The 55,451-nt window shown below is 71.2% G+C and carries 57 protein-coding genes, 1 tRNA gene and 1 riboswitch (2 of these 59 running past the window's edge); of the genes, 30 read left to right on the top strand and 28 right to left on the bottom strand.

Annotation, left to right across the window (positions count from 1 at the left end):
* From OG303_RS34215 to OG303_RS34225, 3 genes are all read left to right on the top strand, one after another.
* Positions 1 to 64 carry the 3' portion of a TerD family protein gene (locus OG303_RS34215; protein WP_405873292.1) on the top strand. 512 nt of this gene lie to the left of the window's left edge, so only the last 64 of its 576 coding nucleotides appear in the window; the start codon falls outside the window, past its left edge; it ends in the stop codon at positions 62 to 64.
* Positions 65 to 113: 49 nt separating this feature from the next.
* Positions 114 to 1,262, top strand: a complete 1,149-nt coding sequence (locus tag OG303_RS34220; RefSeq protein WP_405873293.1) for a DUF475 domain-containing protein — start codon at positions 114 to 116, stop codon at positions 1,260 to 1,262.
* Between the two features lie 95 nt (positions 1,263 to 1,357).
* The gene (locus tag OG303_RS34225; protein WP_405877630.1) at positions 1,358 to 2,095 is read left to right on the top strand and encodes a Tellurium resistance; all 738 of its coding nucleotides are present in this window, start codon (positions 1,358 to 1,360) and stop codon (positions 2,093 to 2,095) included.
* A 25-nt stretch (positions 2,096 to 2,120) separates the two neighbouring features.
* Here OG303_RS34225 and OG303_RS34230 read toward each other — a convergent pair whose 3' ends face one another.
* Positions 2,121 to 2,924 carry a TerD family protein gene (locus OG303_RS34230; RefSeq protein ID WP_405873295.1) on the bottom strand — a complete coding sequence of 268 codons (804 nt, stop codon included), beginning with the start codon at positions 2,922 to 2,924 and terminating at the stop codon, positions 2,121 to 2,123.
* Positions 2,925 to 3,132: 208 nt separating this feature from the next.
* On the opposite strand from OG303_RS34230, the gene OG303_RS34235 reads away from it, so the two are divergent.
* From OG303_RS34235 to OG303_RS34245, 3 genes are read left to right on the top strand one after another with little or no spacing between them, the layout of a single operon-like run.
* A complete protein-coding gene (locus OG303_RS34235; protein WP_405873296.1) occupies positions 3,133 to 4,299 on the top strand; it encodes an HpcH/HpaI aldolase/citrate lyase family protein in 1,167 nt (388 codons plus the stop codon).
* A 30-nt stretch (positions 4,300 to 4,329) separates the two neighbouring features.
* Complete coding sequence (locus OG303_RS34240; protein WP_405873297.1) at positions 4,330 to 6,813, top strand: phosphoribosyltransferase; 2,484 nt, start codon at positions 4,330 to 4,332, stop codon at positions 6,811 to 6,813.
* Entirely contained in the window at positions 6,813 to 7,628 is an 816-nt protein-coding gene (locus OG303_RS34245; protein WP_405873299.1) for an HAD family hydrolase, read from the top strand. Before OG303_RS34240 ends, OG303_RS34245 begins: the two co-directional genes overlap by 1 nt.
* Before the next feature lie 86 nt (positions 7,629 to 7,714).
* On the opposite strand, the gene OG303_RS34250 is transcribed toward OG303_RS34245, so the two are convergent.
* Positions 7,715 to 7,936 carry a zinc ribbon domain-containing protein gene (locus tag OG303_RS34250; RefSeq protein ID WP_405873301.1) on the bottom strand — a complete coding sequence of 74 codons (222 nt, stop codon included), beginning with the start codon at positions 7,934 to 7,936 and terminating at the stop codon, positions 7,715 to 7,717.
* Between the two features lie 57 nt (positions 7,937 to 7,993).
* Here OG303_RS34250 and OG303_RS34255 point away from each other — a divergent pair, with 57 nt between their 5' ends.
* The 3 genes from OG303_RS34255 to OG303_RS34265 all read left to right on the top strand — a co-directional run bounded on the left by OG303_RS34255 (position 7,994) and on the right by OG303_RS34265 (position 12,634).
* Entirely contained in the window at positions 7,994 to 10,096 is a 2,103-nt protein-coding gene (locus OG303_RS34255) for a transglycosylase domain-containing protein (protein WP_405873303.1), read from the top strand.
* Between the two features lie 64 nt (positions 10,097 to 10,160).
* A complete protein-coding gene (locus tag OG303_RS34260; RefSeq protein ID WP_405877632.1) occupies positions 10,161 to 11,438 on the top strand; it encodes a hypothetical protein in 1,278 nt (425 codons plus the stop codon).
* A gap of 29 nt (positions 11,439 to 11,467) precedes the next feature.
* Entirely contained in the window at positions 11,468 to 12,634 is a 1,167-nt protein-coding gene (locus OG303_RS34265) for an amidase domain-containing protein (protein WP_405873304.1), read from the top strand.
* A 22-nt stretch (positions 12,635 to 12,656) separates the two neighbouring features.
* On the opposite strand, the gene OG303_RS34270 is transcribed toward OG303_RS34265, so the two are convergent.
* Together OG303_RS34270 and OG303_RS34275 are read right to left on the bottom strand one after the other, a co-directional pair.
* Entirely contained in the window at positions 12,657 to 14,030 is a 1,374-nt protein-coding gene (locus OG303_RS34270) for a hypothetical protein (protein ID WP_405873306.1), read from the bottom strand.
* 81 nt (positions 14,031 to 14,111) lie between these two features.
* Positions 14,112 to 14,882, bottom strand: a complete 771-nt coding sequence (locus OG303_RS34275) for a DUF4097 family beta strand repeat-containing protein (RefSeq protein WP_405873307.1) — start codon at positions 14,880 to 14,882, stop codon at positions 14,112 to 14,114.
* Positions 14,883 to 15,056: 174 nt separating this feature from the next.
* Between OG303_RS34275 and OG303_RS34280 the strand changes: the two genes are divergently transcribed.
* Positions 15,057 to 15,128: transfer RNA gene (locus OG303_RS34280), tRNA-Val, on the top strand.
* A gap of 45 nt (positions 15,129 to 15,173) precedes the next feature.
* Here OG303_RS34280 and OG303_RS34285 read toward each other — a convergent pair.
* Entirely contained in the window at positions 15,174 to 15,500 is a 327-nt protein-coding gene (locus OG303_RS34285) for a hypothetical protein (protein WP_405873308.1), read from the bottom strand.
* A gap of 105 nt (positions 15,501 to 15,605) precedes the next feature.
* Here OG303_RS34285 and OG303_RS34290 point away from each other — a divergent pair, with 105 nt between their 5' ends.
* On the top strand, positions 15,606 to 16,118 hold the full coding sequence (locus tag OG303_RS34290) for a GNAT family N-acetyltransferase (protein WP_405873310.1): 513 nt from the start codon (positions 15,606 to 15,608) through the stop codon (positions 16,116 to 16,118).
* A 39-nt stretch (positions 16,119 to 16,157) separates the two neighbouring features.
* On the opposite strand, the gene OG303_RS34295 is transcribed toward OG303_RS34290, so the two are convergent.
* Positions 16,158 to 17,060 (bottom strand): ketopantoate reductase family protein, encoded by a 903-nt coding sequence (locus OG303_RS34295; protein WP_405873311.1) that lies wholly within the window; start codon positions 17,058 to 17,060, stop codon positions 16,158 to 16,160.
* Between the two features lie 94 nt (positions 17,061 to 17,154).
* Between OG303_RS34295 and OG303_RS34300 the strand changes: the two genes are divergently transcribed.
* The gene (locus OG303_RS34300) at positions 17,155 to 17,379 is read left to right on the top strand and encodes a DUF2277 domain-containing protein (protein WP_405873312.1); all 225 of its coding nucleotides are present in this window, start codon (positions 17,155 to 17,157) and stop codon (positions 17,377 to 17,379) included.
* 33 nt (positions 17,380 to 17,412) lie between these two features.
* Here OG303_RS34300 and OG303_RS34305 read toward each other — a convergent pair whose 3' ends face one another.
* The 5 genes from OG303_RS34305 to OG303_RS34325 all read right to left on the bottom strand — a co-directional run bounded on the left by OG303_RS34305 (position 17,413) and on the right by OG303_RS34325 (position 23,307).
* A complete protein-coding gene (locus OG303_RS34305; protein ID WP_405873313.1) occupies positions 17,413 to 18,024 on the bottom strand; it encodes a DedA family protein in 612 nt (203 codons plus the stop codon).
* A gap of 257 nt (positions 18,025 to 18,281) precedes the next feature.
* A complete protein-coding gene (locus OG303_RS34310; RefSeq protein WP_405873314.1) occupies positions 18,282 to 18,737 on the bottom strand; it encodes a DoxX family protein in 456 nt (151 codons plus the stop codon).
* 85 nt (positions 18,738 to 18,822) lie between these two features.
* Positions 18,823 to 20,721: an FAD/NAD(P)-binding protein gene (locus OG303_RS34315; RefSeq protein WP_405873315.1), complete on the bottom strand. Its 1,899-nt coding sequence runs from the start codon at positions 20,719 to 20,721 to the stop codon at positions 18,823 to 18,825.
* Positions 20,722 to 20,895: 174 nt separating this feature from the next.
* A complete protein-coding gene (locus OG303_RS34320) occupies positions 20,896 to 22,533 on the bottom strand; it encodes an alkaline phosphatase D family protein (protein ID WP_405873316.1) in 1,638 nt (545 codons plus the stop codon).
* A 129-nt stretch (positions 22,534 to 22,662) separates the two neighbouring features.
* Positions 22,663 to 23,307 (bottom strand): HNH endonuclease family protein, encoded by a 645-nt coding sequence (locus OG303_RS34325; protein ID WP_405873318.1) that lies wholly within the window; start codon positions 23,305 to 23,307, stop codon positions 22,663 to 22,665.
* Between the two features lie 399 nt (positions 23,308 to 23,706).
* On the opposite strand from OG303_RS34325, the gene OG303_RS34330 reads away from it, so the two are divergent.
* Together OG303_RS34330 and OG303_RS34335 are read left to right on the top strand one after the other, a co-directional pair.
* Positions 23,707 to 24,294 carry a TMEM165/GDT1 family protein gene (locus OG303_RS34330; protein WP_405873320.1) on the top strand — a complete coding sequence of 196 codons (588 nt, stop codon included), beginning with the start codon at positions 23,707 to 23,709 and terminating at the stop codon, positions 24,292 to 24,294.
* Positions 24,295 to 24,509: 215 nt separating this feature from the next.
* Positions 24,510 to 25,178 (top strand): HAD family hydrolase, encoded by a 669-nt coding sequence (locus OG303_RS34335; RefSeq protein ID WP_405873322.1) that lies wholly within the window; start codon positions 24,510 to 24,512, stop codon positions 25,176 to 25,178.
* Positions 25,179 to 25,403: 225 nt separating this feature from the next.
* Here OG303_RS34335 and OG303_RS34340 read toward each other — a convergent pair whose 3' ends face one another.
* On the bottom strand, positions 25,404 to 26,360 hold the full coding sequence (locus tag OG303_RS34340; RefSeq protein ID WP_405873323.1) for a peptidoglycan-binding domain-containing protein: 957 nt from the start codon (positions 26,358 to 26,360) through the stop codon (positions 25,404 to 25,406).
* A gap of 189 nt (positions 26,361 to 26,549) precedes the next feature.
* Here OG303_RS34340 and OG303_RS34345 point away from each other — a divergent pair, with 189 nt between their 5' ends.
* Positions 26,550 to 28,610 (top strand): DHA2 family efflux MFS transporter permease subunit, encoded by a 2,061-nt coding sequence (locus OG303_RS34345; protein WP_405873325.1) that lies wholly within the window; start codon positions 26,550 to 26,552, stop codon positions 28,608 to 28,610.
* Here OG303_RS34345 and OG303_RS34350 read toward each other — a convergent pair.
* Positions 28,603 to 29,097: a GNAT family N-acetyltransferase gene (locus tag OG303_RS34350; protein ID WP_405873326.1), complete on the bottom strand. Its 495-nt coding sequence runs from the start codon at positions 29,095 to 29,097 to the stop codon at positions 28,603 to 28,605. The genes OG303_RS34345 and OG303_RS34350 overlap by 8 nt on opposite strands.
* Before the next feature lie 189 nt (positions 29,098 to 29,286).
* Here OG303_RS34350 and OG303_RS34355 point away from each other — a divergent pair, with 189 nt between their 5' ends.
* The 4 genes from OG303_RS34355 (at position 29,287) to OG303_RS34370 (ending at position 31,932) form a co-directional block, all read left to right on the top strand.
* The gene (locus OG303_RS34355) at positions 29,287 to 30,006 is read left to right on the top strand and encodes a helix-turn-helix transcriptional regulator (protein ID WP_405873328.1); all 720 of its coding nucleotides are present in this window, start codon (positions 29,287 to 29,289) and stop codon (positions 30,004 to 30,006) included.
* Positions 30,007 to 30,090: 84 nt separating this feature from the next.
* Positions 30,091 to 30,492 (top strand): nuclear transport factor 2 family protein, encoded by a 402-nt coding sequence (locus OG303_RS34360; protein WP_405873329.1) that lies wholly within the window; start codon positions 30,091 to 30,093, stop codon positions 30,490 to 30,492.
* Positions 30,493 to 30,580: 88 nt separating this feature from the next.
* A complete protein-coding gene (locus OG303_RS34365; RefSeq protein ID WP_405873330.1) occupies positions 30,581 to 31,246 on the top strand; it encodes a hypothetical protein in 666 nt (221 codons plus the stop codon).
* Positions 31,247 to 31,251: 5 nt separating this feature from the next.
* Positions 31,252 to 31,932 (top strand): hypothetical protein, encoded by a 681-nt coding sequence (locus OG303_RS34370; protein ID WP_405873332.1) that lies wholly within the window; start codon positions 31,252 to 31,254, stop codon positions 31,930 to 31,932.
* Between the two features lie 7 nt (positions 31,933 to 31,939).
* Here the strand turns inward: OG303_RS34370 and OG303_RS34375 are convergent, their stop codons facing one another.
* On the bottom strand, positions 31,940 to 32,377 hold the full coding sequence (locus tag OG303_RS34375) for a DUF1992 domain-containing protein (protein ID WP_405873333.1): 438 nt from the start codon (positions 32,375 to 32,377) through the stop codon (positions 31,940 to 31,942).
* Between the two features lie 81 nt (positions 32,378 to 32,458).
* Here OG303_RS34375 and OG303_RS34380 point away from each other — a divergent pair, with 81 nt between their 5' ends.
* Positions 32,459 to 32,851, top strand: coding sequence for a hypothetical protein (locus OG303_RS34380; protein WP_405873335.1), 393 nt, complete (start codon positions 32,459 to 32,461; stop codon positions 32,849 to 32,851).
* Positions 32,852 to 32,872: 21 nt separating this feature from the next.
* On the opposite strand, the gene OG303_RS34385 is transcribed toward OG303_RS34380, so the two are convergent.
* From OG303_RS34385 to proP, 3 genes are all read right to left on the bottom strand, one after another.
* Entirely contained in the window at positions 32,873 to 33,544 is a 672-nt protein-coding gene (locus OG303_RS34385) for an O-methyltransferase (RefSeq protein WP_405873336.1), read from the bottom strand.
* Between the two features lie 87 nt (positions 33,545 to 33,631).
* Positions 33,632 to 34,780 (bottom strand): DUF2330 domain-containing protein, encoded by a 1,149-nt coding sequence (locus OG303_RS34390; RefSeq protein ID WP_405873338.1) that lies wholly within the window; start codon positions 34,778 to 34,780, stop codon positions 33,632 to 33,634.
* A gap of 99 nt (positions 34,781 to 34,879) precedes the next feature.
* Positions 34,880 to 36,238, bottom strand: a complete 1,359-nt coding sequence (gene proP / locus OG303_RS34395) for a glycine betaine/L-proline transporter ProP (RefSeq protein WP_405873339.1) — start codon at positions 36,236 to 36,238, stop codon at positions 34,880 to 34,882.
* A 327-nt stretch (positions 36,239 to 36,565) separates the two neighbouring features.
* Between proP and OG303_RS34400 the strand changes: the two genes are divergently transcribed.
* From OG303_RS34400 to OG303_RS34415, 4 genes are all read left to right on the top strand, one after another.
* Entirely contained in the window at positions 36,566 to 38,611 is a 2,046-nt protein-coding gene (locus OG303_RS34400) for a bifunctional glycosyltransferase 87/phosphatase PAP2 family protein (protein WP_405873341.1), read from the top strand.
* Positions 38,612 to 38,730: 119 nt separating this feature from the next.
* A complete protein-coding gene (locus tag OG303_RS34405; protein ID WP_405873343.1) occupies positions 38,731 to 40,395 on the top strand; it encodes a LuxR C-terminal-related transcriptional regulator in 1,665 nt (554 codons plus the stop codon).
* Positions 40,396 to 40,556: 161 nt separating this feature from the next.
* Positions 40,557 to 40,865 carry a tetratricopeptide repeat protein gene (locus tag OG303_RS34410; protein WP_405873345.1) on the top strand — a complete coding sequence of 103 codons (309 nt, stop codon included), beginning with the start codon at positions 40,557 to 40,559 and terminating at the stop codon, positions 40,863 to 40,865.
* Positions 40,769 to 41,905 (top strand): flavin-containing monooxygenase, encoded by a 1,137-nt coding sequence (locus OG303_RS34415; protein ID WP_405873347.1) that lies wholly within the window; start codon positions 40,769 to 40,771, stop codon positions 41,903 to 41,905. The genes OG303_RS34410 and OG303_RS34415 overlap by 97 nt, the downstream gene beginning before the upstream one ends.
* A gap of 115 nt (positions 41,906 to 42,020) precedes the next feature.
* On the opposite strand, the gene OG303_RS34420 is transcribed toward OG303_RS34415, so the two are convergent.
* Positions 42,021 to 43,256 carry a cytochrome P450 gene (locus OG303_RS34420; RefSeq protein ID WP_405873349.1) on the bottom strand — a complete coding sequence of 412 codons (1,236 nt, stop codon included), beginning with the start codon at positions 43,254 to 43,256 and terminating at the stop codon, positions 42,021 to 42,023.
* A gap of 268 nt (positions 43,257 to 43,524) precedes the next feature.
* Between OG303_RS34420 and OG303_RS34425 the strand changes: the two genes are divergently transcribed.
* Complete coding sequence (locus OG303_RS34425; protein ID WP_405873351.1) at positions 43,525 to 44,694, top strand: steroid 3-ketoacyl-CoA thiolase; 1,170 nt, start codon at positions 43,525 to 43,527, stop codon at positions 44,692 to 44,694.
* Between the two features lie 122 nt (positions 44,695 to 44,816).
* Positions 44,817 to 45,056 carry a hypothetical protein gene (locus OG303_RS34430; protein ID WP_405873353.1) on the top strand — a complete coding sequence of 80 codons (240 nt, stop codon included), beginning with the start codon at positions 44,817 to 44,819 and terminating at the stop codon, positions 45,054 to 45,056.
* Here OG303_RS34430 and OG303_RS34435 read toward each other — a convergent pair.
* Entirely contained in the window at positions 45,040 to 45,324 is a 285-nt protein-coding gene (locus OG303_RS34435) for a DUF397 domain-containing protein (RefSeq protein ID WP_405873355.1), read from the bottom strand. The two genes, OG303_RS34430 and OG303_RS34435, sit on opposite strands and share 17 nt — an antisense overlap.
* On the bottom strand, positions 45,284 to 46,132 hold the full coding sequence (locus tag OG303_RS34440) for a helix-turn-helix domain-containing protein (protein ID WP_405873357.1): 849 nt from the start codon (positions 46,130 to 46,132) through the stop codon (positions 45,284 to 45,286). Before OG303_RS34440 ends, OG303_RS34435 begins: the two co-directional genes overlap by 41 nt.
* Before the next feature lie 96 nt (positions 46,133 to 46,228).
* Here OG303_RS34440 and OG303_RS34445 point away from each other — a divergent pair, with 96 nt between their 5' ends.
* From OG303_RS34445 to OG303_RS34460, 4 genes are read left to right on the top strand one after another with little or no spacing between them, the layout of a single operon-like run.
* On the top strand, positions 46,229 to 46,621 hold the full coding sequence (locus tag OG303_RS34445; protein ID WP_405873358.1) for an ATP-binding protein: 393 nt from the start codon (positions 46,229 to 46,231) through the stop codon (positions 46,619 to 46,621).
* A gap of 38 nt (positions 46,622 to 46,659) precedes the next feature.
* On the top strand, positions 46,660 to 46,803 hold the full coding sequence (locus tag OG303_RS34450; protein WP_405873359.1) for a hypothetical protein: 144 nt from the start codon (positions 46,660 to 46,662) through the stop codon (positions 46,801 to 46,803).
* A gap of 50 nt (positions 46,804 to 46,853) precedes the next feature.
* On the top strand, positions 46,854 to 47,309 hold the full coding sequence (locus OG303_RS34455; RefSeq protein WP_405873360.1) for a hypothetical protein: 456 nt from the start codon (positions 46,854 to 46,856) through the stop codon (positions 47,307 to 47,309).
* The gene (locus tag OG303_RS34460; protein WP_405873361.1) at positions 47,309 to 47,767 is read left to right on the top strand and encodes a pyridoxamine 5'-phosphate oxidase family protein; all 459 of its coding nucleotides are present in this window, start codon (positions 47,309 to 47,311) and stop codon (positions 47,765 to 47,767) included. Before OG303_RS34455 ends, OG303_RS34460 begins: the two co-directional genes overlap by 1 nt.
* A gap of 10 nt (positions 47,768 to 47,777) precedes the next feature.
* Here the strand turns inward: OG303_RS34460 and OG303_RS34465 are convergent, their stop codons facing one another.
* The 8 genes from OG303_RS34465 to OG303_RS34500 form a co-directional block, all read right to left on the bottom strand.
* The gene (locus tag OG303_RS34465) at positions 47,778 to 48,479 is read right to left on the bottom strand and encodes a YoaK family protein (protein ID WP_405873362.1); all 702 of its coding nucleotides are present in this window, start codon (positions 48,477 to 48,479) and stop codon (positions 47,778 to 47,780) included.
* A 109-nt stretch (positions 48,480 to 48,588) separates the two neighbouring features.
* A complete protein-coding gene (locus tag OG303_RS34470; RefSeq protein ID WP_405873363.1) occupies positions 48,589 to 49,008 on the bottom strand; it encodes a transglycosylase SLT domain-containing protein in 420 nt (139 codons plus the stop codon).
* A 292-nt stretch (positions 49,009 to 49,300) separates the two neighbouring features.
* Positions 49,301 to 50,143: an ECF transporter S component gene (locus OG303_RS34475; RefSeq protein ID WP_405873364.1), complete on the bottom strand. Its 843-nt coding sequence runs from the start codon at positions 50,141 to 50,143 to the stop codon at positions 49,301 to 49,303.
* Entirely contained in the window at positions 50,140 to 51,870 is a 1,731-nt protein-coding gene (locus tag OG303_RS34480; protein WP_405873366.1) for an ABC transporter ATP-binding protein, read from the bottom strand. Before OG303_RS34480 ends, OG303_RS34475 begins: the two co-directional genes overlap by 4 nt.
* Positions 51,870 to 52,985, bottom strand: a complete 1,116-nt coding sequence (locus tag OG303_RS34485; protein WP_405873367.1) for an energy-coupling factor transporter transmembrane component T — start codon at positions 52,983 to 52,985, stop codon at positions 51,870 to 51,872. The genes OG303_RS34480 and OG303_RS34485 overlap by 1 nt, the downstream gene beginning before the upstream one ends.
* On the bottom strand, positions 52,978 to 53,628 hold the full coding sequence (locus OG303_RS34490; RefSeq protein WP_405873368.1) for an SCO2322 family protein: 651 nt from the start codon (positions 53,626 to 53,628) through the stop codon (positions 52,978 to 52,980). Before OG303_RS34490 ends, OG303_RS34485 begins: the two co-directional genes overlap by 8 nt.
* The gene (locus tag OG303_RS34495; RefSeq protein WP_405873370.1) at positions 53,625 to 54,854 is read right to left on the bottom strand and encodes a prenyltransferase/squalene oxidase repeat-containing protein; all 1,230 of its coding nucleotides are present in this window, start codon (positions 54,852 to 54,854) and stop codon (positions 53,625 to 53,627) included. Before OG303_RS34495 ends, OG303_RS34490 begins: the two co-directional genes overlap by 4 nt.
* Positions 54,855 to 54,982: 128 nt before the next feature.
* A riboswitch (cobalamin riboswitch) is annotated at positions 54,983 to 55,056 on the bottom strand.
* A 150-nt stretch (positions 55,057 to 55,206) separates the two neighbouring features.
* Positions 55,207 to 55,451, bottom strand: the 3' portion of a protein-coding gene (locus OG303_RS34500) for a nuclear transport factor 2 family protein (RefSeq protein WP_405873372.1). The gene runs 229 nt beyond the window's last position; 245 of the gene's 474 nt are visible here — the last part of the coding sequence; its start codon lies beyond the right edge, outside the window — the gene reads right to left on this strand; its stop codon occupies positions 55,207 to 55,209.

A 55,451-nucleotide genomic window follows, 5' to 3' on the forward strand; every position in this document is an offset into this window, starting at 1 on the left:
AGGACAGGGGTACGCGTCGGGGCTGCGGGGCATCGCTCTAGACTTTGGAGTCAACGTTTCGTAAAGCCAAGTACGGCGCGGGGGAGACCCGTACCTACAGGATTGGGTAGCCAGTGCTTCTGAAAACCTTCGGCTGGTCGTTCGCGATTACCGCGCTCGGCCTGGTCGCGGCGGTCTTCTACGGGGGGTGGGAGGCCTTCGGCATCGTGGCGATCCTCTCCATCCTCGAGATCTCGCTGTCGTTCGACAACGCGGTGGTCAACGCCGGAATCCTGAAGAAGATGAATGCCTTCTGGCAGAAGATCTTCCTCACGGTGGGTGTCCTCATCGCCGTCTTCGGTATGCGCCTGGTCTTCCCGGTCGTCATCGTTGCGGTCAGCGCCAAGATGGGTCCCATCGAGGCCGTCGACCTCGCCCTCAACAACAAGGACCGCTACCAGGAACTGGTCACCGACGCCCACCCGTCGATCGCCGCCTTCGGTGGCATGTTCCTGCTGATGATCTTCCTCGACTTCATCTTCGAGGCCCGGGACATCGTGTGGCTGCGCTGGATCGAGCGGCCGCTGGCCAAGCTCGGCAAGGTCGACATGCTGTCGGTCTGCATCGCCCTGGTCGTCCTGCTGATCACGTCGTTCACCTTCGCTGCCCACGCCCACCAGCACGGCGGCGCGCACGCCGACAAGGCGCAGACGGTGCTGATCTCCGGGATCGCGGGTCTGATCACGTACATGGTCGTCGGCGGTCTCTCCGGCTACTTCGAGGACAAGCTCGAAGAGGAGGAGGAACGGGAGCACGAGGAGGAGGAAGAGGCCGTGCGTGCGGGCAAGAAGCGTGCGCCGATCGTCCTCGCAGGCAAGGCCGCGTTCTTCATGTTCCTCTACCTCGAGGTCCTGGACGCGTCCTTCTCCTTCGACGGCGTGATCGGCGCCTTCGCCATCACCAACGACATCGTGCTGATGGCGCTGGGCCTGGGCATCGGCGCGATGTACGTCCGGTCGCTGACCGTGTACCTGGTCCGCCAGGGCACCCTCGACGACTACGTCTACCTGGAGCACGGAGCGCACTACGCGATCGGTGCGCTGGCCGTGCTCCTCATGATCACGATCCAGTACCAGATCAACGAGGTCATCACCGGCCTCGTCGGCGTCATCCTGATCGCCTGGTCCTTCTGGTCCTCCGTGCGCCGCAACCGCGCAATTGCGGAAGCCGAGGGAAAAGCGGCGGGCACGGACGAGAAGACTGAGGTCTCGTCCGGGGTGTGACGCACCTGCGGGTGAGGGAACGCTCTGTGCGGGGCGGCCGGCCTCCGGCCGCCCCGCCGGTTTTTCAAGTGAATCTGGTGAATCTGGGGGCGGGCATGGGTTTCTTCGACGGACTCTGGGGCGGACGTGAGGCCGACTTCGACTCGGGCAGCGCGGCCAGCAACTCCATCGAGCTCACCAAGCGGCACAACCAGGTCTCACTCACCAAGCAGGGCGCGGCCACAGGGCATCTGCGGGTCAACCTGAGCTGGCGGATGCGGACGTCCGACTTCGGCGGTTCGCAGCGGGAGTCCCTGCTGCGGCACCCCTTCAAGGCGCTCAAGCCCCCGGAGGTCATGGGGCACAGCCAGAGCATGGTCAACGTCGACCTCGACCTGGGGTGTCTGTACGAGCTCCAGGACGGCACGAAGGGGGTCGTGCAGCCGCTCGGTGGCTTCTTCGGGGAGATCAACACGGCGCCGTTCGTCAAGCTCAGCGGCGACGACCGGTTCGGGTCGGCCTCCGGCGAGACGATGTACGTCAACCTCGACCACTGGGACCAGATAAAGCGGCTGCTGGTCTTCGTGTACATCTACGACCAGACGCCGGCGTTCGACCGTACGCACGCGATCGTCACGCTGTATCCGAGCAACGGGCCGCGGATCGAGATCCATCTGGACGAGCGGCATCCCCAGGCCCGGTCGTGCGCGGTGGTCATGATCGAGAACGTGAAGGGTGAGCTGGTCGTACGGCGCGAGGTGAAGTTCGTCTACGGGTTCCAGGCGGAGCTCGACCGGTTGTACGGGTGGGGGTTGCAGTGGGGGCGGGGTTACAAGTCCAAGGTGGAGCGGTGACCCCCGATGAGCCGTGGCGCTCCCGCTAGCGCCCGATGAACTGCGGTCCCTGGGGCGGCAGTCGGAAGTCCGGGTTCGGTGCCGCTGTCACCGGGGGCGGGTAGCCGTAGCCGGACTGGGTGCCCGCTGCGGACGCCGCGGCGGGCTGGGGATAGCCGTAGGCGGGTTGTGTGGCCGGGGGCTGCTGAGGGAAGCCGTACGCCGCCTGGGAGGGGACCGCGGTCGGCTGCTCCGGAGGGAGCGGCTGGGAGACCTCGGGCGCGGGGAGCGTGGAGGCCGCGGCCTCCGACTCGTCCACCGAGATGCCGAACTCGGTGGCCAGGCCCCTCAGGCCGTTCGAGTAGCCCTCACCCAGGGCGCGGAACTTCCAGACCTCGCCCCTGCGGTACAGCTCGCCGCAGATCAGGGCGGTCTCCTGGCCGGTCTGGGGCTTGATGTCGAAGTAGACGAGCGCCTCGTTGTCGGCGCCCGCCGCGTCGTACAGCAGGATGCGCAGTCCCTGTACGCGGTCGAACGTGACGTCCTCCGCCGATGCCACCAGGAGAATCCGGCTGACATTGGCCTCGACTCCGGCCAGATCTGTCTGGATCGTGTCGGTGAGGCCGTCGGCGACGCGTTTCTTGCCGAGCCACCTGGCCTTCCCGGAGGGGTGCCGGGGCTGGTTGTAGAAGACGAAGTCCTCGTCGGAGCGCACACGACCGTCGGGGCCGAGGAACAGCGCCGAGGCGTCGACATCCGGGACCCCCTGCCCCGGCGTCCAGCGCACCACGGCGCGCACCGTGGTGGCCTCGAGCGGGACGTTCGACCCCTTCAACATCGCGTGCGTCATGCGGTCATCCTGCCTTCTCGGTCCTGATCACGACAACGCGGGGTGCGCGACCCGCAGCCGCGCCGATGGCCACTCGAATCGCCGTCGACATGGCCGAGTTACCAGAAGTTCATGCCCAGCGGGAACCCCTGACACGGGTCTCTACGTACTATTACCGGCCACCTATTTCCGAATCCACAGCCTTGCCATTGCGCCACGGGGGAGTTTCATGCGTCATTTCGGGCACATCGCCCCTGGAGTGCGACAGCGCCTCTTCCATCAGGAGCCGTGCGAGTTCACCACGGACTCCCCGGCCCGGCTGCTCTCCGCGGCCCTGGGCGCCACCCTCTACAGTCCGGCCACCCGGCCCCGTCTCGCAGGCGACATCGTCAAGCAGGCGGGACTCGGTGTGGTCTCGATGGTGCTGTGCCTCGAGGACTCGATCGACGACGCGGACGTGGCGGCGGGGGAGGAGAACCTCGTCCGCCAGTTCGCCGAGCTGGACGCGCTGGACGGGGTCGGTCTCCCGCTGCTGTTCGTCCGGGTCCGTACGCCCGAGCAGATTCCCGATCTCGTGGATCGGCTCGGGGCGAGCGTCCGGCTGCTGTCCGGATTCGTGCTCCCCAAGTTCACCGAGGAGCGGGGCATCCTCTTCCTGGAGGCCCTCGCGAGCGCCGAGGCGGCGAGCGGGCGGCGGCTCTTCGCCATGCCGGTGCTGGAGTCGCCCGAGCTGCTCTACCGCGAGTCGCGGGTGGAGAGCCTGGAGGGCATCGCCCGCGCCGTCGACAAGTACCGCGACCGCGTGCTCGCGCTGCGCCTCGGCGTGACCGACTTCTGCTCCTCGTACGGCCTGCGCCGGGCCCCCGACATGACGGCGTACGACGTCCATGTCGTCGCCTCCGTGATCTCCGACGTGGTGAACATGCTGGGACGGGCCGACGGCACCGGGTTCACGGTGACCGGGCCGGTCTGGGAGTACTTCCGGGTCCCGGAGCGCATGTTCAAGCCGATGCTGCGCACCAGCCCCTTCCTCGAGGGGCAGGCCGTCGAGCTGCGCGAGAAACTGATTGAGCACGCCATGGACGGGCTGCTGCGGGAGATCACCCTGGACCAGGCCAACGGCCTGCTGGGCAAGACCTGCATCCACCCCTCCCACGTACTGCCCGTACACGCGCTGTCCGTGGTCAGTCACGAAGAGTTCGGTGACGCGGCGGACATCCTGCGGCCGGAGAGCGGCGGCGGGGGTGTGCTGAGGTCGGCGTACACGAACAAGATGAACGAGGTGAAGCCGCACCGGGCGTGGGCCGAGCGGACCATGCTGCGGGCCGAGGTGTTCGGCGTGGCGCGCGAGGATGTCAGCTTCGTGGACCTGCTTGCCGCCGGGATCCCCGGCTGAGCCGCACTATTCGCCTCTCTTTAGGGACACATGAACAACGCAGTGAACGGCCGGGCCTGGTCCGGCAGCTGGGTCGCCGAGCGGCTCGGCGTCGAACTCCTGGGCGACGACAAGCTGACCGAGCTGCTGGGGCTGGCGTTGCGCCGCAACCCCAAGCGGGCGCATCTGCTTGTCTCCAACGTGCTCGGCAAGCACGTACCGCAGTCGCCGGCCGTCGTGTACGGGTACGGCTTCGCCCTTGGCCGACGGGTGCGGGACCTGCTCGGTGAGGAGGCTGAGGCGGCGGTCGTGCTCGGTTATGCCGAGACGGCGACGGGGCTGGGGCACTCGGTCGCGGACGGCATCGGTTCCGCTCCCTACCTCCACTCCACCCGGCGGCCGGTTTCCGGAGTCGCGACGGCGGGCGGCTTCGAGGAGTCCCACTCGCACGCCACGTCGCATCTGCTGCTGCCGGAGGATCCGGCGCTGCTGGTCGGGGACGGGCCGCTGGTGCTGGTCGACGACGAGTTCTCGACGGGGAACACGGTGCTGAACACCGTCCGGGATCTTCATGAGCGGTATCCGCGGCGGCGGTATGTCGTCGTGGCCTTGGTCGACATGCGGTCCGCTGCGGATTCGGGGCGGCTGGAGGAGTTCGCTCGGGAGATCGGCGCCAGGGTTGACCTGGTGGCGGCTGCTTCGGGGACGGTGCGGTTTCCGGAGGGGGTGTTGGAGAAGGGGCAGGAGTTGGTGGCGCAGTACGAGTCTTACGGTGCCGCGATGGGAAATCGGTCGTCTGCGGGTTCGTCCGGGCTGGTCGCGCAGACGCCACACCACCACCTCACCCGAGTCGAACTGCGCTGGCCCCGAGGCCTCCCCGACGGCGGTCGTCACGGCTTCACGCCCACCCACCGCACCCGCCTGGAGGGCGCCCTCCCCGCCATGGCAGCCCGCCTCGCAGAGGCACTCCCCACAGACGCACGCCACGTGCTGATCCTCGGCTTCGAGGAGTTGATGTACGCACCCCTGCGCCTCGCCCGGGAGCTGGAGCAGGTCGTCGAGGCCGAGGTGCGGTACTCGACGACGACCCGCTCACCCGTCCTCGCCGTCGACGACCCCGGTTACGCGATACGCAGCCGTATCGTCTTCCCCTCCCACGACGACCCGGCGGACGGCCCCGGCGAGCGCTACGCCTACAACGTCGCGGGCGCCGGCTTCGACGCGGTCGTCGCCGTCGTCGACTCGGTCGCCGACACCCCCGAACTGCACGCGCCGGACGGCCTGTTGGCCCAGCTGGCCGCCCACGCCCCGCAGGTCCTGCTCGCGGTCGTCCCCTCGTACGTGCCAGAGCCCCTGTACGTCCCCGAAAGGCCCGCCATGCTGCCCGAGCCCCTCCGCGGCCCCGCCTTCTCCTCGTACCCGCCGGACGAGGTCGGCTGGCTGCTCCAGGACCTCTCGGACGTCACGCTGGAGGCGCCGACCGAGGAGCGCGAGGAGGCCATCCAGAGCGGCGGCGCACACTATGCGGAGTCGCTGCCCGTGGAGTACCAACCCAGCGAGCAGTACCAGGAGTTGTTCCACACGGCGCTGGAGGAGTCGGCGGCGCGGCTCGCGCAGGCGCTGGGTGCCGTGACGGAGATCGTGCTCGCCGAGCGGTCGCCCCGGCCGGTGCTGGTGTCGCTGGCACGGGCCGGTACTCCGGTCGGTGTGCTGATGCGCCGCTGGGCCCGGTTCCGGCACGGCATCGACCTGCCGCACTACGCCGTCTCGATCGTCCGCGGGCGCGGCATCGACGCCAACGCGCTGCGCTGGCTGGCCGCCCACCACGACCCGTCCGACGTCGTGTTCGTCGACGGCTGGACCGGCAAGGGCGCCATCACCCGCGAACTCGCCGACGCCATCAAGGAGTTCGAGGCATCCGACGGGATCACCGGCTTCGACCCGGAGATCGCGGTGCTCGCCGACCCGGGCTCGTGCGTGCGGACGTACGGCACCAGGGAGGACTACCTCATACCCTCGGCCTGCCTCAACTCGACCGTCTCGGGCCTGATTTCGCGGACCGTACTGCGCTCGGACCTGGTCGGTCCGCACGACTTCCACGGCGCCAAGTTCTACCGCGAACTCGCCGGCACCGATGTCTCGGTGGCCTTCCTGGACGCCGTCGCCGCACGCTTCCCGGAGGTCTCGGAGGCCGTCGACGCGCAGGCCAAGGAGCTGCTGTCCGGCGACCGCGAGCCGACCTGGGAGGGCTGGGCGGCCGTCGAGCGGATCAGTGAGGAGTACGGCATCCACGACGTGAACCTCGTCAAGCCCGGCGTCGGCGAGACCACGCGCGTGCTGCTGCGCCGGGTGCCCTGGAAGATCCTGGCGCGGGCCGGAGCGGGCGCCGACCTGGACCACGTACGGCTGCTGGCCGAGCAAAGGGGCGTACCGGTGGAAGAGGTCGCCGAACTGCCGTACACCTGCGTGGGGTTGATCCACCCCAAGTACACGCGCGGTGCGACCGGTGCCGACGGCAAGGCGGTGGCGGTCTGATGCCGGTGCTGGTGGCGAGCGACCTCGACCGTACGCTCATCTACTCCGCGGCGGCCCTCGCGCTGACCATGCCGGACGCGCGGGCGCCCCGGCTGCTCTGCGTCGAGGTGCACGAGAGCAAGCCGCTGTCGTTCATGACGGAGACGTCGGCCGGTCTGCTGACCGAGCTCGGCGACGCGGCGGTCTTCGTACCGACCACGACCCGGACGCGCAAGCAGTACCAGCGCATCAACCTGCCGGGCCCGGAGCCGAAGTACGCGATCTGCGCCAACGGCGGGCACCTGCTGGTGGACGGTGTGTCCGACCTGGACTGGCACGCGCGCGTGACGGCGCGGCTGGCCGACGAGTGCGCGCCGCTCGCGGAGGTGCGGGAGCATCTGCTGGCGGTGGGGGACCCGGCGTGGGTGCGCAAGCACCGGGTGGCCGAGGATCTGTTCGCCTACCTCGTCGTCGAGCGCGAACTGCTGCCCGAGGAGTGGGTGAAGGAGCTCGCGGTGTGGGCGGAGAACCGCGGCTGGACGGTGTCGCTCCAGGGCCGCAAGATCTACGCCGTCCCGAAGCCGCTCACCAAGAGCGCGGCGATGCGTGAAGTCGCCCGCCGCACGGGCGCGGACCTCACGCTGGCCGCGGGCGACTCCTTGCTGGACGCCGACCTACTGCTCGCCGCCGACAGGGGTTGGCGCCCGGGGCACGGGGAGTTGGCGGACGCGGACTGGTCGGCTCCGCAGATCGGCACACTGCCGGAACGAGGGGTGCTCGCGGGCGAGCGAATCCTGCGGGAGTTCCTGAAGGCGACCCGCACGGCAGCTCCCTAGGGGCGCGGGGCTGTGTCGGTCCGCGGCTTCGCAGCGGGGCGCGACCAGCCCCCGCACACCCGCGGACAACGACGCACCGAGCCCGACTAGCCGCAGCACCCTCCACCACAACACCCGCCCCCGCCGCCCGCGTTGGGCGCCGGGGCCGAGGGGCCGCTCGCCGTACCGCCCACGGCGACGGTCGACAACAGCTTCACCGTGTCGTCGTGGCCGGCAGGGCAGTCGGCCGGGGCCGAGGACTCCGCCATCGGGCGGCTCAGTTCGAAGGTGTCGCCGCAGGTCCGGCAGCGGTACTCGTAGCGAGGCATGGGAACAGGTTAACGGGGCCGAGAGGCAACGAGTGTGACCAAAGTCCCAAGCCCGCCATGTTCCTTACTGATCGGTATGTGAGCGTTCCTGTCGGAATCCTTTGTGGAGAAGATGCGAAGATCGTTGGTAGTTTTCGCAGCGTGACCGGGACATCACAGCGAAGGGGCCGGGCGACTGACCACCGCCGACCCCGCCGTCGGCGGACGGCACCGAACTGGTCCCCCTGGACGGCGTTACGCCGCTTCCGCCCGGCATATCCGAGGCCGGGCCGCACCGGCTGGCGCCGCTGGTTACCCTCCGTGCGACAGTTGCTCGGCGCCGCCCTGACCTCCGTCGGCCTGAGCGCCCTGTTCCTGGTGGTCGCCTACGCCGCCACCGACATACCGCAGAACCTGAACACCTACGCCACCCAGCAGGACAACGTCTACTTCTGGTCCGACGGCACCCCCATGGCCCGCACCGGCTGGGTGCAGCGGCAGGCGATGCCGCTGAAGGACATCCCCGAGAACGTGCGCTGGGCGGTGCTCGCCGCCGAGAACGAGAGCTTCTACTCCGACCCCGGCATCTCCTTCAAGGGCCTGACCCGCGCGCTGTGGCGCACCGTCGGCGAGGGGGACACCGAGGGCGGCTCGACCATCACCCAGCAGTACGTCAAGAACGTGTACCTGACGCAGAACCAGACCGTCGGCCGTAAGTTCACCGAGGCGATGATCTCCCTCAAGCTCGACAACCGGATGAGCAAGGACCAGATCCTCGAGGGCTATCTCAACACCAGCTGGTTCGGCCGTGGAACGTACGGCATCCAGCGAGCCGCCCAGGCCTACTACGGCAAGGACGTCACCCACCTGAATGCCAGTCAGGCGGCCTTCCTGGCTTCCCTGTTGAAGGGCGCGGGCCTCTACGACCCCACCCTCTCCAAGGCCAACCACCGGCGCGCGGTGGAGCGTTGGTCCTGGATCCTCGACCGGATGGTCAAGACCGGCAAGCTGTCGCCGGCCGAGCGGGCCACGTACAAGACGTTCCCCGAGCCGCTGAAGTCGGCGCGCGTCTACGACACCGGCAAGCAGAGCGACTACCTGGTGGAGCTGGCGCAGCAGTACGCCAAGAAGGCCGCGCACATCTCGGACAAGCAGTTCGACCTCGGCGGCTACCAGATCTACACGACCTTCGACCGGAAGAAGGAGACCGTCCTCACCGACGCCGTCGCCGAGGCCCGCAGACAGGCGAAGAAGAACGAGCCCGAGGCCGCGAGGACCGCGCACTACGGTGCCGCGTCCGTCGCCACCGACGGCCGGATCCTCGCCGTTTACGGCGGCCCCGACCACCGTACGCAGGGCTACAACGAGTCCAACGCGGCCACGGTGCAGGCCGGTTCGGCGTTCCTGCCGTTCGTCTACGCCGCCGCTCTGGAGCACGGCGTCCACAAGACGCGCGCCGGGCCCGCGACGCCCGTCACCGCGCAGACGCTCTACGACGGCGACGACGGCGTCCCGGTCACCACGCCCGAAGGGCCGTACTGGGACCGCGCCGGCAAGAAGGTCGCCGCCCGCAACGACGGCGGGAAGTCGTACGGGCAGATCACGCTCGGCAAGGCCCTCGCGGCGTCCGTGAACACGCCGTTCATGCAGCTCGGTATGGACGTCGGCCTGGACAAAGTGCGGGAGACGGCCGAGGCTGCCGGGCTGCTCGGCTCCAGCATCGGCCCGCAGGTGCCCGCGCTGTCCCTGGGCAGCTCCACACCCAGCGCCATCCGGATGGCCAGCGGTTACGCCACCTTCGCCGCGGCAGGGAAGCACACCGAGCCGTACTCGGTGCGCCGCGTCACCCGCAACGGCGCGACGGTGCGGCTGGACACCCCCATCGCGCACCGGGCGATCGGCGCCCGGGTCGCCGAGCAGGTCTCCCAGGCGCTGACGGACTCCCTGAACGCCGCCCACCCCGCGCTCTCCACGCCGACGGCGGCGGGGAAGTCGGGCAGCACCGCGGACGACACCGCCGCCTGGTACGCCGGCTCCGCCGGCTCCGTGTCGACCGCGGTCGTCGTCTACCGCATGGACCTCGCCAAGTCCCTGGAGCCGCTGCCGCTCAAGGGGATCGCAGGAACGTCCGCCGACAGCGTCCCGTACGCCGTCTGGTCGGGCGTGATGGGCCTCGGCTGACTCTGGTCCTGCCGAGGCCTGCACCCCCCCACCCCCCTCGCAGAATGAGCACCGCATGCCTCGCATGAAGCCGCCCACCGGTCGGCGCCGCAGAGCGCCTGCCCGCCGCCCCGCCCGCTTCGAGTTCCTGACCGTGGCCGCCCTTCTCGTGGTGGCCACGCTGGTCGCCGGTTTCCTCGCCCTGACCCGCCAGGACAACACCGCACCCGCCGCATCCGCCAAAGGCAGCCCGAGGAAGACCTCGCCGAAGGCCGGCGCGGAGCCCTCCTGGGACGGGAAGACCAAGATCCTGGGAGACGGCTCCACCTCCGACACAGGCCCGCAGAAAGGTGAGTTGAAGCCCGAGCCGCTCAAACCGGGTGAGAAACCGCCCCAGTTCGTCGTCTTCTCCTGGGACGGCGCCCTGGAGGGAAGCGACCATCTCTTCTCGCACTACCGGGAGTTGGCGAAGAAGTACGACGCCCACATGACGTTCTTCCTCACCGGGATCTACCTCCTGCCGAAGAACAAGGCGAAGCTCTACCACCCGCCCCAGCACCCGGTCGGCTCCGCGGCCATCGACTACGCCACCGACGAACACATCCGCACCACGCTCGAACAGCTCCGGAAGGCCTACGAGGACGGCAACGAGATCGGCACCCACTTCAACGGCCACTTCTGCGGCAAGAAGGGCGGCGGGGACTGGAGCGTCGACGAGTGGAAGAGCGAGATCGACCAGTTCTACGAGTTCGTCGAGAACTGGAAGACCAACACGGGCTACAAGGACATCCCGGCTCTCCCCTTCGACTTCGAGAAGGAGGTCACCGGCGGCCGCGCCCCCTGCCTGGAGGGCCAGAAGAACCTGCTGAAGGCCATCAAGAGCTACGGCTGGCGCTATGACGCGAGCTCCGCGGGCGACTTCCAGATATGGCCGACCAAGAAGAAGGGCATCTGGGACTTCCCGCTGGAGATGCTCCCGTACGAGGGCGGCAAGTACCAGGGCCTGTCGATGGACTTCAACTTCCTCTACAACCAGTCCGCCGGCGAGACCGACGGCAACCCCGCCGACTACCCCCAGTGGGAACAGCAGACCGTCGCCTCCTACCTGGCCGGCTTCGACCGCGTGTACTACGGCAGCCGCGCCCCGCTGTTCGTCGGCAACCACTTCGAGGACTGGAACGGCGGCATCTACATGAAGGCCATCGACCAGGTCATCAAGAACGTCTGCACGAAGAAGGGCGTCAAGTGCGTGTCCTTCAAGGAGCTGGCCGACTGGCTGGACGTGCAGAAGCCCGAGACCTTGGCGCGGCTGCGCGGCCTGGACCCCGCGCAGTCGCCCGACTGGTCGACGGTCGTGAAATGAAACACCCCCCACCGCAAGGAGAAACCCCCGTGAGACCCAGCAAGTCCCGCTCGGGCAGAGGCCGTTGTACGGTCGTGGCCGCGCTGTCCCTCTCCGCCGCCCTGCTTCCCCTGTCCGCCGCACACGCGGCCGGTGCCCCCTCCGGGGAAGCACCGGCCCCCGCCCTGACCGCGGCCACCACCGACGCGTTCGGCCGCGTCGCCGACGCCGTGCTCACCGACCGCACGGCGGCCCTGCTCGACGGGACCCGGCCGGTCCGTACGGCCCTGAAGGCCACCGGCGGCGTACGGCTCTCGGCCGGGCTGGCCGGCACCGAGACCTCCGCCCTGACCGCCCTGCACGGCACCCGCTCCCGGCTCGCCGCGCTCGGCGAGGCGTACACCGACGGCGACACCGAGGTCACCGTCGACAGCACCCGCCTGCGGGGCCGCACCGCCACGGTCCAGGTCACCGAGAGCACCACACTGACGTACGCGAAGATACGCGGCGACGAACCCGCCACCACGGGCTTCACCGCCCACCACCAACTCACCTTCACCGCCCGCCAGGACGGCACCTGGCAGCTCACCCGCGAACGCCTCACCGACAAGGGCGCCCGCCCCGTCAACGAACCCGCCCCGGCGACCGCCGAGCCGGCCGTCCGCCCGAGCGCCGTCATCGACGCGCCCAGGTCGGCCACCACCTACCCCGCGCCCGCGAACCCCAAGAACCTCGGCACCGGGACCACGTACAACTACGCGGCGATGGCGGCGTACGCCGAGAAGTACTGGAAGAACTACAACACCGCCTACCGGCGTTACAACGGCGCCGGCGGGGACTGCACCAACTTCCTCAGCCAGTCCCTCTACGCGGGCGGCTGGAAGCAGGTCGCCAACTCGGCCGAGGACTACGGCACTTGGTACTCGAAGACGTCGGGCGAGTCCGACACCTGGATCGGTGTCAACGAGTGGTCCTGGTTCACGCAGACCGCGAAGCGGACGACGGCGCTGGCGAACGCCTACCAGATGGACGTCGGTGACGTGCTGCAGATGGACTTCGACAAGGACGGGTCGAAGGACCACTCGATGATGACCACGTACCGCAGCTCCAGCGGCGTCCCGTACCTGACCTATCACGACGCCGACACCTACCGGCGCTCGCTGGCGAGCCTGATCGCGTCGTACCCGAACTCGGCCTACTACGCCTACCGCAGTTAGCCGCCGGCGCGGGGGCGCCGGCTCAGTGGCCGCCCCCGCGCTCCTCACGGATCTGCGAGACCACCCGCCCGACCGTCTGCCGTACCGCTTCGGTCTCGGTCAGGAAGTGCCAGTAGTCCGGGTGCCGGCCCTCCAGCGAGGTGATCGCCCGGTCCAGCCTGGCCACCGATTCGTCCAGCGGACGGGCCTGGCGCGGGTCGGGCGTCGTCCGCCCGGTCATCGCCAGCCGCTGGGCGTCCCGGATCGCGAAGCGGGTGCGGTCGATCTCCTGCTGCGGATCCTTCTGCACGGCGTTGAGCCGGTGCAGCCGGTCGCGCGCGGCCGACACGGACTCGTCGGTCGTGTTCAGGAGCGCCCGCACGGTCGACAGCAGTGAGGTCGCGTCCGGCCAGCGCTGGGCGTCCCGCGCGGCCTGCGCCTCCTTCAGCTTCAGCTCGGCCTGCTTCACGTTCTCCGCGGCCTGGTCCGGCACGTGCTGCAGGTCCTGCCAGCACGCCGCCACGAACCGCCGCCGCAGCTCGCTCAGCACCGGCTCGACCTGGCCGGCCCGGGTGGTGAGCGCCTGCGCGCGGGTGCGCAGCGAGACGAGCCGGTGGTCGATCTCGGCGGCCTTCTCCGGCAGCCGCTCGGCCTCCACCCGGACCGCCTCGGCCTCGCGCGCCACGCGCTCCGCCCGCTCCAGCGTCTCCGGCACGCCGTGCTGACCCGCCCCCTGGTTGAGCTTCGTCAGCTCGGGAGCCAGGGTGGCGAGGCGGGCGGCGAGATCGTTGGCGGTGAGTCCCGAGCCGCGGACCGCGTCCAGGGCGTTCGACGCGGCGAGCAGTCCCTGCCGGGCCCGCTCGACCGCCGGAGCCAGCCGGGCGAGCTGGGTCTCCGCCTTGCCGAGGAGCGGCCCGAGGCTGTCGCCGAAACGGTCCAGCTCGCGCTTGACGTTGGCCAGCTCGTCCTTGGCCTTGGTGAGCTCGGTACGCGCGTGTGCCGCGACCGACGCCTCCAGGTCGTCCCGGTCGAGGTCGTGCGCGTCGACGGCCTCGATGTAGCGGTGGCTGGCCTCGTCGATGCGCCGACCCAGCGCGTCGAAGTCGGAGACCACGCGCCGGGCGGCGGGGGAGTCGTCGACCGCCGTGATCGTCTCTATCGAGATCCGCAGGTCGCGCTGGGCGGTGTCCAGCTCGTAGAACGCGGCCGCCGCGGCGTCCTTCGCGGCCTGCGCCTCGGCCCGCTGGCTCTCGGACCGGCCGCCGAACCAGCGCCGGGTGCCGCCGCCCGCGAACGCGGCGGGCAGCGCCAGCGCGACGACGAGCGGCAGGGCGAGCAGGGTGAGAGTGTCCTTGAACGCCTGACGGTGTGCGCGCGGCACCAACGGCGAGTACGGCTGCGAAGGTGTCGCCGTCACATCCCTCTCCCGTGCTGTCATCCGTCCTGGCCGGTGCCTCAGTTCATTGTCCCACCGGTTAAGGACGAACACACGGGCCGGTTAGTTCGCGGTCTTGAGAGTGACTTTGCCGTCACCGGTACGGGCGGTCACGACGTGCGAGCTGGAGTCGGAGCGGGGCACGGACACATCCACCGAGCCGTCGCCGGTCCGGGTCGTCACACGGTACGTGGACTTGGGCAGCGCGATGGTGACGGAGCCGTCGCCGCTGCGGGACTCCACCAGGTCCGGCACGGCGCCGAGTTCGAGGTGGACCGAGCCGTCGCTGGTCTGGGTGTGCACCTGGCGCGAGGAGACGTCGGCGTGCACGGATCCGTCGCCGGTGTGGAGCGTCAGCGGACCGGTGGAGTCCGTGACATGCACCGACCCGTCCCCCGTACGAATGCTCAGCGCGTCCTTGAAGCCCCGCGCCCGCACGCTTCCGTCCCCGTCCTCGACCTTCACGGTGACCCCGCGCGGCACCTCGATCCGGTGCTTGGCCGAGCAGTCGGCGACGACACCGGAGCACTTCATGCGCAGCTTCAGCCGGTCGCCCTTCATGGACCAGGTCACCTTCGGATCCGAACCGATGGCGACGGATCCCTGCCACCACCGGGTGACCTCGACCTTCCCCTCCGGGTTGCCGTCCGCGGCGACGATCTCCAGCGCCGAGTCGTCGGAGTCGACGGTGAGGGTGTGTCCCGTCAGCGCGAACGACCGGTGATCGGGATGCTTGTCGTCCTTCGCGGAGGCGCCACAGGCGGTGGCCGCCCCGACGAGAACCACGACGGCCCCGGCGGCGAGCGCTGTGCGGGCGGTGACGGTACGGGCCATGAGGATCTCCCCCTGAGACGGATGGTGAAGGCTCTACGACCGTACGGAGCCGGGGCCCGCGGAGGGATCCGGGCCACTCCCGGATCCGGGGTGGGGTAAACCCCCGCACGGGCCGGGTCCCGATACGTGTTTGCGGGGCACTGCCTCGGGCAAGGTAGGCTGTCGACTCGTCTCGGGTGCGTAGCTCAGGGGTAGAGCGCCTGCCTTACAAGCAGGATGTCGGCGGTTCGAAACCGTCCGCGCCCACACGGGAAGAAGACCCCGGCCGATCATGGCCGGGGTCTTCTCGCGTCATGCCTCGCGCGCGTGCTTCAGCGTCATGCGGGCGTCCACCCGCTCCCCGGTCGTGACCTCCGCCCAGAAGCGATGGGTGCTGACGAAAACGGCGAGCTCGTGCTCACGCTGCCGGAGCTTCTCCACCTCGGCCTGCTCGTCGTCCGACCAGCCGGGGGAGGCGGGGCGCTCCACCTTGCGCCAGCCGCCCGCGTCACTGAAGCCGTCCAGGGGCTCCACCGACCAGGGGAGCCGCTTGAGCAGGGCCGACAGCTCGGCCCGGACCTGATGCAGCTCCTCCTGACCGGCGAGGAGGTCACTCGGAAAGTCATAGGTCGTAGCCACGGCGCAATGCTACGCCTGTTCGAATTTGGGAAGCGAGTTCCTTCCCGGGGTTCATGCGAACGTGTGGCGGGGCCGTTGTCAGACCCGGGTTCTAGGGTTGCCGGTATGGACATCGCGGACGTGGAGAAGGTGCGGCTGGGGCCCTGGGCGGAGGGGGACTTCTGGCTGCTGCGGCGGACCAACAGCCCTGAGATGACCGAGCACTTGGGCGGCCCGGAGAGCGAGGAGAAGCTCGCCGGCCGGCATCGGCGGTACCTGGAGCCGGCGGACGGGCAGATGTACCGGGTCGTGCTCGCGGGCAGCGGGGAGATCGTCGGGTCGATCGGGTTCTGGGCGCGGCAGTGGCGGGGCGGCACGGTGTGGGAGACGGGATGGGGTGTGCTGCCCGAGTTCCAGGGGAGACGACTGGCCGCGGCGGCGGCCCGGGCTGTCGTCGGGGCCGCGCGGGACGCCGGGGAGCACCGGTATCTGCATGCCTTTCCGGGCGTGGACCACCCGGCGTCGAACTCCGTGTGCCGACGGGCCGGTTTCAGCCTGTTCGGGCCGGTCGACTTCGAGTACCCGAAGGGGCACTGGATGACGTCGAACGACTGGCGGATCGACCTGCGGGCCGGCTGACGGCCACGAAGGCGTCAACCGGCCCGCAGCGCACCGCCGTCAGTGCCCGGCGTCCCCCAACTCCCGTACCACCCGCGCCGCGACGGGCACACTCACCCCGTGCCGCTCGGCCGCGCGCAGCAACGCCCCGCCGATCGCGTCCAGTTCGAGCGTGCGGTCCGCCTCGGCGTCGCGCTGCATCGAGGACTTGGTCTGGGGCGGGAAGGCGTCGTAGCGGGCCAGTGCCTGGGCCGGATCCGCCGGCCCGCCGCTCGCACGGCTGACCGCTGCCGTCTCCTCCACCAGGGCCGTCAGCTCGTCCCGGTGCTGGGTGCGTACGTCGCCGAGCGGGAGCCCGTAGCGGGTGGTGAGCAGGGCGAAGGGCGCCAGGAACGACATCTTCGCCCAGAGCGCGGCCGTCTCGTCGTCGAGTACGCGGGTCGCCGGGCCGGCGGCGTCGAGAGCCTGCGCCAGCGCGTCGAGCCGTCCCCGGTCCACGCCCTCGCCGGTCAGGTCGATCTCGGCGAAGGGGCTGCCGTGCTCGATCACACCCGCCGCGACCCGGGTCGACTCGACGCGGATGACGGCCGGGGCGACCAGGTCGGGACGGTAGCGGGCACGCAGCGCGGCCGGGTGCTCGACGCCGTTCAGGAACGGCACGAGGAGGCCGTCGCCCAGCGCCGCGGGCGGGACGCGGTCGAGGGCGGAGTCCAGGGCGGTGTGCTTGACCGCGACCAGGCACGCGTCGACCGGTTCACGCAGGACGGTGTCCGCCTCGACGCGGGCCGTGAAGTCGCCGAACAGGCCGCTGCGGACGCGGATCCCGTCCGCGGTCAGCGTCTTGGTGGTCTCCTCGCCGGCCAGGCAGATCACGCGGTGACCGGCGCGGGCCAGCAGGCCCGCGAGCAGACCGCCGATGCCGCCGGGGCCCAGGACGGCCACCGTCAGTTCGTCGTTCGCCATGATTCTTCTGTTCCCTCCGTCGGTCGGCCCCGTAGTGGTGGCCGCCTCGGAAAGGATCATCGCAGGCGCCGCGGCGGTGCGGGAGACTTGTTTCATGTGCCGGAGCATCAAGACACTTCGCCCGCCCGCGTTGCCCGAAGAGGCGACGGAGGAAGAGATCAGGGCCGCCGCCCTGCAGTTCGTGCGGAAGGTGTCCGGCTTCCGGGCGCCCGCCGCACACAACCAGGAGGTCTTCGACCACGCCGTGGACGCGATCACCGAGGCCACGGCCGACCTGCTCGCCGGTCTCGAGGTACGAGGGCAGAAGGCGTCCGCCTGATTCCGCGCCGGGACGCCCTACTGGGACGTCTTGCTAGGACGCCTTCACCGGGCGGCGCATCACGAACGCCGCCCCGGCCCCCGCCCCGAACAGCGCCAGCACGGACACCGCCGTGGCCAGCCAGGTCGTACCCAACCACTGCCCGCCGTAGTACCCCAGAGCCACGCTGTACGTCGCCCAGGCCAGCCCCGCGAGGGCGGACCAGGGCAGGAAGTCGCGGGCGCGGCGGTGGGCGGCGCCCGCGCCGAGGGAGACCACCGAGCGGCCCGCCGGAGCGAACCGGGCGAGGATGACCAGGGCCCCGCCGCCCCGGGCCAGCGCCGCGCCGAGACGTTCCTGCGCGCTGGTGAGCCGGCGCGAACGGGCGATCGCACGGTCCAGGCGTTCGCCGCCGCGCCAGGCCAGCCGGTACGCCACGAGGTCGCCGAGGACGGAGGCGATGGCCGCGCAGAACGTCAGGGCCAGGATGTCGGGGACGGCGTGCGGCACCCGGCCGGTCGCCGAGCCGGCGGCCGCGGCCGTGGCGGCCGTGATCACCAGCACTCCGCTCGGCAGGACCGGCACGAACACGTCCAGCAGGACCGACAGCACGACCATGACGTAGATCCATGGGCTGCCGGTCAGCGACCCCACACTCTCCAGCACCGCGAACTCCCCGTGACTCCCCCGTGGGCCGGACCGTGCCGCTCCGTCGACGAGGAGCGGCAAGGGCGGCCGTAACAGCCATACAGCGTACGCCCGGAGTGTGACAGGAGATTCATGGGGGGCTCGTGCGATCGGCACAGTACGTTCACGCCGCCCGACGGCCGAGCAGAACACGCAGGGCCTTCCCCCGCCGGCGGGGGAAGGCCCTGTCACGCACCGGACGACCGCGCCGGATCAGCGCACCGGAGCGTGCTGGATCAGGCAGCGACCGGCGTCTGCTCCGTGGCCGGCCTGCCCTGTGCCGTCGAGCGCTTCGCGAACAGCCGGTCCAGGCCGAAGGCGCCGGAGCCGGTGAAGACCAGAAGCAGCAGGGTCCAGCTGAACATCGCCGAGGCCTCGCCGCCGTTCTCCATCGGCCACAGGGCGTTGGGCTGGTGCATCTTGAAGTAGGCGTAGGCCATCGAGCCCGAGGCTATGAGCGCGGCGGCACGGGTGCCGAGGCCGAGCAGCACGAGGACGCCGCCGACGAGCTGGATGACGGCCGCGTACCAGAACGGCCAGAGGCCGGTCTCGACCGTGCCGCCCTTGGTGCCGGCCGCACCGCCGAGGACGCCGAAGAGCGAGGCGGCGCCGTGGCAGGCGAAGAGCAGGCCGACGACGATGCGGAACAGGCCGAGGGCGTAGGGCTGGGCGTTGTTGAGGCGAGCGGACATGTGGGGGGTTACTCCTTCGGTCGGGCCGGTCCGGAGAGGGACCGGTCTGGGGACGAGCCGAGTGAGTAATTGAGGTTAGGCGCGCCTAATCGATGCTTGCAAGTTCAACATCAGGCCACTGATCCGCTTCCGTTTCCGGCTCCGTTTCGCCCGCAGCCGCACGTAGGAGGGCTCTCGCCACCGCATCGGCGTCCGAAAGTGTGACCGAATCCACCCCTGGCCGGGCACCCGCCGCGGTCACCCAGTGCACGCCCTCCGTGGGCACGCCGAAGGCGAACCGCCTTGGATGGGAACGACCTTGACGGTCCATCAGGCGATACGGCCGCGCTGTCACGTCCAGCCCTCCGGTCTCGTAGCCGTCGACGGTGTGCGGCCGGCACTGCCCCGTCTTCAGCAGCCGGGCGAGGAGCTCGTCGGCGGTGCGTCGCAGATCCGGTTCCGGAAGGCGGGCCTCTATGAGGGTGGTCACACGCACCGCCGAGCCGGGCACCGCGGGGGAGTGCGCCACCCACGCCCCCTCCTGGGGCCGCACCTCCAGCCGGGGCCCGAGCACCTCCACCACCCCCGCCTCCACCAGCGCGGCCAGCTCCTCGATCCGCCGCCGGGGCGGGCCGATCGACAGGAAGGCGTTGAGCGGGGTGTACCAGCGGTCCAGGTGCTCGCGGCGGGATGCGCCGCCGAGCCCGCCGTGGTCGACGATCAGCCGGAGTTCGTTGCGCAGGTCGCGCAGCACGTCCTGAGCCGCCTTCAGCGGACCGGCCACATTGCCGAGGGCGGCCTGCGTCGCGTCCTCGCGCAGATACCCGAGCAGCCAGTCCCGCCACTCGCGGGGATGCGCGAACTCCCGTTTCGTATACGGCCGGGAGATCCGGTCCCAGCACCAGCGGTCGGCGTCCGGGACACCGAACTCGTCGAGTGCGTACGCCTCTTGGGGATCGCGGTGGGGCACGGCGAGGAAGCGGTCCGCGAAGTCCGGGCGGCCGGTGAGCGCCGTGTAGTAGACCGTCTCCACCTCTTTCGCCACCAACGGCCATATCTCGGTGAGGAAGTCGGGGGCCTCGCCCGAGTCCGCGCGCTTGCGGAAGCCCGCGATCACCTCCGGGGTGAGGACGAGCGGGATGTGCCGGCCGTACGGACCCTTCGCGTTGTCGCCGCGCGCCTGGTACGGGACGCCGCGCCGGGAGCCGGCGTACAGCCGCGGCTCGTGGCCGGAGGGGACGTAGCGAAGACCGTGTCCCTCGGGCCCGGCGGGTACGAAGCGGCCGCCGCGGCCGGTGGTCAACAGGGCCGTGTGATCGAAGAAGTTGAGGCCCAGGCCGCGCAACAGCACCGGTTCGCCGGGGGCGATGGCGGAGAGGTCGACGTCGGCCGGGTTGGCGGGCGGGAAGTGGAGCAGGCCGTGGCCGTCCGCGTGGGCCGCCAGCCGGCGCTCCTCCGCGTCCGCGGCCGCCGGAAGGTGGCCCTGGGCGAGCACGACGGCGGACAGGCCGGTCAGGGTGCGGCCGTCGTCGAGGGCCAGGGTCTGGCGGCCGTCGGGGGCCTCGTCGAGCCGTACGGCGCGCGCCCGGTGTGTCTCGACGCGGACGGCGGGCGGGGCCTCGCGCACCACCTTCGCGAACACCCACTCCAGGTACCGGCCGTACTGGGCACGGGTCGGGTAGTCGTCCGCGCCGAGCTCACCTCCCGCCCACGCGTGCAGGCTGGGGCCCGGCCGGACCGGCCCCGAGCAGTCCACGCTGTCGTCGGTGAACAGGGTCACCTGGCAGGCCACGGTGTTCATCAGCAGCTCGGGGGACTGGGCGGTGCGCCACACGTTGCCGGGGCCGGGCGGTGAGGGGTCGACGACGTGGACGGTCAGTCGCCCGCCCGGCGGGAGGAGCTCCGGCACGGAGGCGCAGAGGCGTTCCAGGACGCTCGTGCCGCGCGGTCCGGCGCCGACCACGGCAAGGGAGACGGTCGGGTGTTCCGCGGTCGGTGCAGACAAAGGGGTGACTCCCGGGCGTGTGGGGCGCTTGCCGGCCAACCGCCCACTGGAAGCGGACGGTCCGCCTCATCATGCCGTCGGGAGCAGCGCGGGCCGAGCCCAGGGTGGCCCCGGTGTGGGGCGGGTCACGAGCATCCCGGGTCACGGGCGCAACAAACGGAGGTAACCGGGGAATTACGGGGCGAGCTCGGACTCCACGACCGTGCGCAGGCGGCGCTCCGCCCCGCCGGACCCCTGCGCCTGCTCCAGCCGCAGCCGCGCCGAACGGCCGCGCAGCGTCAGCGTCATGAGCTGGTTGCCGAACCAAGGGCCGCCCTTCTTGCGCCAGTCGACCGGCGGCTTGCCGCAGCGACCGTGGCGCAGGAACCGGCGGCCGAGAGCGCGGGCCGTGGCACTCCAGCCGAAGCGGAAGCCGACGCGTATGTACCGCGGTACGGAGTTGTGGACGGGAGAGCAGGTCAGCTGCAGGACATGGGCGTCCGGGGCGCCGGCGGGCCACGTCGCCTCCGCCACGTACGCGTGATGCACGTCTCCCGACAGGACGAGCACCGTCGCCGGCGCCTCGGGCCCCGAACCGACCTCGGCGATCAGCTCGGCCAGCGCCGCGAAGGACGTCGGGAAGGCCGCCCAGTGCTCCAGGTCGGCCTTGCGCCGCAGGTTCTCCCCGAACCGCGCCCAGCGCGCCCCGCGCTCTCCTCGGCACAGGGCCGCGTTCCACGCCTCGGCGTCGTGCACCAGGTGCGGCAGCAGCCAGGGCAGGGAGGTGCCGACGAGAAGGTGGTCGTAGGAGCCGGGTGCGTCTAGCGCCTGCTCGCGCAGCCACTCGGCCTCCCCCGGGTCGAGCATCGAGCGGTTCTGCTCGTCCAGCACGCGGGCCGCCCGGCTGTCCACCATCAGCAGGCGTACGCGGCCGAAGTCGCGCCGGTAGCTCCAGCGCACGGAGGCCGCGTCGGCGTCGGCCTTGCAGGCGAAGGCGCGCAACTCGTCGGTGGCGTCGGGGAGTTCGCGCACGGCGGCGTAGAGCGGGTCGGTGGCCAGCTCGTCCGGCGACAGGTTCCCCAGATGCTGGTGCACCCAGTACGACATCAGGCCGCTGAGCAGCCGCTCGCGCCACCACGGGGTGGCCCGCATGTCCTCGAGCCAGGCCGCGGAGGTGTTCCAGTCGTCGATCACGTCGTGGTCGTCGAAGATCATGCAGCTCGGCACGGTGGACAGCAGCCAGCGCACCTCGGGGTCGAGCCACGACTCGTAGTAGAGGCGCGTGTACTCCTCGTAGTCCGCGACCTCGTTGCCCGGCGGGTCGCTCAGATCGCGCCGCGCGGCCAGCCAGCGCCGGGTCGCCTCGGAGGTCTCGTCGGCGTACACCTGGTCGCCCAACAGCAGGAGTACGTCCGGCCGTTCGCCGTCCGGGTCGGCCGCGATGCGCGCGGCAAGGGTGTCCAGGGCGTCGGGGCCGACCGGGTCGTGCTCGTCGCCGGGCGGGGCGGCCCAGCGGCAGGAGCCGAAGGAGACACGGACGCCGTCGTCGTCGAGCGAGGTCCGGATGACGGAGGGCGGGAACGCCGAGTCCGGCAGCGGCCACACGCGCGTGCCGTCCAGGAACACCTCGTACGGCGTGGTCGTGCCCGGAGTCAGTCCGTCGACCGGCACCAGCGCATAGTGATGGCCCGCCACCTGGAAGGTGCGGGCCTCACCGCGGGCGCCGTCCGCGCAGCGCACCTCGGCGGTGCACGGGCGGCTGGTCTCGACCCAGACCGTCGCGGCCGAACCGTCGGCATACCTCAGCAGTGGACCCAGCCGCAGTCCGGACACCTGATCGCCCGCCCCTCCATGGTCGGGCTCGCCTCCGCGGCCAGCCCTCCTCCGTCGCCCCGTACGGTACGGAACGACGGAGGTGAACGGGGAGGTTCCTTTACAGAATCCGCCGGATCATCCGCGAGATCAGCAGCCGCTGAGGACCGAGCTGAGCTTGCTCTTCTCCGCCGAGTCGACGGAGAGGTCGTAGTAGTACTTCACCTGGACCCAGGCGCGGACGTAGGTGCAGGCGTACGAGCTGACCGGGGGCATCCACTCGGCCGGGTCCTGGTCGCTCTTCTGCTGGTTCACGTTGTCGGTGACGGCGATGAGCTGCGGTCGGGTCACGTCGTTGGCGAAGGCCTGGCGGTGGGCGGTGGTCCACTGGCTGGCGCCGGAGTCCCAGGCCTCGGCCAGCGGGACGAGGTGGTCGATGTCCAGGTCGGAGGCGGCGGTCCAGGTGGCGCCGTCGTACACGGAGTACCAGCTGCCGCTGGTGGCGGTGCAGGCCGAGTTGGTGACGACGTTGGAGCCGTCGCGCTTGAGGACGTACTCGCGGGTGTTGCAGGTGCCGCTGATCGTGATCCAGGTGGGGAACAGGTCACGGTCGTAGCCGGTGCGGTTCTCGGTCGCCACGGTGAGCGAGGCGAGGTAGGTGCGGGCGGTGGCCGCGCTGACCGGGGTGGGGAGGGCGGCGGAGGCGGTCGGGCCGTTGAAAAGTCCGACGGAGGCTATGAGTCCGGTAAGAGTCGCGAGTATGCTGAGCCGTCGACGCGCGTAGAACTTCGGCATGCGAACTCCCTTGGGGTGTGGGGGCGTTGGGGTGCGAGCGATTGGAATGCTCGCGGTGCCGTGTTGCGGGAGGGTGTGCGTTGGGTAAGAAACTAGTGACGCGTACATGACATGACAAGGTTTATGGCCGAACTTTCGGCCGCGCACCGGTCGCGTACCATGGACGGCGCAGAAGGGGAGTAGCTCTTCGCCGGACCGTCGACATACTGCTCAGCTCGTCTGAGCCGGCGCCCGGAGGCCGATCCTCGATCTACGGATCGACGGGCCGGCCAGCGAGACCTTCGGCAAGCAGTGCACGCCCGTGCCCCACGGCACGGGTGCCGTGTGTGCTGCCATGCCGAGGTGTCTTCCGGAAGGACTCAGCACTCTCGGTGGGGCAGCCCGACCGATTGAGGAACCTTGATCAGCTTCACCGTCACGGCGGTCGTCTTCGGCGTCGTCTTCCTCGCCGAACTGCCGGACAAGACCGCCCTCGCCGGTCTCGTCCTCGGCACCCGCTACCGCGCCTCGTACGTCTTCGCCGGCGTCGCCGCGGCTTTCGCGCTCCATGTCGTGCTGGCCGTCGCGGCCGGCAGCGTGCTGACCCTCCTGCCGCAGCAGATCGTGCACGCGCTGACCGGTGTCCTCTTCCTGGCCGGCGCCGCCGTGCTGCTGATGACGAAGGGCGGGGCCGATGGCGACGCGGAGATCCGCAAGCCCGAGAACCAGTCCTTCTGGAAGGTCGCGGGCGCGGGATTCATGCTCATCCTGGTCGCCGAGTTCGGTGACCTGACGCAGATCATGACGGCGAACCTCGCGGCCCGTTACGACGACCCGCTGTCCGTGGGTCTCGGTGCGGTGCTGGCGCTGTGGGCGGTGGCCGGGCTCGGGATCGTCGGCGGAAAGGCGCTGATGAAGCGGGTGCCGCTGGCTCTCATCACCAAGGTCGCGGCGCTGCTGATGCTGGCGCTCGGCGTGTGGAGCCTGTGGGAGGCCGTGGCCGGCTGAGCGCCTGGGACGCGGGTTCCGAGCTGAACGGTGGGTGAACTGTTCCCGAAGGCGCTGGCGGATACCGGCCCTGTTTTGTATCGTGTAGGAACAAAGTGGCTCCCGCCCGTTTTCCCTGACCGGCGGGCGGGGCCGCCTTGTCCCTTCGGGGCCTGGGCGGGGAGCTCGGAACGGGCTCCACCCGCGGCCCCTCCCTCCGCGCCTTGGAGCTGCCGATGACGGTCACCACCGTGCCCACCGTCCTCACTGCCCGCGCCCTCCTGCTGGACATGGACGGCACCCTCGTGAACTCCGACGCCGTCGTCGAGCGCTGCTGGCGGCGCTGGGCCGACCGGCACGGGCTGGACGCCGGCGAGGTCATGAAGGTGGTGCACGGGCGCCAGGGCCACGCCTCGATGGCGCTGCTGCTGCCCGACCGTCCCATGGAGCACAACCTCGCCGACAACGCGCGCATGCTCGCCGAGGAGACCGCCGACACGGACGGCGTTGTCGCGATCCCCGGCGCCCCCGAGTTCCTCGCCTCCCTGCGCGGCCTCCCGCACGCCCTGGTGACCTCGGCCGACGTGGCCCTCTCCACGGTCCGTATGGCCGCCGCCGGCCTGGAGCTCCCCGACGTGCGCGTGACCGCCGAGTCGGTCGGTGCCAGCAAGCCGGACCCCGAGGGCTTCCTCAAGGGCGCCGCCGAACTGGGCGTCGACCCGGCCGACTGCATCGTCTTCGAGGACTCCGCGGCGGGCATCCAGGCGGGGCGCTCCGCGGGGATGCGGGTCGTGGGGGTGGGCTCGCGGGCCGATGTCCACGAGCCCGATGTGGTGGTGCGGGATCTGACGCGGGTACGGGTGGAGGCCGCGGCGGACGGGACCATTCGGTTGTACGTGCGGTAGCGCCGTGCGCGCGGGCAGGGCCGGGGGCTGCCGTCTTCGGGACGGGTGCTCCGGCCCTGAACGGGCCTTGTCCTCAAACGCCGGACGCGCTGGATCTGCCGACGCCGGACGCGCTGGATCTGCCGACGCCGGACGCGCTGGATCTGCCGACGCCGGACGCGCTGGATCTGCCGACGCCGGACGGGCTGGATCGGCCGCCCGGCGCCTTCGTGCATCTCGCAGACCTCACGGCTCCGTCGTCTCCGACTCCAGCCGTGCCCGCGTTTCCGCCCCGTATGTCCCCAGCCCGTCCTGCTGGAGTCCCCGCGCCAGCTGGTATCTGCTGACCGCGTCCTCGACCCCCTCGTTGTAGTGGCCGCTCGCCTTTCTCGTGTAGAGGCCGAGCTGGGTCAGCCGTAGTTCGAGTTCGGTGACCTCGGGGCCGTCGGAGCCGCGGCTCAGGACCGGGGGCGCCTGGCGGCCGTTGTCGGGCGCCCCGCTGCTGGCGGTGGCCGTCGGCGAGGTCTGTGTCGGCTCGGCCGACCGGGACGGGCTCGGCGAGGCGCTGGTCGTCGACGGGGACGCCGAGGGCGACGGGCTCGTGCTGACGGGCGCCGGCGGCGCGGGCGGCCGTACGGTCGTGGCGCTCCGGGACGGCGACTCCGACGCCGCGCTCGCCGGATCGTCCGGCACGCTCGCCCGCACGTCGTCGGGCAGCGCACTGTCCCGCGTCGGCGTCTCGTACGAGAACAGGCCGCTCGCCAGCCCGGCCGCGGTCATCACCGCGACGGCGGCCCCGCCGACGCCGAGCAGCACCGTACGGCCCCTGCCCCGCGGTCTCACCGCGTCGTCGTCATCGTCTTCGTAGGTGACCTCCGGGCCCGTGCCCTCGAACAGGCGCAGGTCGTCGGCGCTCGGCACGTCGGGGCTCACGGCCCGCAGCGGCATCGTCGCCTCGGCCGCGGGCACCGCCGGCACGGCAGGGGCCGCCGGGCGCTCGGCCCCGGCGCCCTCGGGCGCCCTCTCCAGTTCGACGTACGGCCGTATGCGCAGCGGATCGAAGTCCTCCGCCGCGGCCGCCTCGGCCGTACGGGTGTCGCGCAGGGCGTCGGACGCCCGTTGAGTGCAGCCGCAGGACGGGGTGTTGTCCGCCCCTCTGGGCGCTCCGCACTCCGGGCACTGGTGACCTTCAGGGTCTGTCACTGGTTCGTCCCTCCCTTCACGCTCCCCTCGCGAACTCCAGAGGTTATCCAGATCATCTGCGCGGCGCCCCCACAGCCCCCGGAATATCGGCTTCCAACCGGACTCAACAGGCCATAACCGGTCACACCGATCACCATGGACCTGTAACGAGAGCCTCGGGAGGTCTTCATGGGCGGGGATGGGCACGGTATGACGGGGAATGTGCAGGACGCACAGCCACCCTCGAAGCCCCCGCAGCGGGGCAGCGCCGCCCAGGAGCACGTGCCCGGGAACGTCCTTGTCTCGATCGGCGCACTGCTCCTCGGGTTGCTGCTCGCCGCCCTCGACCAGACCATCGTGTCGACCGCGCTGCCCACCATCGTCAGCGACCTCGGCGGCCTGGAGCACCTGTCCTGGGTGGTCACCGCCTATCTGCTCGCCTCGACCGCCGCGACCCCGCTGTGGGGCAAGCTCGGCGACCAGTACGGACGGAAGCGGCTGTTCCAGATCGCGATCGTGATTTTCCTCATCGGCTCGGCGCTCTGCGGAATGGCGCAGAACATGCCCCAGCTCATCGCCTTCCGGGCGCTGCAGGGCCTGGGCGGCGGCGGGCTGATCGTGTTGTCGATGGCAATCGTCGGGGACATCGTCGCACCGCGTGAACGCGGCCGTTACCAGGGCCTGTTCGGAGCGGTCTTCGGGGCGACGAGTGTCCTCGGTCCCCTGCTCGGCGGGCTGTTCACCGAACACCTCAGCTGGCGCTGGGTCTTCTACATCAACCTCCCCGTCGGCGTCGTCGCCCTCGCGGTGATCGCGACCGCGCTGCACATCCCGCGCAAGGCCACGCGGCACGTCATCGACTACCTCGGCACGTTCCTCATCGCCTCGGTCGCCACCTGCCTGATCCTGGTCGCCTCCCTCGGCGGTACGACCTGGGGCTGGGGCTCGGCGCAGATCATCGGGCTGATCGTGCTGGGCGTCGTGCTGGCCGTGGCGTTCGTGGCCGTGGAGCGGAAGGCGGCCGAACCCGTCCTGCCCCTCAAGCTGTTCGGGATCCGCACCTTCACCCTCTCCGCGGTGATCAGCTTCATCGTCGGCTTCGCCATGTTCGGCGCGATGACCTATCTGCCGACCTTCCTCCAGGTCGTCCAGGGCGTCTCGCCGACCATGTCCGGCGTGCACATGCTGCCGATGGTGTTCGGCATGCTGCTGTCGTCCACCACCTCCGGGCAGATCGTCAGCCGCACCGGCCGCTGGAAGGTGTTCCCGATCGCGGGCACCGGCGTCACCACCCTCGGCCTGCTCCTGCTCCACCGGCTCGACGAGAACAGCTCCACGGCCGAGATGAGCGTGGACTTCTTCGTCTTCGGCCTCGGACTCGGCCTGGTCATGCAGGTGCTGGTGCTCATCGTGCAGAACGCGGTCTCCTACGAGGACCTCGGCGTCGCCACCTCCGGCGCGACCTTCTTCCGGTCCATCGGCGCCTCGTTCGGCGTCGCCATCTTCGGCACGGTCTTCGCGAGCCGTCTCGCCGACAAGCTGACGGACGCCTTCCGCGGCGTCCCCCTCCCGGCCGGTGTCTCGGCGGACTCGCTCAAGTCCGACCCGCGCGGCATCGGCTCGCTGCCGCCCGCCCTGCGCCCGTCCGCCCTGCACGCGTACGCGGCGTCCATCACCGACGTCTTCCTGTACGCCGCCCCCGTCGCCCTCCTCGGCTTCGTGCTGGCCTGGTTCCTCAAGGAGGACAAGCTGCGCGGCTCCGTCACCGCGCCCGACGTCACGGAGACCCTCGCCAGCAATCCGGTCGAGCGGTCGTCGTACGACGAGGTGTGCCGCGCGCTGTCCGTGCTCGGCACGCGCGAAGGCCGGCGCGAGATCTACCGGAAGATCACCGATCGGGCGGGCTACGATCTGCTGCCCGCGGCGAGTTGGCTGCTGCTGCGGACCAAGAAGTACGGCTGGGCCGAGCCGGCCGTGCTCGCTGAGCGCACCTCGGTGCCGATGCAGGTCATCATCGCCGCCGCCCGACAGGTCGAGGAACGGGGCCTGGGCACCCGGGAGGGGATCGACCTCGTCCTCACCGACCAGGGCCGCGAGGTCGCCGAACGGCTCGCGCAGGCCCGGGAGGAGTCCCTCGCCGAACTGCTCGGCGACTGGTGGGGACCGGACCGGCCGACCGATCTCGCCCAGCTGGTCAGGGAGCTCAACGACGAGCTGTGCGGCTCGGACCGGGAGCAGCCGCACAACGGGTCGGCGGAGAACGTCAGATGAGCAGCTCCTTGCGGAACCAGTGCTCGGCGTACTTGTCGTCGTTGTGCGGCTCGGTCTCCGTGTAGCCGAGCCGCGCGTACAGGGTGCGGGCCTCGACGAGGTCGCCACGGGTGTCGAGGATCAACTGCCGGGCGCCGAGGGCCCGGGCGGCCTCCTCGGCGGCGCCCACCAGGAGCGGGGCGGCGCCCTTGCCGCGCATCTCCTCGTACACGAACACCCGGGTCAGCTCGGCGGTCGCAGCGTCCAGCAGCCGTACACCCGCCGACCCGGCCGCCTCGTCGCCGTATCGCGCGACCAGCAACCGGCCGGTGGGCGGGGCGAGTTCGGCGCCCGTGCGCGCCGCGATCTCCCGCTCCAGTTCGGCGGGGTCGGTCCTGCGCCCCTCGTGCAGGAGGTACCAGCGGTCGCTGACCTCCGTGTAGTACGCCCGCCAGAGGGCGGCGGCGACGGGGGAGTCGTAGGGCTCCGGGGCGATCGTCCAGGTCATCCGCTCATTCTGCGGAGACGGTGTGCGGCGGGCGCAACCGGATATGCGTGACCCCCGGCGAGTCCAGCACCACCAACCTCCTCGGCCGGGCACCTCCGCGGTGTCTGTTCGTATTGCCTTCACCTCTGCGTCGATCGGACCTCCGCCGAATCGACATGCCGCCCGCATCGATTCCGGAGACTGGTCGTCATGAACCGCACCGACCGCCTCTACGCCCTCGTCGAGGAACTCCGCGCCACCGCGCCCCGTCCGCGCAGCGCCCGCATGCTGGCCCGGCGCTTCGAGGTCAGCGTCCGCACCGTCGAGCGGGACCTCGCGGCGCTCCAGCAGGCCGGCGTGCCCATCCACGCGGAGCCCGGCCGCAGCGGCGGCTACGTCCTCGACCGGCAGCGCACGCTGCCGCCGCTGACCATCACTCCCGCCGAGGCGACGGCCCTCGCGGTCGGCCTGCACGGGCTCGCGGGCACGCCGTTCGCGGCCGATGCGCGCAGTGCGCTGCAGAAGGTGCTCGCGGTGATGCCGGAGCGGGAGCGGGCGGCCGCCGCCGAGATGACCGGGCGGGTGCAGCTGCTGGTACCGGCGGCGCGAACGGCGCGCTCCGCCGAGCCCGTCGTACCGGCGCCGTTGCGCGAGGCGCTGACGGCCGGGCGGGTGCTGCGGCTGGAGTACACCGACGCCGCGGGCACGCCCACCGCCCGGGACGTCGAACCGATCGCCTTCCTCGGCGGCGAAGAGCACTGGTACCTGGCCGGCTGGTGCCGTATGCGCGAGGCGCCGCGCGGCTTCCGGCTGGACCGGATCCGGGCGGTCGAGGCCCTCGATGAGCGGGTTCCGCGGCGACCGGTCGACCTGCGCGAACTCGACACGCTGGGCTCCGACTTGGTGCCGCTCGCAGATTTCGGAGTGTGACGGCAATCACCGACAGGGGGCTGTCGCGTACGGGGCCGAGGCTGGAGCCGCTTCATCACCGGCGTACGACGAAAGGCAGCAGTCATGACCCTGGCCACCACCCTCACCCCGGCGACCGGCCTCACCCTCTTCGAACGCTGGACCGCCCTGTGGAACGGCGACTTCAGCGAACCCGAGAGCTTCCTCGCCCCCGACTTCCGCGTCCGCTTCGGCAGCACCCCCGAGAGTTCGCCGGACACCGACGGCCTGCGCGGCCCCGCCGGCATGGTCGACATGATCGCCCGGCACCGCGCCACGTACCCCGGACGCCGGTACGCCCTCGAGGGCACCCCCCTCGTCGATCCGGTCCTGGGCCGGGTCGCCTCCTGCTGGTACGTGGCCCGCCCGGACGGGACCCAGAAGAGTGGCATCGACCTGTTCGAGGTGGTCCAGGGGCGCATCGCGACGGTGTGGTCGGTGACCGGGCTGCGCCGTTTCGCGCCCTGAGCATCCCTGCGGGCGCCGTTTGACGGGTGTCTTCCGGGCAACCCGGTGGGGGAACCGGCCCGTTGGGCCGACACATCGGAAGGCACCCATGTCCACAGGCATGATCATCGCTCTGATCGTGATCGTGGCGGCCGTGGTCGTTGTCGCGGCCGCCCTCACCCTGCGTGCGCGGGGCCCGCGCGGCGGCGGCCGGGACCTGAAGCGGCGCTTCGGTCCCGAGTACGACCGGACGCTGGCCCGGCACGACGGGGACGCCAAGGCCGCCGAGCGCGAGCTCACGGAGCGCGTGGAGCGGCACGGGTCGCTGCGCGAGCAGCCCCTGGAGCCCGACCGGCGCGAGCAGTTCACCGTCCGCTGGACGGCAGCGCAGGAGCACTTCGTCGACGCGCCGCGGGAGGCGGTCGCCGAGGCGGACCGGCTGCTCGCGGAACTCGCCGCCGTCCGTGGCTTCCCCGACGGCGGCCACTACGAGGAACAGTTCGCCGCCCTCTCCGTCCACCACGCCGAACACGTCCACGGCTACCGGCGTGTCCACCGTGTCGCACGCGTGGGCGCGGGCGGACAGGACGGCGACCGGGCCGACACGGAGGAGATGCGCGAGGCGCTGGTCGAGGCCCGGGCCCTCTTCGACGACCTGGTGGGCGGGACCCGCGAGGACTCCGCGAAGCCCGCCACCCGCAAGCAGCCCACCCGCGGCAGCCATGGCACCCACCTGCCGTGGACCTTCAACCGGCATCAGGCAAAGGGGAGTTGAGCCACATGACGGACGCGACGACCAACCCCGGCGCCGAGGGCACACCGGACACAGGAAAGGCGACGGGCGGCCGCACGGCGCCCCGGGGCGACGGAGAAGCCTCCGGGCCCGAGACCGCGCACGGCGCGGACAGGACCACGGGCCGCGCGACGACGCCGGGTCCCGAGACCGGGACTTTCGACACCGGGACGGCGGGCCGTCAGCCCGAAGGAACGGGACGGGAGGCCGGGGGAGCGGCTCGCACGGCCGAGGGAGCAGCTCGTGAGACCGAGGGAACGGCTCGTGAGACCGAGGGAACGGGTCGCCAGGCCAAGCCGGTGACGCCCGGTCGCGCCCCCGTGCCGGGCGCCCCGGCGGCCGCACCCCGTGGCCAGAGCACCGCGGCCCGTTCCGGCACTCCTGGCACCCGCCTTCTCCCGCACGACGAGTCCGACAAGCTGGAGGTGCGGCTTCGGCAGGCGGTCGCCGGGTTCGTCGACGGGCCCCGGGACGCCGTCGAGGAGGCCGACCACGTGGTCGCGGAGATCGCCGGCCTCTTCACCGAGGCGATGACCCGGCGCCGTCGTACCCTGCGCATGTCCTGGCAGGACGGCGACCGGGCCGAGCCCACGCACCCCGACACCGAACAACTCCGGCTGGCCCTGCGGGACTACCGGGAACTGGCGGAACGACTCCTGCGCGGTTGACCGTCGACTACGGAGCCGACCCGTCCGCGGCATCCGCGTCCAACGCCGTCCGGCGCTCCCGCCACTCCCGTGCGACCTCCTCGACGTCGTACGGCTTCATACCGAGCGGAGGGCCGGGCGGCGGCTTGAACATCATGTCGCGGATCTTGACGTTGACGTCCGTGACGATCTTCCGTGCGATCCGTTCCGAGGAGGCCGCGTACGCCGCCGCGAGCGCATCCTCGGCCTCCTTGCGCAGGGCCAGGCTCGGCGGCAGCACGGAGAGGCCCTCGCGGGCCATCTTCTGCTTGATCCACCACAGTTCGTCGTACGACGTGTCGTTGCCCGAGGGCAACGGCTTGCCCGCGCCGGACAGTTGGGCGAACTCGCCGCGCCCCTCGGCGTCGCGGATCTGTTTGTCGACCCAGGACTCGAACGGCACACCTGGTGGCTTTCGCTCGGTCATGAGTCCATTGTGCCGGACGCGGCACGGCCGGGCGATTTATCATGCGGCCGCTGTGTACGGACACTTCAAGAGGAGCAGCGCGTGCTCGAACTGACCATGGCCACCGTCTCCGGGGCGGAAGAGGGGGCCACGGCCGGCATGCTCATGGCCGACGCACCCAGTGAGCCCGGCGCCATGCTGCGGGTGGGCCGGGACAAGGCCGTGTGCCGTCTCGTGACCCCCGACGACTGGCTGTTCATCTCGCGGGTCCACCTGGAGTTCCTGTGCGGTCCCGAGGGGACCTGGCAGGTGACCTGGCTGCGCGGCTCGCAGCCCGACCCGTCCTCCGAAGTCCGGCTGATCGTCGGGGAGTACGCGCAGCCGCTCGTCTACGGCGGGACCGTGTCGCTGCCGAGGGGCGGCAACGGCGAGATCGTCGTGCGCGACCGCACCGCGCCGCGCAGCGTCAACGTCGGCTTCTACCACGAGTTCTGAGCGACATCCGGCCGGCCGGGGTCACGCCAGCACGCGCGCCAGCGCGAAGCCGTCGTGACCCTTGCTGCCGACCGTCTGGATGGCCGTGCCGCTCAACCGCGGGTGCGCGCCGATCAGTTCGATGGCGGCACGGCTGCCCAGCACGTCGGGCGAGGCGCTGTCCGCGTCGGCGACCCGGCCCTGCCGTACGACGTTGTCCACGACGATCAGGCTGCCCGCGCTGGTGAGCCTGAGCGCCCACTCCACGTAGGACTTGTTGTTGGCCTTGTCGGCGTCGATGAAGACCAGGTCGAAGGGGGCCGGGTTCTCGTCGGCGAGCTTGGGCAGCGACTCCAGGGCGGGGCCCACCCGTACCTCGGCGAGCCGGTCGAGGCCCGCGCGCGCGAGGTTGCGGGTGGCGACCTCGGCGTGCCGGGCGCTGTACTCCAGCGAGATCAGGCGGCCGTCCTCGGGCAGTGCGCGGGCCAGCCAGATGGTGCTGTAGCCGCCGAGGGTGCCGATCTCCAGGATGGTGCGGGCGCCCTGGATCCGGGCGAGGAGATGCAGGAACTTGCCCTGGGGTGCGGTGACGGCCACGGGCGGCAGCCCGGCCGCCTCGCTGTCGCGCAGCGCCGCCTCCAGCACCTCGTCGTCCGGCGAGAGTTGGGCGGAGAAGTAGTCGTCCACGTCGTCCCAGAGCTGCGACTCGCTCATTCACCTGTGCCTTCCGTACGTCCGGTCAGAACCTCTGACCAGGGTGCCCTGACGAATGCGGCCGTATGCCGGTTCCCCGTCAGAGGATCATGACGGGCGGTGTCGGCCGAGCGGTGGAGGCGCGTGCACCGGCGGCGGAGGCTGCACCGGGCGCCGGGAACGTCGTACGGCGTACAGGGTCACGGCCGTGACGACGAGCGCGAGGGTGCCGACGACGGTCAGCAGCCACGCCGGGATCCCGGCCACCTTGCGCAGCTGGTCCTCGTAGATCACCTGCTGGAACGGGGTGTCCGCGGAGGCCCGGCGCAGGATGTGGTCGCCGGAGATCGACGAGGGGCGCGGGAACTCCTGGCCGATCGCGGTCAGGAACGGGGTGCCCGCGGCCAGTTCGGCCAGCGGGCCCGACTTCGCGCCGACGCGTCCGGCGTAGGTGACCCGGGGGCTCTCGCCGCCGATCGCCGAGCTGGTCTCCATGCGGTGGTCGGACAGGACGTACAGGCCGAGCGACTGCGGTGTGCTCGCGAGCCGCGACAGGCGCATCGGGTAGACCGGCCGGCCGGCCGCGAAGGTGAGGTGGAGCGGGTCGAGCGTGCCGTTCAGCGGAGTGTTCGCGGTCTGGGGGGTCAGGCGGACGGCGACGTACTCCCAGCGGCGGCTCACGTACGGCCGGAGGGCGTCCTCCAGGCGGGGCGGCATGGCGAAGCCGTTGGTGTCCAGCCAGCCGTTCAGGGCGGCCGGGTCGGTGGCCGTCAGGCGGGCCACGTCGAAGGGGCCGAGCTTCTGGCGGCCGACCACGCCCACGCCGGGCGATGCGGCGCCGGCCCCGGGCGGGGCGCCCACGCTCCTGCCGTCGCCGGTGACCAGCGGCCAGTCGCCGTTCTGCGGCCAGAAGTGGTAGCGGTCGCGGTGCACGGGGGCGGTGGCGGACCTGAGCTCGGTGAAGAGCGCCGGGTCGCCGAGCTTGACGGTCGCCCGGTGCGGGACCGGCATGACCCAGGCGGCCTGGTCGGCGTCCCCGTCGACCGTCAGGCTCATCACGATCTGTTCGCTGCTGCCGTCCCAGCGGACGACGGACTCCTCACGGCCGACGCTCACGCGCTGCCGGGCCCCGGGGATCATGGCTCCGCAGCCGCACGCGTACGCGGGTGCGATCAGTGACCCCAGCTGGATGCCGAGCAGGGTCAGCACGACCGTCAGCACACGCGCATGCGCCCATTTCCGCAGTAAACCACCCATTCCCCGTACCCTCCGTGATGCCGTGGACAGGGCTTCAGACGGTACGTGGCCATGGGTGGTTCCAGAGGGTGTTTGCGTGCTTACCGACCCGCCGCGGACCTACCGGTCCACCGCGGGCGCCGACCCCGGCAGCGGCTTGCCCGCCGACTCGGCCATGAACCACACCGCCACGCCGCCGATCACGGCCGCGGCCATCATGTAGTACGCGGGCATCATCATGTTGCCGGTCGCGCCGATCAGGGCCGTGACCACCAGCGGGGTCGTGCCGCCGAACAGGGACACCGACACGTTGAAGCCGATCGACAGGGAGCCGTAGCGGACCCGGGTCGGGAACAGGGCCGGGAGGGCGGACGGCATCGCGGCCGTGAAGCAGACCAGGAGCAGGCCCAGCGCGCCCATGCCCAGCGCGACCGCCGCCAGGCTGCCCTGGCGGATCAGGAGGATCGCCGGGACGGACAGGACCAGGAAGCCCGCACAGCCCGCCGCGATCACCGGGCGGCGGCCGATCCGGTCGGTCAGGGCGCCCGCGAAGGGCTGGACGACCATCATCAGCGTCATCACGCCGAGGACCACGAGCAGGCCGTGCGTCTCGTCGTACTTGAGCTCGCTGGTCAGATAACTCGGCATGTAGGACAGCAGCATGTAGTCGGTGACGTTGAAGACCAGGACCAGGCCCACGCACAGGAGCAGGGCGCGCCACTGGCTCGTGATCATCTCGCGCAGCGGGACCTTCGGGCGGCTCGACTCCGCCTTCTCCAGCTCCGCCGCGAACGCCGGGGTCTCCTCCAGCCGCATCCGCAGATACAGGCCGACGACGCCCATCGGACCCGCGATCAGGAACGGGATCCGCCAGCCCCAGGACACCAGGTCGTCGGAGGACAGCAGGGCGGTCATCAGGGTGACCAGGCCCGCGCCGCCGATGTAGCCGGCCAGCGTGCCGAACTCCAGCCAGCTGCCCAGGAACCCGCGCCGCTTGTCCGGCGCGTACTCGGCGATGAAGGTGGACGCGCCCGCGTACTCGCCGCCGGTCGAGAAGCCCTGCACGAGGCGGGCCAGGAGCAGCAGCAGCGGTGCGCCGACGCCGATCGTGGCGTACGACGGGATCAGGCCGATCGCGAAGGTGCCCGCCGCCATCATGATCATCGTCAGTGCGAGGACCTTCTGGCGGCCGATCCGGTCGCCGAGCGGGCCGAAGACCATGCCGCCGAGCGGGCGGACCAGGAAGGCCGCGGCGAAGGCGCCGAACGTGGACAGGAGCTGGGCGGTGGGGTTGCCGGACGGGAAGAACACCTTGCCCAGCGTCACCGCGATGTAGCTGTAGACACCGAAGTCGAACCACTCCATCGCGTTGCCCAGCGCGGCGGCCTTCACGGCCCGCCGGACGAGTGCCGGGTCGGTGGCGGTGACATCGGGGGTGCGGGTGCGGACGGGGGGAACGGTGACCGTGACCGTGGCCAAAACCTCGCTCGCCTACCTTTCGACGGGGACAGGGGCATTCGATCGGGCGACCGAAAAGCGACCATAGGTGTACTTGCCGCCCTTACGGGGTGCGCACAAGTCGTTGCACGGTGCACCTAAACGTCGCGTATGCAGGCGCGCAGGCCCGCCCGGATGCGGTCCTCACCGGGCACTGCTGTGATCCATCTCGCGTCCCGCGGGGGCGGGCCAACCTCCGGCGCACTATCGTCGTCCAGACAAAAGAGGGAGAGACGACAGGTGAAGGCGGGGTAGCCTGCGTCTCTCTCAGGGGGCTCAAAGAGTGGCGGGGCGGGAGGCCTACGGGGCGTGGCGAACGTGGAGCACAGCGGGCGACCGGCAAAAGCCTTGGGGGCGACGGCTGTCGGAGCGGTCAAAGGACGCCTGCGCATGGCGCGCCTGGGCCTGTGGCTGGTCGCGGCGGTCCTCGCCGTACGACAGGTGGCCGTCGTTCTCAGTACGCCGCGGGGCGACCGGCTGACGGATCTGGAGACCTGGGTCGGTCCGAACGGCGTCCTGCATGTGAAGGGGTCGCTCTACGACTCCACGCAGTTCACCGGCACGCCGTTCGCCGGTCTCGTCATGAAGCCGCTCACCCGCGCGGCCGAGCAGGGCCTCGGCTGGGGCTGGACCTTCGGCACGCTGCTGCTGGTCGTCGCGCTCGGCCTGGTCGCGGCCCGTGCGCTGCCGCAGCCGGTGAGCCGACGCACCTCCCTGCTCGCCGCGCCGGTGGCGATCAGCCTGCTGATGCTGTCGCTTCCGGTGCGCAACACCCTCTGGCTCGGGCAGACCAGCATCATCCCGGTCCTGCTGGTGCTGGTCGGCTGCTTCGCCGTACGAGGGGAGCGGGCCGGCGGCGTGCTGATCGGTCTGGCCGCCGCCCTCCAGCCGACCGTGCTGCTCTTCGCGCCTCTGCTGTGGTTCACCGGCCGCCGCCGGGCCGCTCTGTCCGCCGGGATCACCTTCGCCGCGTGCACCGCGCTCGCGTGGGCCGCGATGACGCACGACTCGTACACGTACTGGGTGCACCACATGGCGGGCACCGGTCTCGGCGGCAAGGCCGACGACCTCGCCAACCAGTCCCTGCACGGCGCGCTGCTGCGGCTGGGGCTGGAAGGGCCGCTGGAGATCGCCCTCTTCTTCACGCTGGGCACGGCGGTCGCGGTCCTCGGCCTGCGCCGCGCGGTCCGCTACGCGCGCGACGGCCAGCTCCTGCTCGCGGTCGCCATCACCGGCTGCGCGGCCATCGCCGTGTCGCCGACCACCTGGCAGCACCAGCTGCTGTGGGTGCTGCTGGCGGTCGTCGGACGGGTCGGCAAGCGGGCCTCCGACCGGTACGTGTGGCCGGTCGCCGTCGTCCTGGTGATGACGCTGCCGGCGAAGATGATGCTGCCGAACATGTCGCAGCTGTACGGCCTGCGTGACAACGTCGTCCTCCTCGCGGCCCTCGCCGCCGCGACCGTGATCCCGTTCCTGTCCCGCACGTCGCCGTACTACCAGGCGCCGATCCCCACCGAGTACGCGCCCGCGGTCCCGGCGCGCTTCAAGCACGTCCCCCTGCTGCCGTTCCTGCGCCGGGTGCTGACCCGCCCGAACCTCCTGCTGGAGCTTCTCCTCATCCGCGTCACGTACGCCGCGTACCAGAAGGTGCGGCTCGCGGCGACCGGCGGCAGCAACTCGCAGGGGCGGGCGACCGCCGAGCACCACGGCCACCAGATCCTGGACCTCGAGCGGTGGCTGCACATCGACATCGAGCACTGGGTCAACCACGCGGTGGTCAAGGTCGACTGGCTGCGCAACTTCTTCGACTTCTACTACGAGTCGTTCCACTTCGTGGTCCCGCTCGCGGTCATGGGCATCCTGTACTGGCGCCGCCCGGTCGACTACCGCTGGGCCCGCGCCGCCCTCGGCTTCGCCACTCTCCTCGCCCTGGTCGGCTTCTGGCTCTACCCGCTGGCCCCGCCCCGCCTGCTGCCCGGCCTCGGCGTCATCGACACCGTCCACGGCGTCCAGGACTTCTCCAAGCCGGACTACGGCACCCTGACGGCCCTGACCAACCAGTACGCGGCGATGCCGTCCCTGCACTTCGGCTGGTCGCTGTGGTGCGGGGTGGTGATCGCGGTCATCGCACCGAAGTGGTGGATGAAGGCACTGGGCCTGCTGCACCCGTTCTTCACGATCTCGGCGATCGTCGCGACGGGCAACCACTGGGTGCTGGACGCGGCGGGCGGCGCCGCGGTGGTGGGCGCGGGCTTCGGCCTGACGTACCTGCTCCAGGGCCCGCGAGCGAAACTGGCCACGGCAGCGGCGGTCAGGGAGGAACCGGTGCCGGAGAAGGAACGCGCGGTGGGCTGAGCCCGGGGGAGGCGACTCCCGCCGGGACGGGCTGCCCTGCCCCGCGCCCCGGATGACCCCGCCCCGCCCACCGGGTGACAGCACCGCCCCGTCCGCGGTGCAATGTGTGCGGAGGCGCCATGGACTGGGACGCGGAGGTCGGTCGGGGGCGCGAGGCCGTCCGGATGCAGGCGTGGACCGAGGCGTACGACGTGCTGGCCCGGGCCGATGCCGCGTACCCCCTCGAAGTCCACGACGTCGAGCTGTACGCCGAGGCCGCCGACATGCTGGGGCGCTGCGACGACGCCGTGGGCCTGCTGCGGCGGGCCTACACCGCGTACGCCGAGGCCGGGATCGTCGGCGCGGCGCTGCGGTGCGCGTACTGGCTGTGCAAGGAGCTGGCCTGGGGCGGCGAGTTCGCGCAGTCGGGTGCCTGGCTGGCCCGTGCGCGGCGGCTCGCGGCCACCGAACCCGGCTGCCCCGAGTGCGCCTACCTGCTCATGCTGGAGGCCGAGCTGCACTTCCGGGCCGGCGAGCCCGCGGAGATGCTCGACTCCGCGCGCCGGCTGGCCGAGGCGGTCTCCCCCGGTGCGGAGGCCGACCTCGCGGCCGGTACGGCGATGACGCTGGGCCTCGCCCTGGTGAGCAACGGGCAGGTCGGTGCCGGGCTCGCCGAGCTGGACGAGGCGATGGTCGCGGTGGCCGGCGGGGGCCCGTCCGCACGCTGCACCGGGATGATCTACTGCGTCGTCATCGGCACCTGCCAGGACCTGCAGGAACTGCGCCGCGCCCAGGAGTGGAGCGAGGCGCTCGCCGAGTGGTGCGCGGCCCAGCCCGACTTCACCGGCGCCTACCGCGGACTGTGCCGGGTGCACCGGGTCGCGCTGCTGCAGCTCGGCGGCGCCTGGCCGGACGCGGTCCGTGAGGCCCGCCTGGCCTGCGCCCAGCTCACCGCGGGCTACGGCGGACAGGCCGCGGGCGGAGCCTTCTACCAACTGGCCGAACTGCACCGCCTGCGCGGCGACCTCGCCGAGGCCGAGCAGGCCTACCGGGACACCCTCCACCACGGCTGGGACGCCCAGCCGGGGCTTGCCCTGCTGTGGCTGGCCCGTGGCCGCCGGGAACCGGCCACGGCGGCGATCCGCCGGGCCCTGGGGGAGACGACGCAACCGATGCGCCGGGCCCGGCTGCTGCCGGCGGCGGTGGAGATCCTGCTCGCCCAGGGCGATGGCGGCGGCAACGAGGCGGCACGGTTCGCCGACGAGCTGGAGGGCATCGCCGACGCCCGCGGTGCCGTCGCCCTGCGCGCCATGGCCGGGCAGGCCGGCGGCGCGGTGCGGCTGGCCGAGGGGTCGGCGAAGGACGCCCTGCCGCTGCTGCGGGAGGCCGGGCGGCTCTGGCGGGAGCTGGACGTGCCCTACGAGGCCGCCCGCGTCGGGGTGTTGATCGGGCTGGCCTGCCGGGCGCTCGGCGACGAGGACTCGGCGGGGTGGGAGCTGGACTCGGCACGGCGGGTCTTCGAGCGGCTCGGTGCCGTTCCGGACGTCGCACAGGTCGACCGCCTGACCGGGCGCGGCGGTGCCGGGGACCGCCATCCGAAGCTTTCTCCCCGCGAGCTCGAAGTCGTGCAGCTGATCGCGCGCGGCCGCACCAACCACGCCATCGCCGCCGAGCTCTTCCTCAGCGAGAAGACCGTCGCCCGGCACATCAGCAACATCTTCGGCAAGCTCGACGTCACCTCCCGCACCGCGGCCGCCGCCTACGCCTTCGAGCACGGACTCGTACAGCGGGACACCCCCGCGTAGGAACGCGCTCGCCACGAACACAGGCCGGGAACACAGGCACGGGAACACAGGCACGGGAACACAGGCCGGGAACGCACTGCGTAGAACCACCCATGCCGCCGCCCCGCGCATGGGCATTCCTCTCGATGCGCCCGCCCCGGCCCCGCCGCGAGCATCGACACGTGTCCGACAACCAGGCCCGCACCACCGGCCTCCGCGAACAGGTCCGCGCCGCGCGACTGCGGCTCGCCGACAGCGCCGCCGACCTCGGCATCCTGCTGCGGCTGCTCGGCGAGCACGCCGAGGCCGAGCGGATGCTGCGCCGGGCCGTGGAGATCTACGAGGCCGACCGCCGGACACAGCCCACCAGCAGCCGTACGACGCAGGAGCTGACATGGACACCGAGCGCATCGACACCGTCGTCATCGGCGGCGGCCAGGCAGGTCTCGCCACCGGATACCACCTGGCCCGCACCGGACGGCCCTTCGTGATCCTCGACGCCGGCGAGCGCATCGGGGACGCCTGGCGTCAACGCTGGGACTCGCTGCGGCTGTTCAGCCCGGCCAAGTTCGACGGGCTGCCCGGACTGCCGTACCCCGGCCCCGCCTGGTCGTTCCCCACCCGCGAGGAGTTCGCCGACTACCTCCAGGCGTACGCCGCCTGGGCGGAGCTGCCGGTCAGGACGGGAGTCTCCGTGCGGAGGGTGTCGTACGACGCCGGCCGGTACCTCGTCGAGACGGAAGGGGACGAGCGATGCTACGAGGCCGACAACGTCGTCGTCGCGGCCGGCTACGACCGGCTGCCGAAGATCCCCGACTACGCGGATCAACTCGCCCCGGACATCGGGCAGTTGCACGCCGTCGACTACCGCAACCCGGACCAACTCCGCGACGGGCCCGTCCTGATCGTCGGCGCGGGCAACTCGGGCGCCGACATCGCGCTCGAACTCGCCCGCACGCGCCGGGTGTTGCTGTCCGGTCCGCACCCGGGACAGATCCCCTGGCGGATCGAGCACCGCAAGGCCAGGTTCCTGACCCCCGTCCTCTTCTTCGTCTTCCGGCACCTGCTCACCGTGCGCACCCCGATGGGCCGCGCACTGCGCCCGAAGGTGCTCGCCCACAGCGCCCCGCTGATCCGCGTCAAGCCCGCCGACCTCAAGGCGGCCGGCGTCCGGCGCGTGGCACGCACGGCTGGAGTCCGCGACGGACGGCCGGTCCTCGCCGACGGGTCGACGCCCCAGGTCGCCAACCTCCTGTGGTGCACGGGCTTCAGGCCGGACGTCTCCTGGATCGACCTGCCTGACGCGGACGTGTTCGACGCGGACGGTGAACCCGCCCAGCGCCGTGGGGTGGTGGAGGCGCAGCCGGGCCTGTACTTCGTCGGCAGGCTCTTCCAGTACGCGATGGCCTCGTCGATGATCCAGGGCGTCGGCCGGGACGCCGAGTTCGTCGTACGACACCTTGCGGCGAGGCCCGTCGGGGCGCGGAGCGAGGACGCGGCGGTCCTCGAAGGAGGCAGGAGCGGGGCGTAGGGGGGATGCTCCTGCCTCCTCCGGGAGTCGTGGAACGGGCCGGCGGCGCCGGGATGCCGCCGGCCCGAGATCGGCGTACGTCGTAGTACGTCGTACGGAACCGGAAGAGGAACCCTCAACCGGCCTCGACCTGCAGGTGTTTCACGCCGTTGATCCATGCGGAGCGCAGGCGGCTGGGGGTGCCGGCCAGGGTGAGGCCGGGCAGGGCGTCGGCGATCGCGTTGAAGATGAGGTCGATCTCGAGGACCGCCAGGGACTTGCCCAGGCAGTAGTGCGGGCCGCCACCGCCGAAGCCGAGGTGGGGGTTGGGGTCGCGGGTGATGTCGAAGGTGTCGGGGTCGGTGAAGACCTCGGGGTCGTGGTTGGCGGAGGCGTAGAAGATGCCGACCCGGTCGCCCTTCTTGATCAGCTTCCCGCCGAGTTCGGTGTCCTGGGTGGCGGTGCGCTGGAAGGAGTTGACCGGGGTCGCCCAGCGCACGATCTCCTCGGCCGCGGTCTCCGGGCGTTCGCGCTTGTACAGCTCCCACTGGTCGGGATGGGTCAGGAAGGCGTGCATGCCGTGGGTGATGGCGTTGCGGGTCGTCTCGTTCCCGGCCACGGCCAGCATCAGCACGAAGAACCCGAACTCGTCGGAGTTGAGGTTCCCTTCGTCCTCCGCGGCCACCAGCGTGGTCACGATGTCCTTGGCCGGACACTGCTTCCGGTCGGCGGACATGTTCATCGCGTAGGCGATGAGTTCGGTGGCCGACTCGGCGCCGACCTCCTCCGTGATCGCGTACTCCGGGTCGTCGTACGAGATCATCTTGTTGGACCAGTCGAAGATCTTGGACCGGTCGTCCTGCGGGATGCCGATGAGCTCCGCGATGGCCTGGAGGGGCAGTTCGCAGGCGACCTCGGTGACGAAGTCGAAGGGGCCGGGGTGCGCGCGGGCGTTGCGCGCGATGGCGTGGGCGCGGTCGCGCAGCCGTTCCTCCAGGGCGCGGATGGCGCGCGGGGTGAAGACGCGCTGCACGATCTGGCGGACGCGGGTGTGCTCCGGCGGGTCCATGTTGAGCAGGATCAGCCGCTGGGCGTCGATGGCGTCGCGCTCGATGTGCTCGTTGAAGCGGATGATCGCCGTGTTGAGGTACGAGGAGTAGAGCTCCGGGTGCGTGGAGACGTACTTGACGTCGGCGTGCCGGGTGACGGCCCAGTAACCCTCGTCCTGGAAGCCGGCGAGGTTGGCCGACTGGGGGATCCAGCGGACCGGTTCGGACCGCCGCAGCTCGGCGAACTCCGGCAGGGGCACGCGGTGGTGCAGCAGGTCGGGGTCGGTGAAGTCGAACCCGTCGGGGAGAGCTGGACAGGGCATGGGCGACTCCGGCTGAGTTCGAACTTGCTTCTGTCGATGACGTCCGACGGCCTTCTGACGACCCATCAGAAGTCAGGATTGCCGTGAAGGTAATAACGGGTTCTACAAGGTGCAAGGGGTACGGCACGTCGAATTACGTGCACGACCCTTGCGGTTGAGGACGCACTGTCAGCAGACTGCTGACAGAACTAGAACGCGTACTAGTTCTGCGTGGCGGGTGGCCGGGACGCCCGCGCCGCGCGGGTACCGGAGGAGAGGATCCACCCCCATGGCCGCGGAACCCGTGATCGTCGAGGCCGTACGCACCCCCATCGGCAGGCGCGGCGGAGCGCTCGCCAACCTGCATCCCGCCTATCTCCTGGGCGAGACCTACCGAGAACTCCTCGGCCGCACCGGCATGCCCGCCGACGCGGTCGAACAGATCGTCGGCGGCACGGTGACGCACGCCGGCGAGCAGTCCATGAACCCCGCGCGCACGGCCTGGTTGACCATGGGCCTGCCCTACGAGACGGCGGCGACGACGGTCGACTGCCAGTGCGGCTCCTCGCAGCAGGCGTCGCACATGGTGGCCAACATGGTCGCCGCCGGTGTCATCGACGTCGGCATCAGCTGCGGCGTCGAGGCGATGTCGCGGGTGCCGCTCGGATCCGGGTCGAAGCACGGGCCCGGCAAGCCGTTCCCCGACGAATGGAACGTGGACCTGCCGAACCAGTTCGAGGCGGCGGAGCGGATCGCCCGCCATCGCGACCTGACGCGCGAGAACGTCGACTCGCTCGGCCTCATCTCGCAGGAGCGGGCGGCTGTCGCCTGGTCCGAGGAGCGCTTCAAACGGGAGACGTTCGCGGTCCAGGTACCGACCACCGAGCAGGAACAGAGTGCCAGACAGGGCATGTGGCGGCTCGTCGACCGCGACGAGGGGCTGCGCGACACGTCGATGGAGGCGCTGGCGGGCCTGAAGCCGGTCATGCCGACAGCCATCCACACGGCGGGCAACTCGTCGCAGATCAGCGACGGCGCGGCGGCCATCATGTGGGCGTCGAAGCGGATGGCGCGGGCGCTGAAGCTGAAGCCCCGGGCGCGGATCGTGGCGCAGGCACTCGTGGGCGCCGACCCGCACTTCCACCTCGACGGACCGATCGACGCGACGCGCGCGGTGCTGGGCAAGGCGGGCATGTCCCTCAAGGACATCGACGTCGTCGAGATCAACGAGGCGTTCGCGTCAGTGGTGTTGAGCTGGGCGCAGGTCTTCGAACAGGACCTGGAGAAGGTCAACGTCAACGGCGGTGCGATCGCGCTCGGGCACCCGGTGGGGGCCACCGGGGCCCGGCTCATCACGACGGCACTTCACGAACTGGAGCGCGCGGACAAGGAGTTCGCCCTCATCACCATGTGCGCGGGGGGTGGGCTGGCCACCGGGACGATCATTCAGCGGCTGTAGACGCCGACTGCGGATGACTGCGGGCGCCGACGTGGACGCCCGCTGTGGACGGGGCTTGCGCTGGGGCCGGAACTATGGCCTCCACCACAGCGCAAGTTGACGCGGCCTGATCAACTACCCCGATGCTGATCAACGTAATCCTCCGCGTCCTGCCCTTCTACATCCGCGAACCGCTGGTGATCGCGGTCTGCCTCTTCTTCACCGGCCTGGCCTTCTACTGGTTCGTCACGGCGGGTGGCTGGGGCAGAGCCGGCGTCGGCCTGATGTTCCTGGCGGTCGGGGCCTTGCGCGCCTACTTCTTCCGCAAGGAATGGAGATCCCACCGGGCGGCGAAGGCGGGGGGTGTCACTCCCCAGGCGTAGCGCCGCTCCAGGACACGAAACGACGGAAGGCGTCGGGCCGGAAGGAAAGCACCGGCCCGGCGTTCTCGTTCTTTGAGTCGCGGATGGCGATGGTGGCGCAGGGGGCTTCGGCGATTTCGAGGCATTCGCCGCCTTGGTCGCCGCTGTGGGACGACTTGCGCCACGCGGCAGTACCGATCGGCGCGCACTCGACGCACTGGCCGCCCTGGTCGCCGCTGTAGCTGGACTTACGCCACTGGATCATCGTCAGTGTCGCGTTGTTGCCCATAGCGTTCCTCCATCACGCGCCGGATCAGATCCGCCGAGTCTCTGAGGGAGAGGGCGGCGGCCCGAAGATGATCGTAACGGAGTGAGCAGTCCTTGACCGTGTCCGGATTGGCGGTGGGCTGCCCACTGCCGTAGCCCTCGGTGTAGAGGATGGTCGGGTCGCTCGCGAAGCGGTAGATGTCGAACGGGCCTTGAAGTCCCGCGTGCACTCCAGCCGAGAACGGCAGGATCTGAACATTGATGCGGGGGTTGCCCTCGAACGACAACAGGTGCGCCAGTTGGGCGCGCATGGTCTCCCGGCCGCCCATCTCTTGGTAAAGCGCAGCCTCACTGAGCACCGCCCAGAAGACCGGTGGCTCCGCCTTCTCGAAGACGCGCTGGCGGGAGAGTCGCACGGCGGTTCGGCCGTCGAGGTCGCTCTGATCCAACGCACCGAGAACGGCACGCGCGTACGCGCGGGTCTGCAGCAGGCCGAGGGCCATGTGCGACTGGAAGGAACAGATCTCGACGGCCCGTGCCTCTAACTCGGCCACCTGCCTAAACCACGCCGGAAGTTGACTGCGCAGCACCAGCTCGACGAGCCGGGACAGCATGCCGCCCGACTCCAGCGCCGCATCCGCCCGCTCGCTGAACTCCGGTGTCGGCACCTTCCGCGCGGTCTCGATCTGGCCGACCAGTGAACCGGTGTAGTTGAGGATGTCCCCTAGTTGACGTTGCGTCAGCCCGGCGACTTCCCGCAGGCGACGCAGCTCACAGCCGTAGTAGTCGAGCGGCGAGGCGCCCGGGTCCAGAGTGTTGATATGGGTCACGCACGGCCCCCCTCTGTGCAACCAACTCCGCTCACTCCGGGACGTGTTGTATTCGTCCCGTAGCCCAGAGTAGTCGCGCCACGTCACGCTCGTGCTGTGAACCACTACTTTCCCCCCACCTACCGCCTGAGCCTCACCGCAGGCGAACACTCCGCCCGGCACATCCGCCGTATCGTCCGCTCGCTGCTCGACGAATGGGAACTGGCGCAGCTGACCGACGCCGTGGAACTCGGAGTGACCGAGCTGGTCGCCAATGTCGTACGGCATGTTCCGGACCGGCGCTGTGTGCTGCTGCTGTTGCGGTCGGCAGCCGGAGTCAGGGTGGAGGTGGCGGACAACTGCCCTCAACCACCGTGCGTTCCGGCGGAGTTGTCGCCCGAGGCGGAGGGCGGCCGAGGTCTCGTACTCCTTGACGCGGTGGTCGACAAATGGGGTGTGGGTGCGGCGGGTTCGGGTGGTAAGACGGTGTGGTTCGAGTGCGGTGTGTGAGGCGGTGGGAGCGTGGAGGAGCGTGCCCGCGGGACTGGATGCCGGGGCTGGAGTTCCTGCGCAGCCTCGGCTTCGGGGTCGGCGCGCCGCAGGACCGGCCCGGTGGGACAGTGGGCAACCGGACACGGCAGCCGGAGGAGACCGGCCTGCGCACGGCCCGGCTGCGCCTCGCGGACCGATGAGTTTCGCCCGCCGCGGCCGTCTGTCCCTGTGAGAGAGGGAGGTGTTCGCGGTGGGCGCGACGGCACGGCAGGAAGCCTTGAAGCGGCTGGACGTCCTGGTCGGGGAGTGGGTGGTGGAGGCCGAGTTTCCCGGGTTGGAGGTGCCTCCCGGGCGGAGCGTGTTCGAGTGGACCTTGGACGGGCAGTTCCTGGTCCAGCGCACCGAGGCCCCGAATCCCGCTCCCAACAGCCTGGCGATCGTCGCCGCCGACCCCGAGACGGGTGGCTACACGCAGCACTACTACGACTCGCGGGGCGTCGTACGCCTGTATGCGATGACCTTCGCCGACGGGGTGTGGGAGCTGCTGCGCGAGACGCCGGACCACTCGCCGCTGGCCTTCCGGCAGCGGTACCGGGGCCTGGTGAGCGAGGACGGCCGCACCATCCGCGGGGCCTGGGAGATCGCGCGGGGCGAGTCGGCCGCCTGGGAGCAGGACTTCCCGCTCCACTACCGCAGGAGCCGCTGATGAACTCCGGTGAGATCGCGCGGGCCGTCGTGGACGCGAACCAGTACATGGTGCTCGCCACCGCCGACGCGGACGGGCGGCCCTGGAGCTCGCCCGTCTACTTCGCCCACGGGGACTACCGCGAGTTCTTCTGGGTCTCCTCGCCCCAGGCCGTGCACTCCCGCAACATCGCGGTGCGGCCCGAGGTGGGGATCTCGGTCTTCGACTCGTCGGTGCCGATCGGCACGGGGCAGGGTGTGTACATGTCCGCCGTCGCCGGGAGGCTGGACGGTCCGGAGGCCGAGCACGCGCTCGACGTCTTCTCCCGTCGCTCACTCCTGCACGGTGGCCGGGTCTGGACGCCGGCCGACGTGCGCGGCGACTCCGGCATCAGGCTCTACCGCGCGGTGGCCGACGACCACTCGGTCCTGGCCAAGGACGGCCGACCGGACCACCGCATCCCGGCCGACCTCACCTGACCGGTTTCCCCTACTCCCGCCCCGAAGCCACCACCGCCAGCAGGCCCACCGCCGCTGCCGCGACCAGCAGCGGAATGCCCAGCCCGTGGTCGAGCACCAGCCACGCGCCGAGCCAGGCGCCGACGGCCATCGCGACGACGGAGGCCGAGCGCCGCGGGGAACGGTGGCCCGAGCCGCCGCCGGCCTTGGAGTCGGAGGCGAGGCCCGTCAGGGTCATCGTGAGGACCGTCGTCGTCAGGTCGGCGATGCCGAGCTTGCGGACGGTGGCGTTGCGCAGGCCCATCGCGAAGGCGGTGAGGGCGATCAGGGCGTAGACGGTGGCGGTGGCGTGCGGGGCGGCGAAGGCGATGACGGCGGAGGCGCCGACAAGGACCGCCTCCGCGGCGAGGGTGAGGCGGGCCCAGGTGCGGCGGGAGCCTTCGCCCCGCCATCGCGCGACCCGCCCTCCGGCCACAGCGCCCAGCAGGAAGCAGCACAGCGAGGTCGCCGTGTGCGGCACCGAGAAGCCGGGCGCCCCGGCGGCGGCGAAGCCCAGCACCACCACGTTGCCGGTCATGTTGGCGGTGAAGACGTGCCCGAGCCCCAGGTAACTCACCGCGTCGATCAGCCCGCTGACCACGGTCAGCCCCAACAGCACGGCGACCAGGCGCAGTCCGCGTGCCTCGGGGTCGGATGTCTCCTGAGACTCGGGCGTCTCGGGCTCGGCGCTCATCGCCCCAGTTGACCACAGCAGCGGGTTCCCAGGAACGTGACAAGGCGCCTCCCCCCGTCCGGTCGACGGGGGAGGCGCCTCGTGCTGTTCGGCTGCGGCTCGGCTCGGATCAGTACCAGCCGTTCGCCTGCCAGAAGGACCAGGCGCCGGTCGGGCTGCCGTAGCGGGACTTCATGTAGTCCAGGCCCCACTTGATCTGGGTCTTGGCGTTGGTCTTCCAGTCCGAGCCGGCCGAGGCCATCTTCGAGCCGGGCAGGGCCTGGACCAGGCCGTAGGCGCCGGACGAGGAGTTGGTGGCGGTGACGTTCCAGCCGCTCTCGTGCTCGACGATCTTGCTGAAGGCGTTGTACTGCGCCGCGCTCGGGATCATCTTGTGCGCGATCGCCTTGGCGCCGGCGCTCGAGTTGGCGGTCGCGGCGTGAGCGGGTGCCGCGGTCAGCACCATGCCGGTGGCGGCGGCGGCCACGGCGGCGGTGGTGAGGGCCTTCTTCGGGGACGCGATGCTGCGGACGATGCGGGAGACCGACACGAGGAACCTTTTCCTTCGGGGACAGGACGTCGTACGTAAGCCCTGGGGCGTACGTCGGCGCCGAGGCCCTGGGGGCTCGTCGGCGCCGTGCGACTTCGTCCAGAGAAACAGGCTCGCAGCGCGTCCGCAATGACCCCATTTACTAGTTGTGGTCGCATCTGGGGGAAATGGGGACCGTGTGATCTGGCTCTCAAAGTGCAGGTCAGGGCCGGTTATGGCATGAGCATGGCGTCCGATTTGCACTACTAGGGTAGATAGTGAGTGACATGGGTCATGTGGGGTGCTTCACCGGTCAACGAGGGTCGAATGTGACCGCGGTCTCGAACGCCGCCCGGCGGGTGGCTCTGCGTAGCGCCCTGAGTACGGCCGGGCCGAGGGCGAGCGTCAGTACCACGGTGACGACGGCCCGGCCCAGGTCCCAGCCCAGCGAGGTGGCCGTGCAGTACGCGAGGAAACGGGCCAGGTTGGCGGGGACGGCCGCGTGCGGGTCGAAGGCGATGCCCGAGGCGAGCGCGCCCATGAAGGGCCAGCCGGCCAGGTTCATGATCGTGCCGTAGGCGAAGGCGGCCAGGAAGCCGTAGCAGGCGAGGAGGGCGAGTTCGCCGCGGCCCCGGAGGCGGTCCGGGCCCGGGAGCAGGCCCGCGCCCATCGTGAACCAGCCCATCGCCAGCATCTGGAACGGCATCCACGGGCCCACCCCGCCCGTGAGCAGCGCCGACGCGAACATCGTGAGCGAGCCGAGGGTGAAGCCGAAGCCGGGGCCGAGCACGCGCCCGCTCAGCACCATCAGGAAGAACATCGGCTCGATACCGGCGGTCCCGGCACCGAGCGGGCGCAGGGCGGCGCCGGTCGCCGCGAGCACGCCGAGCATGGCGACCGCCTTCGGGCCGAGCCCGGACTCGGAGATGGTCGCGGCCACGACGGCGACCAGCAGCACCAGCAGGCCCGCGAACAGCCAGGGCGCGTCCTGCGCGTGGGCGCTGAGCTGCGAGGAGGGCGGCGCGAGGAAGGGCCAGCCGAAGCCGACGACGCCGACGGCGCTGACGAGGACGAGGGCGGCGACGGAACGGGGGCCGAGGCGGACGGCCCGGGCCTGCGGGGTGGCGGCCCGGGTCCGGGGAGTGGTGGCGGTCATCCGAGGGCCTCCCGCACCTGCGTGACCGTGAGCCACTCCTGCGGGGCGAGGATCTTGGTGACCTGGGGCGCGAACGACGGCGACGAGACGACCACGTCGGCCGTCGGCCCGTCGGCGATCACCTCGCCGTCGGCCAACAGCACCACCCGGTGGGCGAGTTCGGCGGCCAGCTCCACGTCGTGCGTGGCCAGGACGATCGCATGCCCCTCGGCGGCCAGCCCGCGCAACAGGCCCACCAGGCGGGCCTTCGCCGCGTAGTCCAGGCCCCGGGTCGGTTCGTCGAGCAGCAGCAGAGGCGGCCGGGCGGTCAGCACGACGGCCAGCGCGAGCGTGAGGCGCTGCCCCTCGGAGAGGTCGCGCGGATGGACGCCGTCGGTGATACCGGGGAGCAGCTCCGACACCAGCGCGCGGCAGGTACCGGGTTCGGCCCGGGCATCCCGGTCGGCCGCCGCGCACTCACCGGCGACGGTGTCGGCGTAGAGGAGGTCGCGGGGTTCCTGGGGCACCAGACCGACGCGGCGTACGAGGTCGGGGGGTGCCGTGCGGTGGGGGACGACGCCACCGACCCGGACCGATCCGGCGGACGGTTCGACCAGCCCGACGAGGGTGTTGAGCAGCGTCGACTTACCGGCGCCGTTGCGTCCCATGAGGGCGACGGTCTCGCCGGGGCCGACGGTGAGGGTGACACGGCGAAGGGCTTCGACACGACCGCGGCGGACGGCGAGGGCGCGGACTTCGGCGACGGGGGAGAGAGCGGTGGGGGGAGCCGCGGCAGCCTCCGTCCGCTTGCGCGGGAAGAAGGGCCACCGTGGGGTGATGGCAGGACGGGAGGCCGGATCGCTCGCCTGCGGCGGCGGGGTGTCGCCTCTCCCCGAGCCGGGATCCGCCTCAGCGGCACGCATGCCCGCAGCTTGCGCCAACTGCTCGCGCAGTCCCCCTGCCCGCCGCCGCGCATCCCTGACCGTCAGCGGCAACGGTGACCAGTCGGCCAGGCGGCCCAGGGCGACCACCGGTGGGTACACCGGGGATACGGCCATCATCTCGGCCGGGTCGCCGAGGAGTGGGGGTGTTCCGGGGGCGGGGAGGAGGGCGACCTGGTCGGCGTACTGGATGACACGTTCCAGGCGGTGTTCCGCCATGAGAACCGTCGTGCCCAGGTCGTGGACCAGGCGTTGGAGGACGGCGAGGACCTCCTCCGCGGCCGCCGGGTCGAGGGCCGAGGTCGGCTCGTCGAGGACCAGGACCTTCGGGTGCGGGGTGAGGACCGAGCCGATGGCGACGCGCTGTTGCTGGCCGCCGGAGAGGGTGGCGATGGGGCGGTCGCGGAGATCGGCCAGGCCGAGGAGGTCGAGGGTTTCCTCGACGCGGCGCCGCATCACGTCCGGCGCCAGCCCCAACGACTCCATGCCGTAGGCGAGTTCGTCCTCGACGGTGTCCGTCACGAAGTGGGAGAGCGGATCCTGCCCCACCGTGCCCACGACGTCCGCGAGTTCGCGCGGCTTGTGCGTACGGGTGTCGCGGCCCGCCACCGTGACACGGCCCCGCAGCGTGCCACCCGTGAAGTGCGGGACGAGGCCGCTGACGGCACCGAGGACGGTCGACTTGCCGACCCCCGACGGGCCGACCAGCAGCACGAGTTCGCCCTCCGGGACCTCGAAGTCCACGCCCCGCACGGTGGGTTCGGCCACCCCGTCGTACGTCACGGAGACATCCTCGAAGCGGATCACTACGGCTCCTTGGGGGCGAGGAAGGACGGCAGCAGGCCGAGCAGTACGGCCGCCGCGGGCCACAGCGGAAGGGTGGGGGAGACCAGCGGGACGACACCGGGGTGCAGGGCCGCCGGATCGTCCGCGGCGGCGAGGGTGAGCAGCGCGGCGACCGCGGCGCCGGATCCCGCGACCAGCCAGGCACGCACGTCCCACCGGTCCGGGCGGTAACGCGTACGCAGGCTGCGACGGCCCCCCAGCCGCAGCCCGGCCAGGGCCGCGCCGAGCCCGGCGAGCAGGAGGGGCAGCCCGTAGGTGCCGCCTTCGGCGGTCAGCAGTCCGTACGTTCCCGCGCAGACGCCGAGCAGACCGCCGAGGGTGAGGGCGGCGGTGGTGCGGCGTACGGCGGGCGGGACCTGGGCCGTACGGCCGTAACCGCGGGCGTCCATCGCGGCGGCGAGGGCGACGGAACGTTCCAACGCGCCCTCCAGCACCGGCAGTCCGACGTGCAGCAGACCGCGCACGCCCTTGTCGGGACGGCCGCGCAGCCGGCGCGCGGCGCGCAGCCGCTGGACGTCGGCGATGAGGTTGGGCGCGAAGGTGAGCGCGACCACCACCGCGACGCCGGTCTCGTACAGGGCGCCCGGCAGGGACTTGAGAAGGCGGGACGGGTTGGCGAGGGCGTTCGCGGCGCCCACGCAGATGAGGAGCGTGGCCAGCTTCAGGCCGTCGTAGAAGGCGAAGACGAGCGATTCGGCGGTGACCTTTCCGCCCAGGCGGATGCCCTGCGCCCAATGGGGGAGCGGGAGTTCGGGGAGGGTGACGATCACGTGCGTGCCGGGGATGGGGGAGCCGAGGGCCACCGCGAAGACGAGGCGGATGAGGAGGACGGCGAGGGCGAGTTTGACGAAGGCGGAGTAGGAGCGGGACCAGGGGGCCCGGGAGCGGCAGGTGGCGACGACGTACGCCGACGTCGCGATGAGCAGCGCGAGGAGCAGGGGGTTGGTGGTGCGGGTGGCCGCGGTGCCCAGACCGAGCGACCAGAGCCACCAGGCGCCGGGGTGCAACGTCGTGGGCCGACCGGTGTCGGTCCTTCCCACGACGCCGGACCGATCCGGGAGCCCGGTCCTAGCCATGCCTGCGTCGCCGCGCCTGCCACACCGCGGCCGCGCCCAGTAGCGCGACCGCCCCCGCCCCCACGAACAGCCCCACCGAAGGGCCACCGTCCGTCGCGGCCTTCCCGTTCTTCCCGTTCTGCGCGGCAGCCGTCGGCTTCTTCCCGTCGGCGACCTGCTCCCCGCACCCCTTCTGCGGATAGCCCCCGATCGCGCACAACAGGGCGTTGGTGTCGTACCGCAGAGGCTTCGCCACCGAGGCGAGGGCGTCCGCGGTGGTCGCGTCGGCGGACACCTGCGCGCAGGCCGTACGACGGGCCGGCGGCGTCTCGCCGGACGGGGCGTCCGCCGCCGTACCGAAGTCGATGACGAGAGCCACGCGCTTCTTGCCGTCCTGCGCCGGAGTCCTCGCGCAGATCACCGGGAACGACGCGGCCCCGCGCGGCTTCGCCGAGTCGCCCGAGTCCTCGCTCACCGAGAAGCGGAAGCCCTGCACGTCGCCGTCGGAGGGGCGGGCGGTGGCGGGGCCCTGGGTGGCGTAGGTCCAGCGGCCGCCGTCGTCGTCCCAGAAGGACCAGTAGCGGTAACCGGCGGCCTGCGCCTGGCCGCTGCCGGCCAGGGTCAGGAACAGCGCGGCGAGGAGCAGGGCGCCGCGGCGTATCACGGCTGCTTCCTCTTGTTACGGCCGCTGATCAGGAAGCCGACACCGATGCCGCCGACCAGGCCGACGCCGACGATCCACCAGACGCTGACCCCGGAACCCTCCTCGTCGGAGTCCTTCTTCCCGGCGCGGTCCGATCCCTGGGAGGGAGAGGTGGAAGCGGAGGCGGGCTTCGGGCCGGTCGCGTCGAGGAGCGCGACCAGGTCCTGGCCACCGAAGTCGTGCACGTCAAAGGCCTGCGCGTGCGCGGCGAGGATCAACTGCGCGTACGCGGCCGGTCCGCCCTGCTTTGCCCACGCCTCGGAGTTGCTCTCCAGCCAGCGCAGTGCGTCGGCCGCCTTGTCGCCCTGGCCGGCGGTCGCGAGGGCGAGCACCGCGTCGGCCGTGTTGCCGTAGTCGGGCCGGTCCTTGGAGCCGGGGAGCGTCGAGGTCAGGTGCTTGTCCTTGGCCAGGGCCTTGACGAGGTACGCGGCGCCGTTGTCCGCCGCCTGCTCGGGACCGTCGGCGTCCTTGCACGTCACGGTGGTGCGGGTCGGCTTCACGGCGTCCCCGGCCAGCCCCTTGCCGAGCGCGCCCACCACGGCCGCCGCGGTCGCGTCCGCGTTGGCGGCCAACTTGCCCTTCTTGTCCGGCTGATAGGCGAAGGCGCCCGCGCCGTCTCCGTCGCACGGGAGGGCGAGCTTCGACAGGGCGTCGAAGGGCGACTTCCCGCCCTTCTCGACCTCCGCGGGCTTCTCGCCGACGGCGGTCAGCGCGCCGATGACGACGGACGTCGAGTTCGCGTCGCTCGCCCCGCCCGGCGCGTACCCCCAGCCGCCGTCCTTGTTCTGCACGGACTTCAGCCAGGCGACCGCCCTGCCGGTCGCGGAGTCGTGCCCGCCGAGCGCGGCCAGGGCCTGGACGGCGGCGCCCGTGCTGTTCGTGTCGACCATCAGCTTGGCGTCGCACGCGCCCGAGGCATCGGCACGGAACGCCGCGAACGCCCCGCCCGCGCACTGCTGCCCCACCAGCCAGTCCACGGCCTTCGCCGCCGGCTTCACGCCCACGGTGTCCTGCGCGAGCAGTGCCAGCGACTGGCGCCAGACGCCGTCGTACGTCGGGTCGGTGGTGCCGTACAGCCCGGCGGGTATCGACGCCGAGGGTGACGGTGTGGCGGCGACGGCGGGCGCGGCCGTACCGATCACGGCGATGGTGGCCAGGGCCGCGGCGCTGCGGCGGAGGACGTTCATGATCGGCGGGTGCCTCTCCCTGCGGGAGCGGGCAGCACGGGACACCCCGGGCGGCTCGGCTCCGTATGCCTCGACGGTGCCGTACGTCGGCGGACTGCCGACACACGTGAGCCGGTCACGACCGTGCGGGGCAGTCCGGCTGACCGCCCTCGGCGGGCGGCTTACGGTTGCGGGTCAGCGCCGGAATTGCACCGGCTTCCCCCCGTACGGGTGTGATGACGACCTGGCCACTGTACCGGGCCGTGCCGAGCAGTCTGAGGGGTGCCTGTGAGGTGGAGCGGGTGCTCTCCCGTGCGGACCACGGGAGAGACCGACGAGGCAGGGGACCTGCATACGGACAACGACGGGGAGCTCACGCCCGAGGGGTCATGACGTCGTCCGCCCGAGGCGTCGGTCCTCCGAACGGCAGATGCAGCACCCGGCGGGCGAGCAGCCACGTGCCGTCGGCCGACCGGCGGAACGAGTCCTCGTAGTGGCCGACCTGGACCGGCGGTCCGGCCGGCACCATGCCGCCCGTCCAGCCCTCGATGCGGTAGGTGGTGAAGTACGACGTCGCCTCGGCCGTGTCCGCGGACGTCACCGTGACGCGGATGTTGG

This window comes from Streptomyces sp. NBC_00005 (assembly GCF_045160215.1).
In the GTDB taxonomy this organism is placed as follows: Bacteria; Actinomycetota; Actinomycetes; order Streptomycetales; family Streptomycetaceae; genus Streptomyces.

Coding starts and splice junctions, on each gene's coding strand:
- OG303_RS34435 (WP_405873355.1), bottom strand. CDS start 45,324: ATGGGCAACAACGCGACACTGACGATGATCCAGTGGCGTAAGTCCAGC.
- OG303_RS34425 (WP_405873351.1), top strand. CDS start 43,525: ATGGCCGCGGAACCCGTGATCGTCGAGGCCGTACGCACCCCCATCGGC.
- OG303_RS34390 (WP_405873338.1), bottom strand. CDS start 34,780: ATGGGTGGTTTACTGCGGAAATGGGCGCATGCGCGTGTGCTGACGGTC.
- OG303_RS34225 (WP_405877630.1), top strand. CDS start 1,358: ATGGGTTTCTTCGACGGACTCTGGGGCGGACGTGAGGCCGACTTCGAC.
- OG303_RS34310 (WP_405873314.1), bottom strand. CDS start 18,737: ATGTCCGCTCGCCTCAACAACGCCCAGCCCTACGCCCTCGGCCTGTTC.
- OG303_RS34290 (WP_405873310.1), top strand. CDS start 15,606: ATGGACATCGCGGACGTGGAGAAGGTGCGGCTGGGGCCCTGGGCGGAG.
- OG303_RS34415 (WP_405873347.1), top strand. CDS start 40,769: ATGGACACCGAGCGCATCGACACCGTCGTCATCGGCGGCGGCCAGGCA.
- OG303_RS34495 (WP_405873370.1), bottom strand. CDS start 54,854: ATGAACGTCCTCCGCCGCAGCGCCGCGGCCCTGGCCACCATCGCCGTG.
- OG303_RS34255 (WP_405873303.1), top strand. CDS start 7,994: ATGTTCCTTACTGATCGGTATGTGAGCGTTCCTGTCGGAATCCTTTGT.
- OG303_RS34240 (WP_405873297.1), top strand. CDS start 4,330: ATGAACAACGCAGTGAACGGCCGGGCCTGGTCCGGCAGCTGGGTCGCC.
- OG303_RS34235 (WP_405873296.1), top strand. CDS start 3,133: ATGCGTCATTTCGGGCACATCGCCCCTGGAGTGCGACAGCGCCTCTTC.
- OG303_RS34245 (WP_405873299.1), top strand. CDS start 6,813: ATGCCGGTGCTGGTGGCGAGCGACCTCGACCGTACGCTCATCTACTCC.
- OG303_RS34385 (WP_405873336.1), bottom strand. CDS start 33,544: ATGAGCGAGTCGCAGCTCTGGGACGACGTGGACGACTACTTCTCCGCC.
- OG303_RS34345 (WP_405873325.1), top strand. CDS start 26,550: ATGACGGGGAATGTGCAGGACGCACAGCCACCCTCGAAGCCCCCGCAG.
- OG303_RS34475 (WP_405873364.1), bottom strand. CDS start 50,143: ATGACCGCCACCACTCCCCGGACCCGGGCCGCCACCCCGCAGGCCCGG.
- OG303_RS34365 (WP_405873330.1), top strand. CDS start 30,581: ATGTCCACAGGCATGATCATCGCTCTGATCGTGATCGTGGCGGCCGTG.
- OG303_RS34450 (WP_405873359.1), top strand. CDS start 46,660: ATGCCGGGGCTGGAGTTCCTGCGCAGCCTCGGCTTCGGGGTCGGCGCG.
- OG303_RS34355 (WP_405873328.1), top strand. CDS start 29,287: ATGAACCGCACCGACCGCCTCTACGCCCTCGTCGAGGAACTCCGCGCC.
- OG303_RS34300 (WP_405873312.1), top strand. CDS start 17,155: ATGTGCCGGAGCATCAAGACACTTCGCCCGCCCGCGTTGCCCGAAGAG.
- OG303_RS34375 (WP_405873333.1), bottom strand. CDS start 32,377: ATGACCGAGCGAAAGCCACCAGGTGTGCCGTTCGAGTCCTGGGTCGAC.
- OG303_RS34260 (WP_405877632.1), top strand. CDS start 10,161: ATGAAGCCGCCCACCGGTCGGCGCCGCAGAGCGCCTGCCCGCCGCCCC.
- OG303_RS34335 (WP_405873322.1), top strand. CDS start 24,510: ATGACGGTCACCACCGTGCCCACCGTCCTCACTGCCCGCGCCCTCCTG.
- OG303_RS34420 (WP_405873349.1), bottom strand. CDS start 43,256: ATGCCCTGTCCAGCTCTCCCCGACGGGTTCGACTTCACCGACCCCGAC.
- OG303_RS34325 (WP_405873318.1), bottom strand. CDS start 23,307: ATGCCGAAGTTCTACGCGCGTCGACGGCTCAGCATACTCGCGACTCTT.
- OG303_RS34460 (WP_405873361.1), top strand. CDS start 47,309: ATGAACTCCGGTGAGATCGCGCGGGCCGTCGTGGACGCGAACCAGTAC.
- OG303_RS34465 (WP_405873362.1), bottom strand. CDS start 48,479: ATGAGCGCCGAGCCCGAGACGCCCGAGTCTCAGGAGACATCCGACCCC.
- OG303_RS34350 (WP_405873326.1), bottom strand. CDS start 29,097: ATGACCTGGACGATCGCCCCGGAGCCCTACGACTCCCCCGTCGCCGCC.
- OG303_RS34250 (WP_405873301.1), bottom strand. CDS start 7,936: ATGCCTCGCTACGAGTACCGCTGCCGGACCTGCGGCGACACCTTCGAA.
- OG303_RS34275 (WP_405873307.1), bottom strand. CDS start 14,882: ATGGCCCGTACCGTCACCGCCCGCACAGCGCTCGCCGCCGGGGCCGTC.
- OG303_RS34370 (WP_405873332.1), top strand. CDS start 31,252: ATGACGGACGCGACGACCAACCCCGGCGCCGAGGGCACACCGGACACA.
- OG303_RS34430 (WP_405873353.1), top strand. CDS start 44,817: ATGCTGATCAACGTAATCCTCCGCGTCCTGCCCTTCTACATCCGCGAA.
- OG303_RS34230 (WP_405873295.1), bottom strand. CDS start 2,924: ATGACGCACGCGATGTTGAAGGGGTCGAACGTCCCGCTCGAGGCCACC.
- OG303_RS34360 (WP_405873329.1), top strand. CDS start 30,091: ATGACCCTGGCCACCACCCTCACCCCGGCGACCGGCCTCACCCTCTTC.
- OG303_RS34295 (WP_405873311.1), bottom strand. CDS start 17,060: ATGGCGAACGACGAACTGACGGTGGCCGTCCTGGGCCCCGGCGGCATC.
- OG303_RS34485 (WP_405873367.1), bottom strand. CDS start 52,985: ATGGCTAGGACCGGGCTCCCGGATCGGTCCGGCGTCGTGGGAAGGACC.
- OG303_RS34405 (WP_405873343.1), top strand. CDS start 38,731: ATGGACTGGGACGCGGAGGTCGGTCGGGGGCGCGAGGCCGTCCGGATG.